Origin of the sequence: Halorubrum sp. SP3, assembly GCF_005435195.1 — an archaeon.
GTDB lineage: Archaea > Halobacteriota > Halobacteria > Halobacteriales > Haloferacaceae > Halorubrum > Halorubrum sodomense.
Map to the genome: position 1 here is coordinate 95992 of NZ_SGTU01000006.1, position 56873 is coordinate 152864.

Genomic DNA, 56873 nt, shown 5'->3' on the forward strand with positions numbered 1-56873 from the left:
GCTTCCGCTCGACGAACGCCGTCGCCCCGTCCGGCAGCGGATCCATCGCCGCGATCTCCGTGCGGTCCATGTTCCGTCGGACACGCCGGGAGGGCTTGTACCCCCGGAAACGCGCGACAACCGGCGATCGATTTCCGCCCCTCTCACCCGACGCCGAGGCGGATCGGGTCGTCGCTCGGGACGATGTCGAGCGTCACCGACTCGCCGATCTCGAACGTGCGGTCCGGACAGACCACCTTGACGCCGAACCGGTCGCCGCGCGCCGCGAACAGCGACAGCCCGGTCACGCGCTCGCCGTTCGCGCGGACGTCGACGGAGCCCCAGTCGACGCCGGGCGCGCGGGCATCGGCGCCGTCGGTCCGGACCGTTCCGATCTCAGTTCCGAAGAGCGACAGCGTCGTCCCCTCCGGCGCGGACGCACCTTCGTCCGCCTCGAACGTTCCACCGCCCGCGTAGTGCGTCACCCCGCCGTCCAGGGGGACGCCCTCGTCGCTCGCGAGCGCCGCGAACGGCGGGCCAGGGTCCGAGCGTCGCGGCCCGTCGAGGACGACGTGCGTCGGGCCCCGCTCGACGACGGCGCCGGTCCCGTCCCACGCGACCGGTTCGACGGGAACGTCGACGGCGACCGGGAGCGACCCGCTGGCTCGGCGGGGATTCGCGTCCGGCGGGCGGAACCCGAGGTGAACGTGGTCGTCGACCCACTGCCCGAAGAAGCCGGAGCGCGTCGTCGGACCGAGCGCGTCGCCGGCGGCGACCCGATCGCCCGGCGACACCTCCGGGACGACGTGGAGGATCCGCGCGACCGTGCCGGGAGAAGCGCCGGCGCGAGCACACCACCCGTCCGCGAGGTCGACGACGATCAGGTGGTCCTCGTCGGCCGCGTACGGGCGATCCGGACAGCCGACGGTCCGGACGTCGCGAACGGTTCCGGCGACCGGAGAACGCCCCACGCCGTCGCGCGGATACAGGTCGACCGCGCGGCCGCGGTCGTGGGCGGAGTACGGGGAGTTAACCCGCGAGAACTTCTCGTATCGCCCGACGACGGCGGCGGACAGCGAGACCGTCGCCTCCGGCGGGTCGCCGTCGGCAGCGTCGCCGTCGGCCTCGTTCGGTGGGGTCCCCGTCACCCGTCCGCCGCCTCCACGCCGTCGATCACGAACCGCGCGCCGCCGGCGTCGGACTCCGCGACCGAGAGCGTCCAGCCGTGGGCCTCGGCGATGTCCCCGACGATCGCCAGTCCCAGGCCCGTGCCGCCGCCGAGCGACACGCCGCGCTCCGTCACGCGCTCGCGCGCTTCCGACGGGATCCCCGGGCCGTCGTCCTCGACGGCCAGCGCGACCCCGTCGCCGCGGGCCGCGACGGAGACCGTGACGGCGACGTCCTCGCCCGCGTGCTCGATCGCGTTGCGGAACAGGTTCGAGACCAGCTGTTCGAGGCGGTCGCGGTCGGCCAGCGCGGTCGCGTCGCCCTCGACGGTCAGCGTCGCGTCCGCGGTCTCCAGCCGTGACCAGACGCGCCTGACCGTCGCGTCCAGCGAGACGCGGTCGAGGTCGTCGACCGTCTCGCCCGCCGTCGCCAGCGCGAGCAGCCCCTCGATCATGTCGTCCATCCGCTCGTGGGCGTTCGCCGCCCGCTCTAAGGCCCCGTCCGGGTCGTCGGCGCGCTGGCGGGCCAGTTCGACGGCCGCGGACGCGGCGGCGAGCGGGTTCCGCAGGTCGTGCGAGACGACGCCGGCGAACTCCTCGAGCCGCTCGTTCTGGCGTTCGAGCTCGGCCTCCCGGCGTTCGAGCTCCGTCTGTCGCCGCTCCCGCTCGGTCACGTCGCGGAGCAGGAACACGTGGCCGCGATCGGTTCCGCGGGGGTCCGTTATCGGGTCCTCCTGGATGTCGAACTGGCGGTCCCCGACGGTGACCGGATGTTCGTCGCCGTCCTCCAGCCGCGGGAACGCCTCCGACAGCGACGAGCCGACCGGCTCGGGCGGGAGGATCGCCTCGGCGGCCGGGTTGAGATCGCGGATCCGCCCGTCCGAGCCGGAGACGATCACGGGGTCTTGCATCACTTCGACGGCGGTGTCGCGAGCGACGACGGCGGCGTCGAGCGTGCCGAGCCAGAAGACGGTGCCGTACAGGAACACGCCGTGGATCACGAACGCCGTCGGCAGCCACGAGAGGTGCGCGTAGCTCCCGACGTCGACGAACGTCGCGACGCCCGCCAGAAACGGGAACAGCGTGCCGAGCAGCACGACGAACGTCTGGAGCCGGTACCGGTTCCCGGTCCGCTCGTAGAGGTCGACGACGAGGAGCGCGCCGGCGATACACAGCCCGTACGCGAGGAGGACGAACGCGCCCCCGACGGGGCCGAGCCCGTACCCGAGCAGCGTGAACGGGCCGTCGACGACGGGCGCGATCGAGCGCCGCGCCAGCCCGTGAGTCCCGCTCGACCACGCGAGCAGCACCCAGGCGAACGCGGGGGTCGCGAGCGCGACGATCCGGTTCTCCGTCCGCCAGCGGTCGTGGCCGGTGAACGCCAAGGCGAAGAGGATCCAGAGGACGGGGAGCGCTCCCAAGAGGGGGGTCGCGAGGTTAAGCGCGACTCGCATCGCGGTCTCGCCGGGCGCGACGACACGGAGGGCGTACAGCAGCGAGACCCCGCCGCCACAGAGCAGGTAGAGCGCGACCTCGAGCCCCCCGGGCTCGTCGCGCTCTCGCCACGCGACTCGACCGAGCCAGAGCCCGATACCCCCCGCCAGTAGGCAGGCGGTCAGGTAGGCTTGGACCGGCAGGGCGCCGAGGTCGCTCATCGATACCCGTACCACTCTCAGGGCGGACAAAACTGTTGTGTCACGCGGCGGCGAGACCTCTCGATGTCGGGTCCACCTCGGATGCGAGTCCGTCGCTCGCGCCGCAAGGGGTTTGTACCCCCCCGGCGTCGCCTTCCCCATGCGCGTGTACAGGGGCGAGTTCGCGACCCCGACGGCGGACCGGGGACCCGCGGCGGACCTGCTCGATTCCGCGGCCGAGGGGGTCCCGGCCGTCCGCGTCACCGCGCCGCCGCGACAGGTGGCCTTCGGCCGCCGCGACGCCCGCGAGTCCGGGTTCGACCGGGCGAAGCGGGCGGCCCGCGACGCGGGATTTCCGCCCGTCGAGCGCGACGTTGGCGGCCGCGCGGTCGCGTACACCGGGTCGACGCTCTCGTTCGGCGTCGCGGTGCCGACGGGGGAGGGCCGCGGGTCGATCGACTCGCGGTACGAGACCGCGACCGAGACGCTCCGCGACGCGCTCCGAGAGCTCGGCGCCGACGCGGTTCGAGGGGAGCCGCCGGCCGCGTTCTGTCCCGGCGACCACTCGCTGCGGGTCGCGGGCGGAACTGATGCCTCTGCCGGCGGGAAGGTCGCCGGCCTCGCGCAGCGCGTCCGCGCCGACGCGGCGCTCGTCGCGGGCGTCCTGGTCGCCTCGGCCGCGGATCCCGACCCGATCGCGTCGGTTACCGAGTCCGTCTACGACGCGCTCGACGTGCCGTTCGACCCGGAGTCGGTCGGGAGCGTGGCCGGCGCCGGCGGTCCCGACGACCCGGACGCCGTCGCCCGCGCGGTCGAGGACGCGTTCGTCGAGGGGCCGTGGGGCGACGGCGAGCGCCGAATCGTGCGTCTCGACGGTTCGGACGCCTGAGCGCGGCGCGGCTCTCGGTTTCGACGTGCTTTTTATGCGCGGGAGTCTGCGTTCGGGCATGGCCGAATTCAAAGTCGTCGTCGCCGACCCCGAGACCGGCGAGACGTTCCAGCGAGAGGTCGACGGACAGGACGCCAACCGATTCCTCGGTCGCGAACTCGGCGACGAGATCGGCGGCGACGCCGTGGGGCTCTCCGACCACACGATCGAACTCACCGGCGGCTCCGACGAGACCGGGCGCCCGATGCGCGAGGACGTCTCCGGCACCCGGCTGAAGGAGCTCCTCTTGGAGGGCGGCGTCGGCTTCGAGCCGTCCCGCGACGGCGAGCGCAAGCGTATCACCGTTCGCGGCCGCGAGATCGACGACGACGTCGCGCAGATCAACGCGAGCGTCGTCGACGGCGACGGCGACGTGGCGGCCGCGTTCGGCGAGGGCGACGCCGAAGCCGACGAGTAGCGACGGCCCGATGCCTCACGTTCCCTCCGACGGCGAGGACGTTTCCTCGATCCGCGTCTTGCTCGCCCGGAGCGGCGGCACTCGCCGCCCCTGCGTCAGGCTCCCGGACGACGACGCGCTCGACGGGCGCGTCGAGTCCGGCGCGGACCGCCTCGACGACGGGCTCGGCGTGAGCGCGGGCGATCTCGTCCGGATCGCGTTCGACCGCGAGGAGTACCACGCGCGGGTCGCGGCCGACTCGCGGGGGCGACTCCTCCGCGGCGCGTTCGACAACCGGCGACTCGCGCGCGGCGCCGGCGAGGGCGCGAACCGGCTGGTCGAATGGCTCGACGCGAACGGCCGGGAACCGGGTGACGGTGTCGTCCTCGATGTCGTGGTGTCCGGCGAGCTGTACGGCCTCCGGATCCCGGGCGATCGGACCGTGTACGACGCGAACCGCGGGCCGCGGTCGTCGCTCGCGGACATCGCCCGCGACGTCGACGAGTGACTGCGACGGGACGACGGGGCGCCGTCCGGAGGCGGCGCGGTACGGGCCCGCCGGCGCAGGCCGAATCGCTTATTCTCGCTCGGGCCCGAGGTCGCTCCATGCAGGAGGTCGACGCGGATCTGACGACGCTCGACCGCGCGATCATCAACGCGTTCCAGGGCGGCTTCCCGGTCGCGGAGCGTCCGTTCGACGCCGCGGCGGCCGCGCTCCGCGAGCGCGGCGTCGACGTCACGGGGACGGAACTGTGCGAGCGCGTCCGCGAGCTCGACGAGGCGGGAACCCTCTCGCGGTTCGGCGCGCTCGTCAACGCCGAGGAGATCGGCGGGGCGGCGTCGCTCGTGGCGATGCACGCGCCCGAGGACCGCTACGAGGCGATCGCGGACATCGTCAACGAGTTCACCGCGGTCGCGCACAACTACGAGCGCGAGCACCCCCATCTCAACATGTGGTTCGTCGTGAGCGTTGCGGACCATCCGGACCCGGACAAGGACGGGAGCGATCGGGTCGAGGAGGTGCTCGAAGAGATCGAGGCGGCGACGGGTCAGGAGACGTACAACCTCCCGAAACTGCGCGAGTTCCACGTCGGCGCGAGGTTCCTCGTCGACGGGCCGGTCTCCGACGGCGACATCGATCTCTCGGATCTCGGCGCCGAAGCCGCCCCGAGCGACCGCGGGACGCTCACCCCCGACGAGCGCGACCTCGTCGTCGAGATCCAGGGCGGCCTCCCGGTCACGGAGACGCCGTACGCCGACGTGGCGGCCGCCATAGACGCCGATGTCGACTGGGTGGTCGAGACGATCAAGCGGTTCGAGCGGGAGGGGAAGGTGCGCCGCGTCGGCGTCATCCCGAACCACTACGCGCTCGGCTACACGGAGAACGGGATGACGGTCTGGAACGTCCCCGAGGACGCCTTAGACGAGGTCGGCCCCGCCGTCGCTGACTTGGACTTCGTCACGCACTGCTACGAGCGCCCGCGCCACGCGGGCGTCTGGGAGTACAACTTCTTCGCGATGACGCACGGCCGCACCGAGGCGGAGAGCGAGCGTCGGATCGCGGAGGTGCGAGAGCTGATGGACGAGCACTGGGACGTCGGCGCCGACGACTGGGACACGCTGTTCTCGACGCGCATCCTGAAGAAGACCGGCATCCGCATCGCGGACCGGGCGGACAGCAACACGGCGTGACCCGCCGAACTGCGGGGCCCGAGGGCCGAACGTGACGCCGCTGTACCACGACCTCTCGGGCGAGACGGTGGTCGTCTTCGGCGGCGGCGCCGTCGGCTCGCGGAAGGCGAAGGGGTTCGACGAGGCGGCGCAGGTCGTCGTCGTCAGCCCCGAGTTCGACGAGCGGCTGCGCTCGCCCGCGGACGAGCGCGAGGCAGACGAGCGCGAGGCAGACGAGCGCGAGGCGGCCGACGCCGCGGACGGGCCGGCCGTCGAACTGGTCCGCGCCGCCCCGGACGCGGACGCCGTCACAGACTGGATCGATCGGTTCGACCCGGCGCTCGCGGTCGCCGCGACCGACGACGCCGCGGTCAACGCCGCCGTGGAGGCGGCCGCGCTCGACCGGGGGATCTTGGTCAACCGGACCGACGTCTCGGGCGGCCGCGACCCCGGGAGCGTCGTGGTGCCCGCGACGATCGAGGACGATCCGGTGACCGTGGCGCTCTCGACGGGGGGAACGAGCCCCGCGCTCGCCAAGGCGCTGCGCGAGCGGATCGAGGCCGAGATCGAGGGAGCCGGCGCGATGGCGGCGCTCTCGGGGGAGATCCGCGAGGAGCTGAAAGACGAGGGCGTCGCCCCCGAAACGCGTCGGGAAGCGGTCCGGCGCGTTGTCAGGTCGCGGGGGGTTTGGAAGGGTTTACAAAAGGGGAGATCCAACGGACGGCAAGAGGCCGACACCGTGATCGAGGAGGTACTCAACCGATGAGAGAGACGGGTGCGATCGCCGGCGTGAGCGTCGCCCACGCCGACGCGACCGTCGACGAGATCGAGGCCGCCGGCGGCGACGGCGTCCGCGCGACCGTCTCCGACCTGCTCGCTCGCGAAGGGGTCGAAGAGGCGTTCGCGGTGCAGACGTGTAACCGCTCGGAGGCGTACGTCGTCACCGATCGGACGGTCGACGGCACGACGGCGCTCTCGACGTTCGCGCCGGACGTCCGCGGCGGCGCAGTCCGCCGCCTCGACCACGAGGAGAGCCTGGAACACCTGATGCGCGTCGCCTCCGGGCTGGAGTCGCTCGTGCTCGGCGAGGACCAGATCATCGGCCAGCTGCGCGAGGCCTACGAGGAGTCGAAGTCCGCGGGCGGCATCGGCCCCGTCCTCAAGGACGCCGTGACGAAGGCGCTCCACGTCGGCGAGCGCGCGCGGACGGAGACCGAGATCAACGAGGGCGTCGTCTCGCTCGGCTCCGCCGCCGTCCGACTGGCGGCCGGCGAGATCGACCTCACCGACGGGACGGCCGTCGTCGTGGGCGCCGGCGAGATGGGGACGCTCGCGGCCCGCACGCTCGACGACACCGCCGTCTCGGGGATCGTCGTCGCGAACCGCACCGTCCCGCACGCGGAGTTCGTCGTCGAGGAGGTCAACACCCCCGCGGAGGCGGTGTCGCTGGCGGACCTCCCCGCGGTCATCCCGGACGCCGACCTCGTCGTCACCGCGACCGGGAGCCCCGACCTGATCGTTCACCCCTCGTACGTCGACGACGCCGGCCGGCTCGTCTGTATCGACATCGCGCAGCCCCGCGACGTCGACCCCGCGGCCGGCGCCCGCGAGGGCGTCACCGTTTACGACATCGACGACCTCGAAGACGTCACCCGCCGGACGAGGGAGAGCCGTGCGGAGGAGGCCCGAAGGGTCGAGTCTCTCATCGACGAGGAGCTCGACCGGGTTCTGGAGGCGTACAAGCGCAAGCGCGCCGACGACGCCATCTCGGCGATGTACGCCGGCGCGGACCGCGTGAAGGCGCGCGAGCTCGACCGCGCGATGTCGAAGCTGGAGGCCCAGGGCGAGCTGACCGACGAGCAGCGCGAGACGGTCGCGGACATGGCCGACGCCCTCGTCGGCCAGCTGCTCGCGGCGCCGACGCGCTCGCTTCGGGACGCCGCCGGCGAGGACGACTGGGAGACGATCCGCACGGCGCTTCAGCTGTTCGACCCCGAGTTCACGTCCCAGGCCGACGGGCCGGAAGAGGCGGACATCACCGACGCCGCGGCCGGCGGCCCCGACGCGATCCCCGACTCCGTCGTCGAGGAACTGGACGACTAAGTCGTTTACTTGTAACAGACTGATAGCGGAGCGACGTTGAACGGCTCCGCAGTTCCGGTCGATCGCTTATAAGTCGCTGCCCGCACGGTGAACGCCTCCAAAGCCCCAGCCGCGAGGCGGGCGCACGCTCGCTGCGGTCCTCGTCGCTCACTCCGTTCGCTCCTGCGGTCCTTGCTTCGCCTGCGCCCGCCTCGCGACTGCCCCTTTGAGTCCCGCCCCGCACAGCGACCGCAGCCTCACGGCTCCCCAGCCTCGCGGCTCCCTCCGCTTCGCTCCGGTCGCCGCGTCCAGCGAGAATCGAAGATTCTCTGGCAGCCGGCGCGTAGCGCCGGCGACAGCGAGGCGCGACGCGCCTCTGGCAGTCGGGCGAAGCCCGACGACCTCGCGCGTGCGACTCGCGGCCTCCGCTTCGCTCCGGCCGCTCGCAGGCACGCGCCACCGCCGTGTTCACTTGTAAACGGCCATCTGTGAAGTTCGAGATCACCAGGACTGCGACCCGCCTCCTTTCCGACGGACCGCCGCGCTTTATTCCCCGGCCGGTCCACGGGTCGGTATGAAGCTCTCCGAGTACGTCGACCAGCTCGACGACCGGCTCGACACGGCCGCGTACGCCGACGTCGACGCGAGCGCGAACGGGTTACAGGTGGGGCCGGACGACGCCGAGGTCGAGCGCGTCGCGTTCGCGGTCGACGCCGCGCGGGCGACGATCGAAGCCGCCGCGGACGCCGACGCGGACGTCCTCGTCGTCCACCACGGGCTCTCGTGGGGCGGCATCGAGCGCGTCACGGGCCGAACCCACGACCGGATCGCCGCGCTCGTCGAGCACGATATCGCGCTGTACGTCTCACACCTCCCGCTCGACGGGCACCAGGAGCTGGGCAACGCGGCGGGTGTCGCCGAGGAGATCGGCCTGAGCGAGCGGGAGCCGTTCGGCGAGATGGGCCCGGCCACGGTCGGGACGATCGGCGAGACGGGCGAGCCGCGGTCGGCGGCCGCGATCCGCGAGACGCTCGACGGGTTCGAGGGCCAGCCCGACGGCGAAGCGTCGCCGACCCGAGTGCTCGACTTCGGTCCCGACGAGATCGAGCGCGTCGCGGTCGTCACCGGCACCGGGGTCGACTGGCTCGACGAGGCGGTCGCGGGCGACGCGGACGCGCTGGTCACCGGCGAGGGGAAACAGCAGGTCTACCACGACGCGCGGGAAGCCGGAATCACGGTGTTCCTCGCCGGCCACTACGCCACGGAGACGTTCGGCGTCCGCGCGCTGGAGTCGCTGACCGCCGACTGGGGCGTCGAGACGACGTACCTCCCGCACCCGACCGGACTGTAGGTCGACCGTCGAGGCGACCGCGCCGGCGGCGCGCTCGCCGCCGAACGCAACCCTTACCGCTCGCGTCCGCGCAGTCGGAGTATGCGCGATCACTTCGAGATCCGGGACCACGACGCGGCCGGCCGGATCGGCCGGCTGGAGGTCCCGCGCGCCGACGTCACGGTCGAGACGCCGGCGCTCCTGCCCGTGGTCAACCCCAACGTGCTCACGGTAGAGCCCGAGCGGCTCCGCGGGGAGTTCGGCGCGGAGATGCTTATTACCAACTCCTACATCATCCGCAGCACGGACCGCATCCGCGACCGGGTGCTCGATCGGGGGCTCCACGAGTTCCTCGGCTTCGACGGCGCGATCATGACCGACTCCGGCTCATTCCAGCTGGCCGAGTACGGCGACATCGACGTGACGACCGAAGAGATCATCGAGTTCCAGCGGAAGATCGGCAGCGACGTCGCGACGCCCGTCGACGTGCCCACGCCGCCCGACGCCGACCGCGAGCGAGCGGAGCGGGAGCTGGCGACGACGAAGCAGGCGCTCGCGGACGCGGAGTCCGCGGAGACCGGCGAGATGCTCGTCAACGCGCCCGTTCAGGGTGCGACGTACGCCGACCTCCGCGAGGAGGCGGGGCGGCACGCGGCCGCGACCGACCTCGACGTGTTCCCCGTCGGCGCGATGGTCCCCCTCCTGAACTCCTACCGCTACGCCGAGGTGGTCGAGGCCGTGCGCGCGGCCAAGCGCGGTCTCGGCCCGGGAGTTCCGGTCCATCTGTTCGGCGCCGGCCACCCGATGATGCTCGCGCTCGCCGTGGCGGCCGGCTGCGACCTGTTCGACTCGGCCGCCTACGCGCTGATGGCGCGCGACGGCCGCTACCTCACCGTCTCGGGGACGGAGCACCTCGAAGCCCTGGACTACCTCCCCTGCTCGTGTCCGGTGTGTACGGATCACACGCCGGCCGACCTCCGCGGGTTCGACGACGGCGAGACGGAGCGGCTGCTCGCGGAGCACAACCTCCACGTCACCTTCGAGGAGCTGCGCCGCGTGAAGCAGGCGATCCGGTCCGGAACCCTGCTCGAACTGGTCGACCGCCGCGCCCGCGGCCACCCGGCGATGCTCGACGGCTACCGCGCGCTGCTCGACCACGCCGACGAACTGGAGCGCACCGACCCCGGGTCGAAGGACGCGTTCTTCTACACCTCACACGAGGCGGCCCGTCGGCCCGAAGTGGCGCGACACCGGGACCGACTCGCCCGGTTGGCGGCGCCCGAGCGCCTCCTCCTCACCGAGTCGAAGGCGCCATCGGACCACGACTACGACGCGGTGTGGCGCGTGAAACCGCCGTTCGGCCCGTACCCGCCCGCCCTCTCGGAGACGTACCCGCTCACCGCCGAGGTACCCGAGCGGACCGACGACGCGGCCCAGGTCGCGGCCGCGGCGGGCGTCGGCGCGCTGGCGGCGGCCAACCCCGAGACGGCGCTTACGCTCGGTCACGACGCGTGGTGCGAGCGCGCGCTCGACCGGATCCCGGACCGCGTCGAGACGGAGAACCTTCGGACGCTCGGCTGACGGAGACGCTGCTCCCCGGTCGGACGGTGCGTCGCGTGCCGCGAAAAACCGTAGCCGTGACCCGGTCGACCTCGCTTCGGGGGAGACCGCGTCAGTCGCGTCGGTGCCCGAGCGGCTTCTTCTGGTCGACCTCGACCTCGACGTGGATCGAGTCGGGGAAGTCGCGCCCGACGACGTCGCGCGCGATGTCGTCGGCGCCGTGGATCTCCATCGAACGTCGGTACACGTCGTAGCGCCACGGCGAGAACTCGTCGCCGGGCGCGAGGTTCTTGTACAGCGGGACGGTGACGTTCTCCGAGGGGCTCGCGTGGGGGCCCTTACACTCGGCGCCCTTGCGTTCGAGGGTCTCCTTGAGTTCCTGAACGGTCTCGGCGAGCACGTCGCGGTCGCCGGACGCGAAGTCGAGTTTCGTGACGAAGGTCATGGCTGGGGGTCGTGCGCCAATGGCCGCCCGAGCGGTAAAAACGCATCTACCCGTCGTCGGGGCGGCCGCCCGCTCCGCGAATCCCCCTCGGAGACCGGTCGACGCAGCCGAGTCGCTCGTCTCTGTTCGGAAGTCCGACACGCTCTTTAGGGGTGATCGCTTACCTGCGGCCAATGACGGTCGAAGCGACCAGTGCCGGAGCCATCCTCTTCCGCGATACCCGCGGCGAACGGGAGTACTTGCTCCTGAAGAGCCGACCGGGGGACTGGGAGTTCCCCAAAGGCGGGGTCGAGGGGGACGAGGAGCTCCAGCAGACGGCGATACGAGAAGTCGGCGAGGAGGCCGGGATCGAGGATTTCCGGCTGATCGACGGGTTCCGCAGGGAGTACGACTACGTGTTCGAGGCGAACGGGAAGACCATCCACAAGACGGTCCACCTGTTCATCGCGCGCTCGTTCGAGGCGAGCGCGGAGCTCTCGAAGGAGCACCGCGACCTCCAGTGGCGCGACTACGATCAGGCGCTCAACACGATCACCCAGGACGGGCCGCGCGAGATCCTGGAAGACGCCCACGACTACCTCGACGAGCGGAAAGACGAGGAGAACGGAAAGTACGTGTAAACTACCCTACCCTACTCGCTCACGGCGCTGCCGTTCGTGGTTCGAGACGGCTCCGCCGTCTCGTCATCACGAGAGACGCGGCGCGTCTCTCGAACGACTTCGTTGAGGGTAGGGCTTTCGCGTGGACTCCTGTTCTGGCCATCGCTGGCAGGCTCGTAATCGCCGTTCACGTTCAACGTCACGCGATTCAAGCGCACGTTTACGGGTGCGCCTCCGCCCGACGACGTTTGCGCCGAGCGGAGATGCTTCAGACCGATATTCTTCGCCGCATTGTAGTCGGCGTTCACTTCGTAACCGCACTTCTGGCAGCAGAACCGCGCTTGTGTCTCGCGGTTCTCTCGGAGTGTCGTCCCGCACTTGGAACATCGCTGGCTCGTGTACGCAGGACTCACCTGTTCAACCGAGATGCCGACCACCTCGGCTTTGTACTCGACGTACTCGAACAGGCGTCGGAACGCCCACGCGTGGAACTTCTTGGCGTTCGCCATCCGCTCACGAATTCCGGTCAGGTTCTCGAACGCGATCACGTCACAGTCGTATTCGAGGGCTTCCGCGACGAGTTCTTTCGAGACAGTGTGTAAAAAGTGGTCGTAGCGTCCGGTCTCGGTGCGTCCAACTGACTGGATGGTCTCGTGAGCGGCCCGCGTCCCGAGCTGTTGAAGCGACCCGCGTCGCTTCTCGAACTCGCGGCGCCAATGGTTCAGCTCTGCCCCGTTCCAGAACGTGCCTGTTGACGTGACGGCGACGTTTTCGATGCCGAGGTCAACGCCGAGGACTGTGTTGTGCCCGTCGTTGCCGTCGTCGGCAGTCTCGAACTCCGCGTCCGCCTTTGTGCGGACGTGAAGGTAGAACTCGCCGTCGCGGTAGTGTAGTTCTGCGCCCGTCACCTCGTAGTCGTCGTTGAACAGATACTCCGAATGAGGCGTCTCGCGATCCTCGTCGGGGAGAACATATCTGGCGGTGATACGTCCCTCGACGGTCGAAAGCGTCGCGTGGTCGTCGTTGAACGTCGCACATCGCATGTCGTAGACGAGCGTCGGGGCGGAGAAGCGCGGCTTTCCCGCGTAGTCACCCTGTTTCCAGCGTGCGACAACGCTCTGGACGGCGTCGGCGGCCTTGTTGCGAGCGTTCTGGACGAGATTCGCTTGGAGCCTCGTTTCGGCCCGCACGTCGTCGTAGGTTTCACGCTGGAGTTGGGCTTTGCTCGTCGTCTTGTACTCACCTCGCCAGGCGTGGTCAACGACGTAGTTGGCGGCCCACAGGAACTCGGAGATGGTTTCGTGGAGGAGGGCGGCGTCGCCGTCGGCCACGTCGAGTTTGACGGGGACCGTGCGACGTACCTCTATCCGTAATTCAGATGTTACGCTAAGTATTCATTATAGTACTGTTTTTGGAGGAGAGTTAGCCACGTGTAGAACGTGGTAATGACGGTATCATGTCGGTTTCCTCCCCGACCTACTCGCTCCCTTCGGTCGCTCTCTCCTCACGGGCCGCAGGCCCGTTCGGATGGTCAGCGGGACCTACGGTCCCGCACGACTCGAGGTCGGGGGCTCCAGCTTGAATTACGCTGATCGGGACGCGGGGGCGCACCGCGACCGATCGACGCCCGCGCCCCGAGCGATTTCCTTTTGTCCGTACCCGCCGACCGTTCGACCAGTGACGCCCGACGCCGAGTTCGGCTACGAACTGCTGGTCTGCCGGTACGCCGAGCTGGCGTGGCACCCGAGCGAGGGGCCGCGGCCGGCGATCGTCGCCCGCCAGCTCGGCACCGAGGCGCGCCGCTGGGACACGGTCGTGATCGAGGTCGACCCGGCGGCGTTCGCGCGGCGCCGCGAGTTCGGCGATCGGACTCTCGACTCGGACCTCCTCCACGTCGTCCGGGGGGCACCAGCCGAGTGGGCGTTCTACCGCGACGCGCTGCCCGATCCCGGCTATCCGTGGCGCTACGTCCGGCAGGCGGTCCACCGCGCCGCGGGCCGGGACCTGATAGCGAAGCGCCGCGACGGGAATCGGATCCAGATCCGCCGGAAGCGACCGTACCCGGACTGGGTCGAGCGGATCGTCGCGGTCGAGAACAAGCCGGACCTGGACCGCTCGGCGGCCGACAGGCTCGTCGACCAGCTCGCCCACGACGTCGAGACCGCGCTCGCCGACGAGGCGTGGCTGGCGACCGAGACGACCGGTGAGCGCGTCGAACCCGCCCTCCTCCGCGAGCTGCCGGTCGAGGCCGGGATCCTCGCGACCGACTTCTCCGCGGGCGTCGACGCCGACGCGGCCGACGTGGCGTGGCATCCGAGCGACCTGGCGCCCGCGGAAGGCGAGGCCCGGAGTCCCGAGACCGAGACGCTGCGGCTGGAGATCGCCGAGCGCGCCTACGGGAAGGGGTGGCGCTCGTACCACGACACGATGCGCCCCGACTGCCGGCATTTCGAACTCCGGCGCGAGGGGGGCGCGCTCGTCCCGCACTGCGCGGCGAAGGGGACGCTCCCGACCGCCCGGGAGTGTTCGGGATCCTGTCCGGAGTTCTCACCGGAGCCGCCGGGGTGGCGGACGAACGGGTGGCCGATCGAGGGCGGCCCCGGGAAGGGGTTCACACGCGTGTTGGCCCGGCGGCGGGACCGCGAACGCGATCGGGTCGAAACCGTTGAGTGAGCGGCGGTACCAGCCGGTCGTATGCGGTTCCCCACCCCCCCGCTCTCCGAGTACGCGATCAACACGGCGTTCGTGGTCCTCACGCTGGCCGTCCTCCAGTACACCGGCTGGCTCTCCGACGACCCCGCCGGGCTCGAACCGGCGTTCCTCGCCGTGGTCGCGGTGACGTTCCCGGCCTTCTCGTACCTGATCGCCCTCGTCGGAGCGAACGTTCGGTCGAACGCGGAGTGAGGCTCGGCGGCGTCGACCGAGCCGTCCGCGGCCGCCCCGTAACCACCCCCAACGCCAGCGCGGTCGCCCCCTACGCCAGCGCGGCCGCCAGCTTCTCGATCGGGTGCGTCGGCTCCGGCACCTCGCCCGGCCCCTCCTCCAGCTGCGTCCGGCAGGAGGTGCCGGGCGCGACGAGTTCGTCGCCGTCGCTGGCCAGGACCTGCTCGAACAGGGTCTCCCCGATGGCCTTGCTCATCGAGTAGTGTTCGGCCTCGTATCCGAACGAGCCGGCCATCCCGCAACACGAGGAGTCGAGCGGGTCGACGCCGTAGCCGGCGCGCCGAAGGACACCGACGGCGTGGTGGTCCTTCTTCGTCGCCTTCTGGTGGCAGTGGCCGTGGTAGGTGAGCGACTCCGTGGGCGCGTCGAGGTCGATATCCTCGTCGAGCCGACGGGCGTCGACGTACTCCATGACGCCGTAGGCGCTCTCGGAGACGGCGGCCACGTCGGCGTCGGGCACGTCGCTGGCGCCGCCGTCGAGCAGGTCGTGGTAGTCCGACTGAAGCATGACGGCGTCAGAGGGCTCGACGACCACCACGTCCCAGCCGTCGCGGACGTCCGGCGCGAGCGTCTCGACGGCGGACTCGGCGGTCGCGCGTGAGACGTCGAGCATCCCCTTCGAGTGCGGTGGGCGCCCGCTGCCGTCCACGTCCGGAATTTCCACGTGGCAGTCGGCGGCCTCCAGCACGCGCACCGCGGCCTTCCCCGCGCCGGGGTTGGTGTAGGTGGTGTACACGTCGGGGAAGAGGAGCACGTCGCGGGCGGCCTCGTCGCGCGGGACGCCGGCGCCGCCGCGCGCCTCGAACCAGTCGACGAGCGTCTCCGAGCGGAAGGCGGGGAGGTCTCGCTCCCTCGCGATACCGAGCGCCTTCTCCGCGATGAGCCCGCTCCCGGGGAGTTTGTTCGGGAGGTTCGAGAGCGGCGCGAACCGCGACGCGAGCGGCGCGAGCGACTCGAAGCGGCCGAGCAGCCGCGTCCGGAGGTCGACACCGTGTTCCTCGTGGTGGGCGTGTTCGACCTCCGCCTTCAGCTTCGCCATGTCGACGCCGCTCGGGCAGTCGACCTTACAGCCCTTGCAGCCGACACAGAGGTCCATCACCTCGGTGACGAACTCGTCGTCGGTCGGATCGGCGGGGAGTTCGCCGCTCATGGCGCCGCGGAGGGCGTTCGCCCGGCCGCGCGTCGACTGGATCTCCTCGTCGGCGGCGCGGTAGGTCGGACACATCACGCCCCCGGTCGTCTCTTGGGGTCCTCGACAGCCGCCGCAGCCATGGCAGAGTTCGACCATCCCCTGCATTCCGTTGTCGACGGCCCACTCCATCGCCGGATCGAAGCCGGCGTCGTGCTCGTAGTCGGCGTCGAACCGGAGGTTCTCGCGCATGTCGAACTCCCCGCAGACGTTGCCGGGGTTGAGCAGCCAGTCTGGGTCGAACGCGGTCTTCAACTCGCGGAACGCCTCCCAGAGGTCGTCGCCGTACAGCTTGCGGTTCCACTGGGTGCGCGCGCGGCCGTCGCCGTGTTCGCCCGAGACCGACCCGCCGAGCCGGACCACCGCGTCGGTGACGCGGTCCGCGATGTCGAGCATCGCCTCGACGTCGTCGACGTCCTTCGTGTTGATCAGCGGGCGGACGTGGAGGACGCCTGGTCCGGCGTGCGCGTAGAAGGTGGCGAAGGTGTCGTTGTCGTCGAGGATCTCCTGGAACTCGCGGGTGTACTCGGGGAGGTGTTCCGGCGGGATGGCGCAGTCCTCGATGAAGGAGATGTGCTTCTCGTCGGTGGTCCGCGAGAGGAGGATCGGCAGGCCCGCCTTGCGCATCTTCCAGAACCGGTCGCGCTTCTCGGGGTCGTGCGCCTCCATCGCGTGGACCGCCCGACGGGGGTGGCTCGTCGTCTCCGCGGCGCCCGCGCTCGGGTCGACCGCGGTGTCAACGGCGCCCGCCTCCCCGTCGAGGGCGCCCGCCTCCCCGTCCGCCTCCTCGTCGACAGCGCCGACTCGATCCGCGATCAGGTCCGCGACCTTCCGTTTCCCCTCGGCGTCGCTGTCGGCGTAGAACTCGACGAGGAGGACGGAGTCGGTGCCGTCGGGGAGCGTCCCGACGACGTCTTCGAACTCCGGCGTGTCGGCCGCCAGGCCCAGCAGCACGTCGTCCATCACCTCGACGGCGGCGGGGTCGTGCTCGAGGCACGCCGCCACGTCCTCCATCGCGTCGAGCAGGTCGTCGTAGGTGAGCAGCGCGACCGCCTTCGTCTCGGGGATCTCGACGAGCGAGACGGTCGCCTCGGTGACGGTCGCGAGCGTCCCCTCGCTGCCGGCCATGAGGCGGGCGAGGTTGACGACGCCTTCCTCGCCGTACTCGCCGCGATGTTCGGCGAGCAGGCGGTCGAGGTTGTAGCCGGAGACGTTCCGCTTCAGTTCCGGGAACCGCTCGTCGATCCGGTCGGCCTCCTCGTCGAGGATTCGGACGACCTCGGCGTGGATTCGGGGCAGCAGGTCGTCGGCGTCGGGGTCCGCCGACTCACGCAGATCCTCGACCGCGACCTCGCCGAACGTCGCCACGGTGCCGTCCGCGAGGACGACCTCCAGTTCCTCGACGTAGTGGTCGGTCTTCCCGTACTTCAGCGAGTGCGAGCCGGTGGAGTTGTTCCCGATCGCGCCGCCGACCGCGGACTTGTCGCGCCACGCCGGGTCGGGCGCGAACTTCAGCCCGTCGCCCTCGACTGCGGCGTTGAGGTCGCCCACGTACGCGCCGGCCTGGACGCGGGCCGTCTTCGTGCCGGGATCGGCCGACACCACCTCGTCCATCTCGCCGGTCAGATCCAGGACGACCGCCTCGTTGACGGTCTGTCCCGCGAGCGAGGTCCCGCCGCCTCGCGGCAGGACGGGGATCCCCTCGGCGAAGCAGTACTCGTGGACGGCCGCGACGTCCGCGGCCGACTCCGGGATCACGACGCCGATCGGCGTCACCTCGTACGCGGAGGCGTCGGTCGCGTACAGCCGCTTCGAGTAGTCGTCGAACCGCACGTCCCCGTCGACGCGGCGGTCGAGCGCGTCGACGAGGTCCGGTCGCTCCACCTCGCCGCCGGTGTAGTCGAAGTCCCCGCCGTCCGTCGGGTCCGGGCTCGGGGTGTTGGTCGCCATGCGACTCCCTCGCGGTCGAGCGATGAAAAAGCTCCTGCCGCTCGCCCCTCGCGGGAATCCGATCGCCCGAGCGGGGCCGAACCGGAACCGTCACACCGCCACGGTTCTGCGCGCCGAGAACGGCCCCAACACCCATATGCCGGCCGTCGAAGGAACGATCATGACGCTCGCAGACGCGTCGACGTTCACCCGTCGACTCGACGACCTCGGCGTCTCGGTCTCCGCGGGACCGCCGTCGGAGTGCGCGGCCATGATCGACGCGGCCGCGGGCGAGCCGGCGGTCGGGGTACCGCTGAACCGTTCCGGCCCGGACGCGTTCGCGGACTCGCCGGCCGGCCTTCCGGACCGGATCGAGACCGACCCCACGACGGCCGACTTACGCGGGGCCCACACCGGCGTCACCGCGGCCTCGCTCGGCGTCGCCGCGTACGGGAGCGTCGCGCTGGAGGCGGACCCGGACGGGACGGAGCCGGTGGGCCTCTTCGTCGACCGCCACGTCGTCGTGCTCCGCGAGGCCGACCTCGTCCCGGACATGCCCGACGCCTTCGACTGGCTCGGCCCGCGGGCGCGCGACGACTCGGTCGACGTGGTGTTCGCGACCGGCCCGAGCGCGACCGCGGACATGGGCGGGCTGGTCCACGGCGCGCACGGGCCGAAGGAGGTCCACGTGGTGCTGTTGCGGGACGAAGACGCGGCGGACGGCTCGGACGCCGCTGTCGACGCGGAGGACGGCCAATGAGTAGCGACGCCGAGACCGGCGCCGAGGAGGCGGCGGCGACCGAACCGGCGGGCAATCCCGACCGCGAGACGAAGGCCGAGCGGATCCGCGAGCTGCTGGCGACCGAGGGCGACGCGGTCGCAGAGAACACCCGCGGCTTCAACGAGGGGCGCTACGGGTCGACGGGGCGCCTCGACGGCTACGAGGCGCTGAAAGCCGAGGCGCGCGCCATCAAGGAGGACGCGATCGAGCGGCTCCCGGAGCTCATCGACGAGGTGACGGAGGCGGTCGAGGCGAACGGCGGGACCGTCTACCTCGCGGACGACGCGGCCGACGCGAACCGGTACGTCCGCGAGGTCGCGGCCGAGCGCGGCGCCGAGCGCGCGGTGAAATCGAAGTCGATGACCTCCGAGGAGATCGAGGTGAACGACGCGCTCGAAGCGGACGGCGTCGAGGTCGTCGAGACCGACCTCGGCGAGTGGGTGCTCCAGCTGGCCGACGAGGAGCCCTCCCACATCGTCGCGCCGGCGATCCACAAGTCGCGTGAGGGGATCGCGGAGCTGTTCGCGGAGCGGTTCGACCCGGAGGACCCGCCAGAGACCGCCGAGGAGCTCACCATGTTCGCCCGCGAGCGGCTCGGCGAGCTGATCGAGGGCGCCGACCTCGGGATGACCGGCGCGAACTTCGTCGCGGCCGATTCGGGGACGATGTTACTGGTCACCAGCGAGGGGAACGCCCGCAAGACGGTGACCGCGACCGACACCCACGTCGCGGTCGCGGGCGTCGAGAAGCTCGTCCCGACGGTCGAGGAGTTCTCCCCGTTCGTCGAGCTGATCGGTCGCTCGGGGACGGGACAGGACGTGACCTCGTACATCTCGACGCTCACGCCCCCGGTCGACTCGCCGGTGCCGGACTTCGCGGCCGACGAGACGCCCCTCGCCGTCGACCCCGACGGCCCCGGCGCCGACCGCGACTTCCACCTCGTGCTTATCGACAACGGGCGCATGGCGATGCGCGACGACGAGACGCTGCGGGAGACGCTGTACTGTATCCGGTGTTCGGCCTGCTCGAACGCCTGCGGGAACTTCCAGAGCGTCGGCGGCCACGCGTTCGGCGGCGAGACGTACTCCGGCGGGATCGCCACGGGCTGGGAGGCGGGGATCGAGGGACTCGACACGGCCGCCGAGTTCAACGACCTCTGTACCGGCTGCTCGCGCTGCGTGCCGGCCTGCCCGGTCGGCATCGACATCCCGTGGATCAACACCGCGGTCCGCGACCGGATCAACCGCGGCGAGGCCGACCCGAGCCAGCTCGACTGGGCGTTCGAGGAGTTGGTCCCCGACGAGGAGCCCGGCGGCCTCGACCTCGGCACGCGGCTCGTGGGCAACTACGCGACGCTCGCGAAGTGGGGGCACAGGACCGCGCCGGTCGCCAACCGCCTCGCGAACGCCGGGCCGGTGCGCGCGCTGGCCGAGCGGGTGGCCGGGATCGACCGCCGCCGCGACCTCCCCGAGTTCGCCCGCGAGTCGTTCGTCGAGTGGTTCGACGCCCGAGGCGGGCCCGCGGTCCCGGCCGACGAGGCGACGCGCGAGGCGGTCGTCTACCCCGACACCGCCACGAACTACGTCGACGTCGAGCGCGGGAAGGCGACCGTGCGCGCCCTGGAGGCGCTCGGCGTTCACGTTCGGGTTCCGGACCTCCCCGGTAGCGGGCGCCCGCCCCTCTCGCAGGGGATGATCGCGACCGCCGAATCGGCGGCCGAGGACCTCTACGCGGGACTGGCGCCACACGTCGACGCCGGCCGCGACGTGGTCGCGATCGAACCGAGCGACCTCGCGACGTTCCGGCGCGAGTACGAGCGGTTCCTCCCGGACGGATCTCACGAGCGGCTCGCCGACGCGAGCTACGACGCGATGGAGTACGTGTTCGGTCTGCTGGAAAGCGGCGGCGACCCGGCGGCGCTGCGCGCGCCGAGCGAGGGAACCGGACCGGTCGCGTCGGGAAAGCGGATCGCGTATCACCCGCACTGCCAGGCCCGCACGGTCGAGGTCGGCGAGTACGCGACCGCGGTCTTCGAGCGGCTCGGATACGACGTTCGCGTCTCCGACACCGAGTGTTGCGGGATGGCGGGCTCGTTCGGCTACAAGACCGACTACTACGAGCTGAGCGTGGACGTCGGCGAGCCGCTCCGTGAGCAGTTCGGCGACACCGACCGCACCGTCGTCGCGCCCGGCACGTCCTGTACCGAGCAGCTCGACGCCCTGCTGGACGCGTCCCCGATGCACCCGATCGAAGTCGTCGCGCCGCGGGAATAGCCCGGCCCGCGGCGCGCGGGAGGGGGCGTCGGTCGCGGGGTCCGCCGGCGTCCGCCGCGCTGACCCTCGCCGCGTTGACCCCCCGCCGGCGTCCGCCGCGCTGACCCCCGTCGGCGTCCGACGCGCGTCGTTCGACAACGAACGCTTAATAGGCGCGCTCGTGACCGTATCGTGTATGAACGCAGCCCCCGAAGAGATCACGTCGCTCGTCGGTCGCGAGGTGTACTCGAGCAACGGCGTCTTCGTCGGCGAAGTCGAAGACATCCAGCTCGATCTGGACGCCCGCGCCGTGACCGGACTCGCGCTGGCCGAACTCAACCGCGAGCTGTTCGCCGGACAGGTGGGCGGCTCGACCGGCGTCGTCGTCCCGTACCGCTGGGTCCGCGCCGTCGGGGACGTGGTCCTGATCAACGACGTCATCGAGCGGTACGACGCCGGCGAATCCGACGAGGAGGCGAACGAGATCGAGGCCCGCTCCGAGTCGCGATAGCGGGGTTCCGCCCGCCGACGCCGCGACGCGGTACCGGCTCAGAAGGGTAACGCGTCCCGGAGGCTCGCGATCACGCCCCGTTCCTCGCGGCGCGCCTCGTCGAACACCGGATAGAGGGCGTTGAGAAACGCCGTCTCGTTTTCGAACTCCCGCTGCGGCACGCGGTCGAGAGCGTCCGAGAGCGCGAGCGAGCGCCCCTGCGCGTCGTAGGGGATCTCCGGGTCACCGAGCGCGTCGCGTATCTCCGCGGCCGTCGCGGGAAACGACACGTCCGCCTCGTCGAGCCGGGCGTCGAGCGCCGCGATGCCGAATTCGATCGCCTCGGGCTCGGCGGTATCACCGCCGCCGGGTGGCCGTGCTGCCATTGCGACCGGATATTTCCTCCGACGGCTTGAAACCCCTGCTCTCGGCTCACTCGGGCACGGACTCCGTCGGCGGGGCCGCGTCGACGACGGCGAGCTCGACCCCGTCCCCGGACCGGTCGAAGGCGGCGACCGAGTCGGCGTCGTACGGCGGCACCGCGACGATCACCACGCCCGCGAGGTCGTCGGTGCGGGAAATCCCGAGGAAGCCGTCCGGATGCGAGACGAATCGCGCGCCGCCCTCGCCCGCCGGCGTGCCGAGGTCGACGCCGAACACGGAGCTGACCGAGCCGCCCACGGACGGGAGCGTGAAGTGGGTCACCACCGGCGTCGCCGGGTCGAGCCCGAGGTCCGTCTCGAACTCGCCGGCCGGCGTCGACGAGAGCCGGACGTTCACCTCGTCGGGGTCCTCGCTCGCCGCGCGCTCGCGGAGCACCGTCAACAGGTCGCGGGTGACGTAGATCACTGGTCGGCCGTCGGTACGGGACGCACTGGCAAAAGGTCACGCACGATGCGGTCGACGCGTCCGGCGCCGCTCTCCGGCCGCCCTCCGGCCGCTCTCCGCGCTCAGAACGGCAGCGCCGACTTGAGGGTCTTCGCGTACAGGCCGGGGGCCTTCGACCGCGAGCCGGAGAGCGCGTCCTCGAGCGCGACGGCCGCGCGCTCGTGGACGCCGACGCCGTGGCCCACGAGGACGCGTTCGGGGTCGAGCCCGGAGAGGGGGGCCGTCGGCGGCGTGAGCCGGAGCATCGGGTGGACGCCGAGCCGCTCGCGGTCGCCGCGGAAGTACGACCCCGTGCCGAGCGACTCGGGGACGATCAGCGTCTCCCCGTCGAAGAGCCCGACCTCCTGCCACGGCGGCAGCGAGGAGTCGCGGATCCGGATCGCCTCGAAGCCGGTGTCCGCGAGCCGCGAGCCGAACCGCTCGATTTCGACGTCCGGACCGAGCTCCTCTGCGACGCCCGTCATCCGCTCGGGGGCGTACACGGGAGCGTCGTGGCGCGCGGCGAGTTCGCCGCTGTCGCGCACGTGGCGGTCAAGCCCGACCACGACGCCGGCCACGTCGCCGAGCTCGTCGAGGAGCTCGTCGACCCCGGGCGCGTCGACCGGGTCGACCACCCACACGTCGTCCGCGCCCGTCTCGTCGTTGTGGACCGCGAACGCGTGGCTCGCGCGCTCCATCGTCTCGTCGGGGTACGCGATCCAGCCGACGCCGCCGTCGTAGCGATCGATCTCGTGGAGGTCCGGCTCGCCGCCTTTCATTCCCATACTACCCGTTCGGCCCGGACGCTTGTTAAGTCGTCTCCGGCGGAACGCCGATCCGGTGTTACCGGTGATCGCAGCGGGGGCGACTCAGGCCTCCGGCCATTTGATCGAACAGCCCCGGGAGGGCCGGTCCGGAATTTCGCCGTCCTCGCCCGCGAGGACGGCGTCGACCGCATCCCGGATGTAGAACTCCGTCGGCTCGTCGTCGGGGTTGAGCGCGTCGTCGAGCCGGCCGTGATACTGGAGTCGCCACGTCCCGGCCTCGCGGCCGAAGAGGAACGGGTCGGGGGTACACACTGCGTCTTGACATCTTCCCACGACTGAAGCCGTGGGATTCCTCCCGTGGGATATTGGCTATGCCGTCTCCCCGGAGGCAATTTTTCCGTCACTGTCGACGGTACTCCGGTCTGTGCGCGCTTCTTTGGGACTGTCGTGAGGGTGTGGTGTCCCCGACCACTCGTGGTCGTCCCACTCGAATCGCACGGGCCGTGCCATCGGCCTGACTTCTTGCTCCATCTGCCGCTCAAGAAATGTTTTCGACGCCGCGAGGTCCGCGTGTCCCTCGAACCCACACGCACACGTCAGCGTCTCCTGATGCCGCGTGGTTCGATCCGTCGATCCGCACTGCGGACACTCCTGACTTGTCCACGCTTCCGACCGAACCTCAACCGAGATCCCGTACTCTTCGGCGGTACAGGCCAGTCGGTCCACGAATTTCCTGAACGCCCAGAAATTGTGCGTCTTGGCGTTTGCCTCAACAGACCAGTGCGTCTCTAGCACGCCGGTCAAGTCACCGATATACAACGTGTCGACACCCTCGGCGTACAGCCGTTCGATCACGTCGCGACACAACGCTTCTTGGGCGTGATCGCGGCGCCGAGTGCGCTTGCGATACAGCCGTCGGATGCGCTCGCTGCTGTGTCGGCCCGCTTCGAGTTTGGCCTGTAACCGGGCAATTTCTTGCGTCGTCTCCCGGAAGCGAGCGAACAGGTCGCGACCCTCGTACAGATACTGCTCGCCGGTCGTCGTGGTACAGGCAACGAGATTGTTCGCACCGATATCCAGAGCGGCCATTTCATCAGCCAGTGGAGTCACCCGCGTTTCGTCGGAAACAGTCACGGGCTGCGAAGCTCGGAAGGTGTTGTCGGTCTCGTCGTACCACAGGTCCAACCGACCCTGTTTCTCGTAGTCGGGCCAATTCGGCTCGCCGGCAATTTCGAGCCGGAGACGCCCAGTATGGTCGTATTTGTCTTTCAGCTCGCTCCCAATCAGTATTTCGAGTCGCGAGCGGTCGCCCCATTCGACGGTGTACGACGTGTTGCGAATGACGGTCTTGAGCTGACGACCGTCATCCTCGTTGCCACGGAATCCCGGTGGTTCGGGGTGGTCCGTGACGGAGGTGTTGGAAGCATCATGGTATTGTTCTTTGAGTCGGAAAAACCCGCGCCACGCCTCGCTGTTTTTGCGGATTACCTGCTGAGCGGTGGACGCGCCGAGAACGCCTTTGTACTTACCTTCGAGATGGCCTGTATCGGCGTCCCACACGCTGCCTTTGAACCTGTCTCCGTCGTTGTACCGCATGAGGCGCTGATAATTGACTTCGTTCCAGAGAGCGGCGGAAGCGTCCAACAGGTCCCGTAGCAGCCCCTCTCCGTCCTCGGAAAGCGGACGTACTGCGAACGTGTTGGTACGCTTCACGACGATGATTTATTATACTTTTAGTCTTAAAGTCTTTTTGTCATGCGCCCGAACGTAGATATTTCACACACGCTTGGTGGCCGAATCAAAGACTACGCTGAAGCGAACAATCTGGGACTCTCGGAGGCATACACCGAAGTGCTAGAGGCAGGATTGGATGAATTGGAAAATTGAGTATCCAGTAGTGTCTTAGTGTTTATATATTAACAGTTATTGGATTTACTCACAGCTGAACTCACAAGTCCTATTATTACTGATATTTAGGGCCACAAACCTCGGTAGCCTCGTTGCTGAAGAACATGTTACGAGCCAGCAAAATCCGACTCATGCGGTCGCACCCGTCGTTAATCTCCACATACCGGCAAAGACTAAAGGCAAATACGCCGGTAGCTGCCGGTATGTCGAGGCAGATGAACACCGTCGTCGCAGGTGACGAGTCGGGGATCCACGACGAGCCGCACATTCGGGACCGACGAATCACCGTGCGCCACGTCCACGCGCTGGTGGAAGAGCGCGGGCTCGACGCACAGACGGTTGCGGATCGGTTCGACCTCACTGCCGCGGAGGTCTACCACGCGCTGGCATACTATCACGATCACCCAGAAGAGATGCGGGATGTCGAGGAACGTCGTCAAGATCTCCACGACGCCGCAGCAAACGATCCGGACATCGTCACCGGTCCCGAGGATCTGTCGGACCCGTGACTTGGACACCTCGGTATGACTGTTCTAAAGTCATCCTTGCGTTCCCGTGACTGTACTCCAGTCAGTATTCGATGGTCGCGGAGTACCGATTCAGAACGGCCACGAGCCCGGCGCCGACGAGCGCGGCCAGCGCGAACCGCGGCGCGGCCGCGCGCCACGACTCGCCGCTTTCGGCCAGCCGCGCGGACACCTCCACCAGCGGCGCGCGCAGCGCGCCGACGACGAGGCTCACGAGGAACGCGAGCGTGGCGGCCCGCGCCCGCGACAGCGCGTAGCGGACGGCGTGCGCGATCGTGAAGAGCCCGCAGACCCCGCCGAGGAGGAACGTCGCAACCGGCGGCAGCGTCTCGACGAGCGCGTCCGTGCCGTTCCCGAGCGCGAGCGCGCCGGCGGCGTCGACGAACCGGGCCACGACGCCGGACATGTACTCGTACTGGCCGAGGACGACGAGCAGCAGCGAGCCGGAGATCCCGGGCAGCACCATCGCGCTGACGGCGAGGCCGCCCGCGAGGAAGACGACCGGTAGCGGGCTGCCGAGCGCGGTCGCCGCGACGCCGGACGCGAGGAAGGCGAGCGCGAAGCCGGCGACCGCGGCGGCCTTCCGGCGCGGCGTCGCGAAGTCGACGTCGCCGAGCAGCACCGCGGCGCTGGCCGCGATCAGCCCGAAGAAGAAGCCGTACGTCGCCACCGGCTGCGTCGCGAGCAGGCGGTTGACCGCGCTCAACACGGTCACGACCGCGGTACCGATTCCGGTGCCCAACACGAGGAGGAAGACGCCGTCGACCTCGCGGAACGCGGCCCGCGCGTCGGCGCGGCCCCCCGGTCTCACGCCGCCGAGCACGCGGCGCGCGCGGTCGGGGTCGACGGCGGTGACCGCCGCGATCAGCCGCTCGTAGATCCCGACGATCAGCGCGATGGTGCCGCCGGAGACGCCCGGCACGGCGTCGGCGCTGCCCATCGCCACGCCCTTCAGGTACAGCGTCGCCCACTCGCGGAGGTCAGCCATCTGGTCTGGAGGAACAGAGCCGCGGTAATGAAGGGTCGGGTAACGCGTGGCCGCGTCGGTCGCGGGCGCTAGGCCGTGGCCGCGTCGGCCGCGGTCGCGGTCGTCGCCGTCGTCGCGGCGGGGTCGACGCCGGTCAGCGAGCCCGCGTCGGTCGAGTTCGTCGAGTCGCCGCCGTCGCTGCTACCGCCGCCGACGGGACACGCGGGGTCGCCGCTCGGACAGTCGATGATCTCCTCTTCGAGTTCGACGGTGGCTGCCGAGTCGTCGGCGCCGACGACCTGCCCTTCCGTCACCTCGACCTGCCCGACCAGCCGAGTCGTGTACAGGTCGTCGCCGGTCGTCTGTGCGGTGGTGATGTTGTACGGCCCGGTGGCGCGGACGCTCGTGTTCGTGTATCCGTTCTCCGGCCCGAACTCGTCGTAGCCCGTCGTCGAGTACGGGAGCGTGAACTCGAAGTTCCCGTTCTCGTCGGCGGTCGCGTACTGCGTGTACTCGAACGTCTGCCCGTCCGGCTTCCGGAGTTCGACGGTCGCTTTGACCTCCTGGCCGGGCGCCGCGCCCGACCCGTCGACGGTCGCGCCCGGCACGCGTTCGAACGTCTTGACGAAGTCGTCGGTGAACGCCCCGAACAGCGACTCGCCGAACGTCGCCCGGAGGTCGACGCCGAACCGCTGGGCGAGGATCTGTGCCTGCTGCGCGTACGGCGACCGCCCCGGAGCCCGCGTGGCGTGAACTAACCGGTAGTGCTCGAGCGCGTCGAGCCGCTCGGACGGAACGCCCATCACGCCGCCGACCTGTGCCGATCCGTCCGCCTCCACGTACGACCGCGCCGCGGAGAGGTTATCGAACCGACGGACCACCTGCCCCTCGCTCGGGAGGACCTTGATCTGGACCCGCTCGCCCGACATCGTCTGCGCGGTCTGCGACTCCCAGTCCAGCACGACCGGCCGCGGCTCGACCGCGCTCCCGTAGTGTTGGTAGAGCCGGATCATCTGGCTCTCGTGGTAGCGCTGGGTCCGCGTCTGGAGTGCGGGGCGAAGGCCGCCCTGCTGGCCGTTCTGTCCCTGAACGCGCTGGTAGAGCAGCTCGTTGAAGTCGCGCACCGTCTCGTTGCCGCTGTAGAAGGTGACCGGCGCGTTGAACTTGGAGTTCGGCGAGGCCATCTGCCAGTCGACCATCACGTAGCGGGTCCGGTTGCCCTCGGTGCTCTGGCTCGCGAGCACCTCGGCCGCTTCCGCCTCGCTCGGTGCGAGGAGGTAGTCCGCCGCCGCGCCCGCGTTCTGCTGGAACGGGTTCGCGTTCGGGATGCGCTCGGCGCGCGTGGTGATCCAGTGGCCGTAGTCCCACCATGACATGACGCCATAGGCGCCCTCCGGATACTCGAAGTCGCCGTCGGCCGGTCGCTCGTAGGTGCCGTACGGCTCCATCGGGTTGTCCGCGCCCTCGAGCTCGCCCGGTTCCGGGGTGTTGTCGTTCATCCACTGGAGGCTCTCGTCCCACTGGACGACGCTGCCCGGCTGGCTGGAGTTGCCCGCCTGCCAGACCGGGGTCGCGACGCCGACGAGCGGGACGAGGAGGACGGCGAGCACCGCGACCACCGTCAGCACCTGCCAGCCCTCGACGTCGCGGACCGCGTCGAGCGAGGTGAGATCCAGGGCGTCGAGCGCGACCTGGAGGAAGTACGCCGTTCCGACCGCGACGACGACGGCGAGGTAGTAGTTGAAGCGGACCTGCGTGAACGCCGCGCTACCGATGAACGCCGCCCACACGACGAAGTACAGCTCTTGGCTGTCGTACTCGACGAGCAGCGTCGCGCCGACGAGGAAGGCGGCGGCGATGAGCAGGCCGATCACCTGCCAGTCGACGCCGACGACGCCGCCGATAGCGTTGTACGCCTGCGGGACCGCGTAGACGGAGCCGACGACCGCGAGCGCGGCCAGAACGTAGAGGGTGTGGTTGGTGTCGTCGGAGCGGTAGAGGGGACGTGCGAGGATGTAGAGGACCGCGGCGAGCGCGAGGAAGAAGGCAAGCCCGTACTGCGAGAGGACGAAGTCCGAGAAGGAAGCGCCTTGGAGGGGGGGTTGCGCTTCGCCGATGGTGCGGAACTGTGCGTTGGCGCTGAAACCGACGAAGTTCAGGAGGTTCTGGGTCAGCGTCGACCAGAGCGACGGGAGTACGAGCCAGACGAAGCCCGCCGACGCGAGGATGAGTCCACCGACCGCGGGCGGGTAGGTCGCCGCGTCGAGGTCGCGCGACTCCCACTGACGGGCGAGCCACGCGAGGAAGACCGCACCGAGCGCGACGCCGAGCGGGAGGACCACCTGGAGGAGCGAGTACTGCGTCGGGGTGAACGACAGCGTGTCGAGCGGGACCAGTTGCATCGCCCCGGCGACGGCCATGGCGACAGCCCCGACGAACGCGATCGGTTCGGGGCTCTTGCCGTGGTAGACGTCGCTCGTGATTTTCACTGCGAGGAAGACTCCGGTGATCCCGACGAGCAGGACGCCGGGCTGCCACGTCCACATGTAGAGGCCGAGCGCAACCCCGGCGGCGGCGGCGAAGGCCAGCGGGCGCTTCAGCGCGTCCCAATCTCGGTCGACGACGAGCTCCCACACCGGCTTCTCGCGCTCCGCGACGCCGAAGGCGACGAGGAACGCGAGGACGGCGGTGCTCTGGAAGAGGACCTCGGCCGCGCTGTGGTCGGGGAACCCGACGAGCGTGTATCGGAGGAAGGTTCCCGAGAAGAGGGCGAGCGTCGCCGCTCCGGCGAGCGCCGGGACGCGGTCGACGAAGCGCCGCGCGATGAAGTACGTCGGGACTGCGACGAGCGCGCCGACGATGGGCGCCATGACGAGCATGACTTCCTCGGTGCTGCCCATGATCGGTCGGGCGATCCAGACACCGACGGCCATGATGTGGTCCCAGAGGGTGCCGAACTGCCCCGCACTGTTTCCGTACGGGAACCCGGTCCACGGGTCGAACGACATCGTGTTCGGCCAGTTCTCCAAGAGGTATGACGTTTCGCGGAGGTGGTACCACGCGTCGTTGCCGCGGAAGTACACTTCGCCGTCGCGGACGAAGTTCCCATACGACCGGAGGCGAGTCCACAGCATGAACGCCACTGCGATGAGAAGGGCTGGGACATGATACCACCGTGTAAGAAGATCGACGGGGGACGGCGTCGATCCATCCGGCGAGTCGCTCGAATCGCTCATTACCGCAAGGAACTGTCAAAACGCGCATAAGGCTTGTCATATCTGGTTCCAAATCCCCTACAGGCGTATCGAATCCGTGCTGACCAAGGGAAACGGTTATTAAGACCGATTGCGGAATTTGGCTTAGAATCTGTGTCTATTCATTTCTCCTCCGTCTACCGTGTCTGGGTAACGTTAAGCAAACACATTAGGAAGGGCCGAATCTCACCGGTCTGTCCCGTCAGCACACAACAAGGAACTGAATCATGGATGGGAAACGTCGAGAATGACTGATGAGAGTGTTGCGATCCTTCATGATCGCTTCCCCGGTATCGGAGGTGGAGAGACATTTGCCATCGAAGCAGCTCGGGTACTTGATGCCCCCATTTATACGATGTACGTCGCCGAGGGAACGGAAGTCCCACCAGATATTGATGTCTATTCGATCCGACAGGAAAAGTACACGAGCGGGGTCTCTGGACAATTATTAGAGTGGCGAAACAGTGGGATGAACCCCTTCGAGACGACCAGCGTCGCAATCGACATAACCCAGGGGACGTCGGAACTCGAAACCTACGACATCCTATTAGAGAGCGCACCACTCTCGAAGTATTTCGTCCCGGCGACGCACCAGCGGATCGTCCACTACCCTCACAGTCCGCCACGGTGGTTGTACGATCTCTTTCGGGACCGAATGGACCGCGTCGACTATCCCGGAATCGCGTTTGCAGCAAGGGCGTACGCGAAGCTCTGGCGTGCCCTCGATAAGGAGGCAGTCGACTACGTGGACACGTTCGTTGCGAACAGTGAGCTCATCCGTGATCGCGTCCAGCGCTACTACGACCGAGACGCGGAGGTCGTGTATCCGCCAGTAACCGGGAACTGGCGAAACGAGGGAGACGAGGGGTACTTCCTTACGTGGTCTCGGCTCGATAAGGAGAAACGAATGGACCTGATCGTCGAAGCGTTTCAGGGACTCGATGAGCGCCTGATCGTCGCAGGCGACGGCGAACACCGCGAGAAGCTCGAACGAATGGCTCGCGGACACGACAATATCGAGATCCGCGGCTTCGTGGACGATATCGAGTCGCTCGTCGCGACCGCGACCGCCGTCGTGTACGCGCCGACACAGGAGGACTTCGGTCTCGTCGGCGCGGAGGCGCTGATGGCGGGCAAACCCCTGATCGGAGTGAATGAAGGGTTCACCCGGTATCAAGTTGAAGAGGGGGTGACCGGGAGGCTCTTCGACCCAGAGGTAGCTGATCTCAGAGAAACGATCCAATCATTCGATACAAATATCTTCAACCGTGACGACATCCAGGAATTTGCGGAACGGTACGATTACACGAACTTCGAGGAAGGCCTTCGAAAAGTGGTGTTTAAGCAAGTCTAATTTTGCTTCTGAGAAGCATTCAGGTGTGTTTCGATTAATATGTTCTTTGATCATTATATTATCACTGAGACGATCCTCACTATCTATATCCTAAGTCTTCGAGTCGTTCCATGACAGCTGCTTCATCTTCATAGTTGACCTCTTCATTGTCTGTTGGCGTGGGTTCAGTTAGCGCTTCACGATGTTGATCCAGTAGTTTATTGAATTCTGACACTTTTTCGGATCTCTCTTTAGCGATGTTCTGATCTTCGCTCGGATCTGACTGTAAGTCGTACAGTTCCTCCGCTGGCGCGTGTTCAATCTCACAGTATCGACAGACTGTGTCTTCATCTAGCGACTCGATCAGTTTATAATCTGCCGTCCGGATCATGGCTCTTCGCTGTGTGTGTGCCTCTTCAGCGGTTACTGCCTGTCTGGACTTCCATTTCCCATTATCGCGAAGCAGAGGCATAAGTGAACATCCATCAGACTGTAAGTTGGCACTAGAATCGACAGCATCCAGTACGGTAGGTGCGATGTCCGTTATTTGTACCAACTCGTCCGTACGAGACGCCGTCTCCTCCGGTAGCCAGACTATGAGTGGGATCCGAACTGTTTGGTCATACAGTCCATGGTGGTCGTAGATAATCCCGTGTTCTGTCATTGATTCCCCATGGTCGGAAAGAAGGACGATCATTGTGTCTTCCAGTTCCCCAGCTGTCTCAATACGATCTACTAATTGACCTACCTTTGCGTCTGCATCTCTTACTGTGGCATCGTACCTCGCGTTCATGTCAGCCGTTGTAAGGTCCGCGTTGTCAGAATACTGTTCGTTCCACTCCAAACACTGTTCGCTTGTCCACGATCCCTCGGGATATCGTTCCGCAAGTTCTGTCAACGACACTTCGTCCGCTTCATATTGTTCCCGGTACTGCCTCGGTGAATTCGAATCTGGTTCATACGGGATGTGTGTATCAAGTAAGTGAAGAAAACCGTAAAATTGATCAGCGCGGCTTAGGTCTGAGACAAGGGCATCAACCGCGTTGCTTTCTGTTGGGGAGAACGCATTGTATATCGTAGACGCGACTGATCCCAAGTACTCGCTGGTACCGTACAACCACTCACTCAGTCGCGTCTTGGTATCTTCTGTCTCCGGGTACCTGTCGAAACCTGACTTATGCCACCGACCCAGTACTCTTCCGTAATTTCCCGTGTAGAAGCCATTTTTTTGAAGCAGTTTGGGGAATTGTGTCGTGGCATTAACTGCTTGCTTTTCTTCCTGAGTGATGTAGCTTCCGTGGTTATGTACGCCGTGTCCTTTCGGATGACAACCAGTGTGAATTGAAGTAATCGCAGGATCTGTCGCATTAATCGTCGTGAAAGCCTTTTCAAACACAGTAGACTCCTTTGCGAGTGAGTCAATTCTCGGGGTAAGGTTGTTCTCCATCTCATACACGCCTACTCTGTCCCAGCGTAACGCATCAATAACAACGACGACTACGTTTTTCACATTATCAGTCATATGCCCTCTTTCATTGAACGGCACATATAGCTGTTTCCTGATTTCGATAACTTGGCTCGCGAGATCGAGAGGAGTTGTCTCACTTGAAAACTCTACTATAGATATCAGCGTATGCCGCTACATTTTGTTCCCAACATAAGTCTTCCAGAATCCCTGTCGAATTAATAGTGGGGGGCGAATCGATTGCTGTCTCCACCGCATCTACAAGGGCATTGATGGTATTTGCCTCCATCATGACCCCCCCATAGTTCTCTATCAATGGAGATAGAGACGGGAGCGGTGTCGTAACGGGGACAGACCCGAGAGCGAGAGTCTTTGCCAACGAGGCGCTTTGAGTGATCTCATCAAAAGGTAGGACGACACAGTCGGCCTGCCGAATGTATTCGTTTACGTGGTCTTCGGTTGGGAGCACCCCTGTAATTGTCACATCATCGGAAAGCCCTTGCTGTTTGATAGAATTTTCTAATTCTGACATGTAATCTCCGGAGTGACCGCGGTGTTCCCCTCCGGAGATGGTTATGTGAATGTCAGGATATTTCTTCTTAAGCTGCGGAAGTGCGTCGACGACTTTGTGGAATCCTTTCTTTTCATGTACAAAACCTGGGCACACCACGTTTGTGGCCTCATCATCCAGCTCTATGCCCAAATGTTTCTTAGTAATCCTATCTTGGATACTCTTCTCGATTCCCAGATATGGTACAGTGAAATAATTCCTTACTCGAAGGCGCTCTGTGAGCGGATAGGCCGCTATATGCTCTTGACGGGTTGATTCTGTGAGAAATATCAGATTCCGGAATGAGCCGAACAATAACGAGTACTGCTGAAATCCCGGGACGTCATGGATAGTTATGAGCGTCGGTGGAACATCACGGGAGAGCCACTTTCTAGCGACGAGATAGCGGAGGCGACCCACCGGAAATTGTATCTGGATGCCATTATAGTCGCGATCAAGCACTTTTGCCCACCCATTGTAGGACCGTGGAATTTCACCACGAACCGTCACACCAGACACTGGGGCCTCTGGCTTTTCTCCAGATTCGGTCAGAATATCAATTTCATATCCATGGCTGTCAGCTAGACCTTTTGTGAGGTGTTTTGAGTAGTCCGCAATAGCCCCCTTCTCTGGGGGGAATTCGGAGATCCACAGGATCCGCTTCATGTCCTCAGCCATGGATTAGAACTGAATTCCAGTAGTATACGTTGTTCGGTCTGTCCTGCTAAAATCGCCATCTTTAGTTTACTGAGGAATTTCCTCTCGGTATGCATGATTTAGATATCGTTGTTACAGGGGGCGCAGGATTCATCGGTTCTCACCTTGTGGACGCTCTGGTCGACAAGAACAATGTCCTTGTCCTAGACGATCTTTCAAGTGGGAGTCGCGAATTCGTAAACGACGAAGCGGATTTCATGAAAGTCGACATCAGGGATAAGGCTGCGCTTCGAGAAGCTCTTGATTCACCCGACCTGATTTTCCATCTCGCAGCTAACGCACACACGAAAGAAACTTCTCTCGGATGGGACGATCCAGGTACTGATTGCGACGTAAATGTGAAGGGAACATTAAATGTTTTTGAGGCTGTACGTCACGATCATCCCGAGTGTCGTGTCGTGTTTGTATCGTCAGCCGCGGTGTATGGCGAACCTGATACAGTCCCAATAACAGAAGACACAGCGAGAAATCCCCAGTCGCCCTACGGTGTTCACAAGCGTACCGGCGAATTACATGCTAATTCCTACGTCCGCGAAATTGGTCTTGATGTCGTTAGTGTGCGAATTTTCAACACGTATGGTCCAAGGCAACCCCGATACGTAATTTACGATTTCTTCGAGAAGCTTCGGAAAGATAGCTCTGAACTCGAAGTGCTCGGGACAGGAAACCAAGTCCGTGACTACTGCTATGTTAGCGACACAGTTCAGGGACTCACCCTAGTCGCGGAGCGTGGCACTGCGGGTGAGGCTTATAACCTTGGTGGCGGCGAGAGCATTAGTATTTCGGAGCTTGCTAATAGTGTTATTGACGTTTGTGATGTTGACGCGTCGGTGAGGTTTACATCGGAAAGCTGGACGGGTGACCTTGATCGGCTTCACGCGGATATTTCCAAAATCAAAAAACTTGGATTTGAACCAAATGTTGGTTTGTCTGATGGGTTGGTACGATTTAAGGAGTACTATGAGAGTGCGGAAGGCCCAGTGGGTCAGTAACCGTCGGTTCACTTACCACCTCTCGACAGGTTACACATATGCGTAATCACACAGTACCGGACGATGACGTCGAACACGCACACAGGTCGGTAGGGCGGTCCTTTGAAAACCCGTGTGTGATCCATGACCCGATGACGTTCCAAGGCGGTGGAGAGAGGTACGCAATCTCATTAGCGGAATGCCTTGATGCACCCCTCTACACGTCCCAATGTAGTATTGACATCGACTCAGATATCACGGTGAACACTTTTTCTGAATCACCTGTAGATCGTTTACTACGCCGACTACCGATCTGGGGACTAGCAGACGCGCTTGTGTACGAAAACTTTGAGGTTCCGGAACATCATGATGTCGTTATTACTACGGGGGCCACATCAAAAGCCGTTCTCCACTCTCCTCATCAGCACCGATATCACGTGATTCATACACCGGCTCGATGGCTATTTGACCGTGCTCCAGGGCGTTACCGTGATTCGTGGGGACCGATCCGTGTCGTGAAACGTTTCTATCAGTCATATATGCGAATTCACGACTTGTCAACTATACCCCGTATCCGGTCATTCGTGGCAAATTCAGAGGTGATCTCTCAAAGGATGAGCGTATATTACAACCGAGAACCCGACACAGTCATATATCCTCCTGTCAATACTGAGCAGTTTTATCACGAAGCAAACAAAGGGTATATCCTATTTATTGGCCGGTTAGAGCCACACAAAGGTGTTGAGGAGATGGTTAGGGCTGTCAACAACACGAATTATTCGCTCAAGATCGCAGGTACAGGTTCTCTGAAGCCTCGCCTTTCCAAGCTCATGAGTAGTAACGTTGAGTTGCTTGGTTACGTTAGTGAGGAACGCAAACGGCGACTGTTAGCCAATTGTGACGCGTTACTATTCAATAGCTATGCGGAAGATTTCGGCATTGTCCCAATAGAAGCTTTCGCAAGTGGAAAACCTGTCATCGGTGTTCGTGAGGGATACACGAAACAACAAATCTCGGATGGGGAGAACGGTGTCCTGTTTGCCCGTGGCAAAGACGCGATGCGTGACGCCATTGACCGCGCTTACTCGATCGATTGGGATCCAGCCGAAATCCAGGCGACCAGTGACAAATATAGTATTGAACACTTCAACGAACAGTGGCGTAAATTAATCTTTGGTCAATCAAAAGATCCTTGACGAACAAACCCTCTCCTGACGACACACAGCTCAGCGTCGAGACAACCCACGGTGTCGTGGCTAGAGTCTTTTCTGCGGGAAGTGGATTGGCAGGAACGATCATCTTCGCAAATGTTCTTGGTGCTGATATCCTCGGACAGTACTTCTTGCTATACGCTATCGCGAATGCGAGTTATCTTCCTATCGACGGATGGGCAGAGGGTACCAAGAAGCGTTTTTCCGATCCAGAACCCACCCACACTACTGTTCTAGGGGTCCTCACCATCGTTTTCGTTGTCTGGGTAGCGATTATGATGGTGCTCTTTTTTGCTTTATCCGGATTACTGACGTCCGTTTTAGACATTGATATCTCCATTTTTATTCTACCGTTGCTCGTGATTGAGGGAGCGTTCGTCGTGGTTGAAAAGCTAGTACACGCGAGGGGGCGAGTCGGTCGCGCTACGTGGATTGATTCGATCCGTTCGGTAATCACACTTGGATTCCAAGGCTTATTAGTGTACCTTGGCTGGGAAGAGAGTGGGCTTCTATTGGGGCTCACCCTCGCCACGATCGTCTCGCTGGTACCACTTGCGCTTTCGGTGAGAGAGATACCAAGCAGTCCAGATTCGTCGGAATTCCGATCTCAGTGGCGATACGCGCGATTTAGCGTACCAGAGTTTGTGGTGGGAAGGCTTCACCGGCGGGCAGAACCTCTTCTCATTGGCGCCGTGCTGGGACCAGCAGCAGTTGGATTATACGAAGTAGCTCGGAGAGTGGCCATACCAGCTAGTTTCGTTGCAGACGTAGCTGGCAACGGACTTATGGCTAATGTGAGTCGTCTGTGGGGAGAAACAAACGATATCTCTGAGGATGTCGAGAATGTACTATCATTTGCGAGCATTTTAGCAATTCCGTTATTCACTGGCTCGCTTGTGTTATCGACTGAGGTTGTCGTAACTCTCTTTGGTTCGAAATTCAGTGGTGCCGGAATTATTCTCATTGGTGTTACGCTATCTGAGGTGTTCGGAACACAGAATCACAGCCTTTGGCAGGTATTTAATGGCATGGGGAAACCAAAGGTAAATCTTCGGATAAGTACCCTCTATACGCTTCTCAAACTACCGCTCATGGTTCTTTTATTGTACCAAATTGGCTTGGTGGGAATTGTTGTCTCGTTGATCATATCGGAGGCTTTCAAGCATGTATTATCCGTGATTTTTCTCCGACGGTTTGTATCAATTAACCCTCTACCCCGATTGTTATTTGAGGAAATAGTCGCTGCCATAGCTATGATGGCGATCATAGGGACTATTATCACACAATGGCCCGTGACCGGATGGCAAACTTTATTATTCTACGTTACTCTCGGATGTATACTGTATTCTCTGTTCCTAGCTGGCATGAGCAACCAGTTTCGGGAAACATCTGTAGAGGTGCTCAAGGGCTTCACTAATCGTGGCGTCTGATCCTACTCATTTGGGAGGATCTCGCGGATCAAGGATCTCCGCGAGGTAACCTCTGATCTTCGAAAAGACGCTGGAATTCCTAGACATCATCACGTCGCGCCACACTGGTGGAACTTCTCCTGACGTCCACAGAAACAGACGTAATACTGCCACATAATACTGATCTGCGAAGTTCTTACGTTTGAAGTACACTATGTTTCGTCCCTTCCAGTACTCCAGTTCACGCTTGTCTCCATGTCTTGCTCCCCCTTCTGGCGAGATGAAATGATATACTAGCGCTTCCGGGTTGTACAACAACAATCGCCCATCTTGTACAAGCCGGACAGTTACGTCATCTTCCTCACGATAACCATTGCCTTTATATGATTCGTCAAACCCCCCCACAGATTCAAGTGCGGATACACGGAACGACATATTCGCACCTCTAAATTTTTCAGTTTCCGTAACTGAAGGTGGAACCCACCGGTCGGACTCATCTAGTACTTCGCCGTACTTGAGGTAGCGATTTTGATTTTCGCTCACCTCTAGTAACTCCTGTTGTACTTCAAGGTTTTCGTCAGCTGTAAGTGCCGGTCCACCGATAGCGTCGACATCTGGATGGTGCTTGTACGTTTCTACGAGACTTTCAAGCCATTTTCGGGGAGCAAACGTATCATCATCAAGGAAACAAAGAATGTCTCCGGTACAAATTGATAGGATTTTGTTCCGCGCAACAGGTTGATTCCCTCCACTGTTCTGGAAGTACTGGACTTTGACTCCCAGTTCGTTGAATGTCGTTTTGTTGGCTTCTGAAACGATTTGCCCTGTGCGGTCATCGTCACTGTCATCGATGACGATTATTTCGTCGGGGGTACGTGTTTGTTGCGCAAGGCTATTCAAGACTGTCTCTATCGCCGAGGGCCGGTCCTGTGTGATTAGGCCGATACTGAAAGACTTCGAATCATTCTCTGTGCTGTCCATGATTTCTTACCCTCCGTTGCTGGCCACTTTCGCGTGGACAAATTCTCTGTTCTCTTGTTCATCGAGTACCTCAAGAAGATAGCCTGCCTCCCGAAGTAACGATTTTACCTCATCAGGAGTAGCACCAAAGTGTTTGACTTGGTCGTGAATTTCGACGAATATTGCCCTAGGTGGCGATTTTGATAGGACTTGTGACATTCCTTGGAGTACCTCATATTCGGCCCCTTCTACGTCGATCTTCATAACATCTGGAGACGAACAAGCATTCTGTGTAATTAGTTCATCTACCGTATACGCCTTCACCTCAATACGTTCCCCGTCAGCGTCCGGAGACATTGAATGTGTGGTTGCTCCAGTAGCTGGCACGGATTCGTCAACCACCAAATTTTGCTTGCCTCTTTCGGCAGCCAAGACCCCTTTGATAATTTTAGTTTTATCTGCGCACCCGTTCTGTTCAATGTTCTCTTTAAGACGTGCGTTGACTTCTGGTTGGGGTTCAAACGCCACTATTTCCTCCAATTGTGCTTTTTTACAGGCAAAACATGAGTATAGGCCAACATTTGAGCCAACATCATAGAAGACATCACCATTCTTTATCTCGTTGAGAAACAACTTAATCACAGATTTTTCCTCCTCCATAGATAAAATATTCTTTCGTTCCTGGTGATTCGTGATAATGAAGTCACAATTAGTTCCGTCCACTGAGATGTTTACAGTCGGTTTGCGGTACTCAAGGTAAAGGTTTCTTAACGCAATGATGCCTGGTAGACGTGATATCATGAGCGATTTCTTCAACACATACCTCAGTGGCTGTGAATTGTATAAGCTTATCTATAAGGAATCGCTGGAATATCCAGTTACAGCTCCGTCCCATCATTCGATTATCGATTTCTATAAACCACCAATACCCACACATTAGCTGCCAAGCAATTTGGACCAATATTTCTATAGCCCACACCAGTCTATCACAATTGTGTACCTCGCTCAGATCGCCCCCTACGTCACCTATCCACCACGCTTAGGGGGCGACCACCGAACACACGGTCTTGTCAAGGAGTTCCCAGAGTTGGGTGACACCGTTGAGCGGTTCTGCCAGGGCGGGTCGCCAGCGATGTACAAGTCACTCGATCTCCGTCGGGAAGTAGGGATAGCGGACGGCTACACCGAGTACCGTCATCTCCACCCCCTCCACGAACTTCTGAAGGCGCCGATGCTCCTCGGCTATCCGAACGTCTTCCAATCGGGGGCACTGCGACTTGCGAACGACGGACTCGGGCGGATGTTAGACGAAGCCGATGTCGTCCTCGTCCGAGAACCGTGGCAGACGCCGTACGTACTCGACCGCACTGACGACGAAACGCCCGTGGTGTTCTCCAGTCACAACGTCGAAACGGAGCGGTTCGGCGACATTCATCAACCAGTGTTCGAAGAGTGGTTCGAGCGTCGCGTGGATGATTTAGAGCGGCGATCGGTACAGGACGCGGATGCGGTCGTCTGTACGAGCGAGCGCGACGCAGACGTATACCGCGAGCAGTACGATCCGGGCGGTCCGATCCTTGTCGCTCCGAACGGAACTTACGAAGACGATCTTCGCGAACATCGCCCGGACAGCGACCGTGCCAAACAGATTCGAGAGCGATACGAGATTCCGGCGGATGCCACAGTATGTCTCTTCATGGGCAGTAACTACAAGCCGAACGTCGAGGCAGCGAAGAGCGTCTGCGACATCGCACTGGAAATGCGGGATCGAACACCACCCGTTCACTTTCTCGTACTCGGAAGTGTCGGGAATTCACTCAGCGCGGATCGACTCCCGGGGAACCTAACTACGACTGGTTACGTCGAGGAGGATTTCGAGGCGCATTTCGACGCCGCGGACATCGCCTTAAATCCGATGCGCTCCGGCGGGGGTACGAATATCAAACTCATCGACTACTTCGCTCGGAGTCTCCCAGTGGTCTCCACTCCATTCGGCGTCAGGGGGCTAGAGGTTTGTGGTGATAAAGAAGTAGTCGTCGCGGAAATCGACGAGTTCGCCGCGGCGATCGATACACTTCGGGAGGAGCCGAAACGATCAAAGGAACTCGGTGCGGCGGGTCGGCGACTCGCGAATGAACAGTACACGTGGGAGTCAGCCTCGCAACACCTACGCGAGAAGTTACACGAATTGTTCGGCCCCTTCTGATCACGATACTCGCTACAGTCGTTCAGTGTAAACTGCTAATCGTCATCTGACCCATTGCTGTTGAAAATAGCTGTTGGGAGAAAACCGAAGCGCTAAACAGAGCGCACTGAGGAGATGCGCCCATGCAAAATAAACGCGTCCTCGTCACGGGCGGGGCCGGGTTCATCGGCTCGAACCTCGCGAACCGCCTCGCAAGCGACAACGACGTGATCGCAGTCGACGACACCTATCTCGGCACGCCCGAGAACCTCGACGACGATGTCGAGTTCGTTGAGGCCTCCGTCGTCGACGGCGAGTTCCCGGTCGACGTCGACGTCGTCTTCCATCTCGCCGCGCTCTCCTCGCGGAACATGCACGAGAGCGACCCCCAGCGCGGCTGCCGCGTCAACGTCGAGGGGTTCGTCAACACCGTCGAGCGCGCCCGGAAAGCGGGCTGTGACACCGTGGTGTACGCCTCGACCTCCTCGATCTACGGGAGCCGTACCGAGCCCTCCCCCGTCGACATGGACGTGGAGGCCCACACCGCCTACGAGGCCTCGAAGCTCGCGCGCGAGCGCTACGCCGAGTACTACGCCAACCACCACGACATGGCGATGGCCGGCCTCCGCTTCTTTTCGGTGTATCAGGGCTTCGGCGGCAACGAGGAGCACAAGGGCGAGTACGCGAACACGGTCGCGCAGTTCGCGGACAAGATCGCGAACGGCGAAGCACCCGAGCTGTTCGGCGACGGCACCCAGACGCGCGACTTCACGCACGTCTCGGACGTGGCCCGCGCCTGCGAGCTCGCGGCCGACCACGAGCTCACGGGCGTCTACAACGTCGGCACGCAGGAGGCGTACTCGTTCAACGAGATGGTCGACCTGATCAACGACGCGCTCGGCACGGACGTCGACCCCGTCTACATCGAGTGCCCGTTCGACGGCTACGTCCACGACACGATGGCCGACTACTCGACGTTCCACGAGGCGACCGGCTGGGAGCCCGAGATCTCCTTCGAAGAGGGCGTCGAGATGGTGTGCGAATCGTACAAGTAGCTCAGGCCCACCCGTCCGGGACGACCTCGGCGATCCCGGTATGGTCGTCGTGCGCGTCATCGATCAGCCGGATAGCAGTTAGCACATCGCCGACAGGCGGCCGATCGAGTTAGTGGAAATACAGACAGCCACACCGTTCCGACAACTCGAAGAAGTCCTCGTCTGCGGTCAACACGACGTATTCGTTTTCGCGAGCGTACGCCGCGATGTCGGGATCGGTCGCACGAGGATCGAGCGCATCACGGACAGTGACTGCTCGAAGGTCTGGCGCTTCGATACGGGCGTCGATATACCGACGTGCGACGTTCTGGTCGCAGAGGAGCCGCATCACTACGGTGCGCGGCTCACGTCTGTCAGTCGGTCGCGAGTCGCGTTCGCCTCCGCTGCGATCGCTTCCGTCTCGTCGGGATTCGACTCGTAGTACTCGATAGCGGCGTCGACCTCATCGGCCGTCAGGCCGAACTCCTCGGTGACGGCCGCCCTCGACCGGCCGTGCTCGTGGACCAGCGACCCTACCTGGTGGACGCCGACGCGCGTCCCCTCCGCCCTGGGTTTCCCGCCGAGTACGTTCGGCGTCGAAACCACGGGGATAGTCACGCCAGTAGTAGTTTTCCTTCGTGAATCGACATAACGCCTCGCCGAAGACGTCGCCTAGACCGTGCGCCACTCTACGGAAACGTGCTCGGGACGACACGTCCACCTGCTCCGGACGTATCCAACTGCGGGGCGCTCCCACCGACCGATCGGCGTCAGGACGCCTCGACGGCGCTGCCGGCGGCGACGAGGAAGCCGATGATCGCGGTGATCAGCCCGACCATCCCGATCGCGACGACGCCGATACGCAGGGCGTTACCCGACAGTCGCTGCGCCGTGAGGAACAGGAAGACGGTCGTGACGAAGCCGATGAGCGCGAGTATCCGCCCGAATCGCGCCGCGTCGATCCCGGGCTCGCTAGACACGGTTCAGAATCTCCTTGAGGACGCCCTGATACTCGTCGTCGGTGGCGGCGTTGCCGAGCGAGTGGATCGACTGCGAGATCCACAGTCCGGCGGTGAAGTTGATGAACGCCGCCATCGAGACGGTCCCGATCTGCCCCTCGACGAACAGCCCCGCGTACACCGCCCCGACGAATCCCACTACCATGAGGCTGTGCGTGACGAGCGAACGGGTGCCGAAGTCGGCGAGCCGCAACGATAAACTGGTGCCAACGGCCATGTGTTCGGTTACGGCTCCCGAGGTAAAGAGGTACCGCGCGGCTGGGCGCCGTCGCTCGCGGAACGAACCCGCCCGTTTACCGCCCTCGCCGCGTAGTGGAGACGAGAATGAGCGACGCAGACCGGACGCACGATGTCGTGGTGTGGGGCGCGACCGGAGTGGCGGGACGGTTCGCGGCCGAGTACCTGGCCGAGCGGTACGGCCCGGACGAGCTCGCGCTGGCGATCGGGGGGCGAGACCGGGAGCAGCTCGACGCGCTCGCCGCCGACCTCGCCCGTCGCGGCGACGCGCGCGACGACGTACCGGTCGTCGTGGGCGACGCGACCGCTCCGGAGAGCCTGCGGGCGATCGCGCGGGACACCCGAGTGGTCTGTACGACGGTCGGGCCGTACACACGGCTCGGGACGCCGCTGGTCGAGGCCTGCGTCGCGACCGGGACCGACTACTGCGACCTCACGGGCGAGGTGAACTGGGTGCGCGAGTCGATTGACCGGTTCCACGAGCCCGCGGTCGACGCGGGCGCTCGGATCGTCCACAGCTGCGGGTTCGACTCCGTCCCGGCCGACCTCGGTACCCTACTCGTCCAGTCGTTCGCGGGGGAGACGCACGGCGCGCCCTGCGAGACGGTCCGGATCTACCTCGACGGCGGCAGCGGGAGCGTCAGCGGCGGGACGCTCGCGAGCGCCGGCGAGCTGTTCGCGGCGGCCGCGACCGACCCGCTCGCGCGGGAGGCGCTCCGGAACCCCTACTCGCTGGCGCCGCGGGGCGAGCGGCGCGGCGTCGACCCCGGCGAACAGCGGTGGCCGCGGCGGGACGCACTGCGGGGCGAGTGGACCGCCCCGTCCCCGATGGCGCCGGTGAACGAGCGCGTGGTTCGTCGGAGCAACGCGCTCCTCGGCTACCCGTGGGGTCGGGAGTTCCGGTGTAGCGAGGTGGTCCCGACCGGCGACGGGCCGGTCGGCGCCGCGACCGCGGGGCTCGTCGCCGGCGGCCTCGGCCTGTTCACCGCCGCGATGTCCGTCGGCCCGATTCGGTCGGCGCTCCGCCGCCACGTCTTCCCGGACCCGGGCGAGGGGCCGACGCGGGAGGAAGCGGAGGCCGGCCACTTCCGGATCGGCCTCCGCGGCCGCGGGACGGGTCCCGACGGCCCGTTCACCGTCGAGGCCGAGTTCGGCGCCGACCGCGATCCGGGGTACGGAGCGACCGCGCGGATGCTCGGCGAGTCGGCCGTCTGCTTGGCGCGCGACGAGGTCGACTCCCCGTTCGACGGCGGCGTGTTGACGCCGGCGTCGGGGATCGGCCTCCCGCTCGCGGAGCGACTCCGGGAGGTGGGTTTCACCGCGTCGGTCGACGAGGCCGGGCCGACCGTCGACGAGTAAGCCGCTCAGGCCGGCTGCGAATCCAGCTTCTTGTAGTCGATGTAGTCGGCGCCGCGGAGCTCCTCGAGGAGGTTGATCGCCGCGCGGGCGCCCTCGCCGACGGAGGTCGCGATCTGCTGGTGGCCGCCGGTGACGTCGCCCGCCGCGTACACCCGGTCGACCGGCGTCGACTGGTCGGGGTCGGTGACGATGTCGTCGCCGTCGACGGGGACGCCGAGCATCTCCGCGAGGTCAGTGCCGCCGGCGGTGCCCAACGCGACGAACAGCCCGTCGATCGACACCTCTTCTCCCGCCTTCGTCACGACGGCCTCGAGGACCTCTTCGCCCGTGAGTCGGTCCAGATCGTCGGTGATGACCGGGACTCCGGCGTCGTCGACCCGCTCTCTCAGCTCCTCGTCGGCCTCGAACGCCGACCCGTTGGTGAGGAGCCGGACGTCGTCGGTGTAGTCGAGCAGCATCAGCGCCTCCGTCGCGGCGTAGTTGTCGTTGCCGACGACCGCGACGGGGCTGTCGCGGTAGAAGTAGGCGTCGCACTCGACGCAGTAGGAGACGCCGTGGCCCTCGTACGTCTCGACGTCCGCGATGGCCGGCCGCTCGTAGTCCGCGCCCGTCGCGAGTATCACGCCGTCGACGACGTACTCGTCGACCGTCGTCTCGACGCGGTACCGCTCGCCCTCCGGCTCGATCCGAACGACCTCCTCCTCGACGATCTCGGCCCCGTACTTCCGCGCGTGTTCCCGTCCCAGATCGACGAGTTCCGGGCCGGTGACGCCGTCCGGGAACCCGTAGACGTTCTCCATGGTGTCCACGTCCCGGGTCGTCCCGCCCCCGTCGTCGAACACGAGCGTTCGCCTGTCCGCTCGGGCCGTGTAGATGGCCGCGTTCAGTCCCGTCGGTCCGCCGCCGATGATCGCGACACCAGACATCTGTATTGTACAAAATACACTATATTAACTTATAAGTTGTGACCGATCGGACTGCGATAGCCGGCTCGGATCGATCTGTCGGCGAACGGTTCTCACCTATACAGTACTTCTGAACGCCAACTCGTGTACTCATCGACGGATTGCTCCAACTCGCCGACGACCGACGCGACGGGTCGCTGCGCAAGAGTGTTGTGTAATTCTTACAAATTGAGGGTCGGACGACGAGGGCTCGCCGCCGGGTCGTGGTCGGCTACTCCTCGTCGAGCGACAGCGCGTCCGTCGGACACTCCTCGACGCAGGCGGCACACTGGAGGCAGTCGGCGTGGTCCACGACGCCGTCGACCTCGCGGGTCGATCCCTCGAGACCGCCCGGCGAGAACACGTCGCCGTGGTCCGTGACCTCGCCCTCGGCGTACTGTCCCGGACGGATCTCCTGTCGGCAGACCGTCCCGCAGCGGCCGCAGCTCACGCAGGCGTCCGCGTCGACCTCGACGCGCGGCGCCGGATCGCGACCGAGCGCCTCCGCGACGCGGTGGACGGCGTGCGAGAGCGTCCCGGCCGGGCAGATCTGACACCAGGCCCGCTGGTGGTACACGACGCCGAGAACGACCGCGACGAGCGTGCTGACGCCGAGCATCGTGAGGAACGGCACGCCGAGCGACCCGCCCTGCCGCCACGCGGCGTACAGTCCCGTCCCCAAGAGTCCGAACGCCGTCAGCGCCACGGCCGCGCGGGTCAGCGGATGCTTGAACCAGTCCGGCGTCCGCTTTCCACGGCTGAGCAGGCGGACGTAGCCGTCGAGCAGGCCGCCGCGCGGACAGAGGTGATTACAGTAGAACCGGCCGCGGACGGCGCCGACGCCGACCGCCGCGGCGGCGCAGCCGACGACGCCAACCCTCGCGACGAGGGGGTACCAGAGCGCCGCAGCCAGCAGTCCGACGAAGGCGACGCCGAGGTAGCGCTGCGCGCGTCGCCGTCGTTCGATCGAGCCGTCGTCGACCGGCCGCTGGCGGATCGTGTCGAGCCCCCGCTTGTCGAACCACGGCTCCCCGTCGCGTACCCGTCGGACCCTCTCGACGAGTCGCTTCGTTCGCTCACCGGCCGTCACCGACCGCGCCCTGTCCACGAGTTCGCTTGCTCGGTCTCGCAGGCTCATCTTCGACGCGAACGATCCTGTCCGGCGCGTCAAACTTAGTAGTTTGGAAAAAACACAATTCTACACAAGACTACTGTGCCGTGCCCCTCGTCCGTCGCGACTTCGGCCCGTCGCGAGGTTCGGCGGTCACCTCGTCCGAGGAGGGATCGGGTCCGCCCGGCGGACCGGCTGGTGGCGCTCGGCGAGGCGCCGGAAGTTCTCGAATATCTGCCTGCTCGCCCGCGCCGCCTCGACGGATTCGTCGGTAATCCCGTCCAGCACGGAGCGCTTCCGCTCGTCCGGGAGGTCTTTCCCCTCAGTCACCCAGACCGCCGTCTCGCGGTCGTACTCCGGATGGAACTGTATCCCGTAGCTACTGCCGATGCGGAAGGCCTGAACGCCGAAGCCGTTGCGTGCGAGCGTCGCCGCGCCCGGGGGAAGTTCGGCGACGCGGTCGGAGTGCGTCTCGAAGCTGGTGAACCGCTCCGGGAGTCCCTCGAACAGCCGGTCGTCGCCGAGGCGCACGATCCGCTCGTATCCGAGTTCGTACTCCCCCATGTCGACGACGCGACCGCCCAGCGCCTGCGCGAGGAACTGGTGCCCCCAGCAGATGCCCACCGTCGGCACGTCCGCCCGGTGGACCCGACGGATCCACTCCGTCAGCTCGTGGATCCAGTCGCGGTCGTCGTACGCCGAGGTCTGCGACCCGCTGACGACGACGCCGTCGAACCGCCAGTCGGACGCCGACACCGACGGCGGGAACTCGCCCTCGCTCGCCTTGTAAACGACGACCTCCGCGTCGAGTTCCCGACGGAGGTTCGACTCCGCGGGCGTCTCCCCCACCGACGCATCGATCACTGCGAACGTTACGCTCATCTGTCTACCGAGGCGCACTACGGTCAAATTACTTTGTGTGTAATGTACTATACACACACTATCGATGCTGGCCCGACGAGAGCCGGCGGCGCTCGCTCGGTATCGGACCGCGACGGCGAGACGCCGGCCGCTCAGATGAACTCCGCGACCGCTTCACGGAGAGAGCGTCCCTCACCGACGACGTCGCGCCGATAGTGCATGTAGACCGCGCCGAGCGGGGGCTGGATAACGTACGCCAGCGCGATCGGTAACACCGCCCCGGAGGGCACCGCGTCCCCGGCGACGACGATCGCCAGCGCGATCGACAGGTTTCGCATGCTGGTCGCGTACACGAGCGCGACGCCCCGTCGCGGGTCGAGCAGCGTCCGTCCGGCGACCGCGGCGACGCCGAGGACCGCCGCGTAAAACACTACCAGCGGAACGACCGTCACCGCCGACGCGACGGGGTCCGCGAGGATCTGACCGGACCGCATCGTCATCGCGACGAACACGATCAGCATCACGCCGAGCGACGACAGTCCGCCGAACAACGGCTTCAGGCGCTTGAAACCCGCCGTGGAATACCGACGGAGCAACAGCCATCGAGTGACCGTCCCGGCGGCCATCGGGACGACCACCACCTGCGCGAGCTGTCGGTACAGCGCCGAGGGGTCGAACCCGATGTCGGCGGGCACGAGCACGGACAGGTACGCCGGGAGAATCACGATCGCCGCTAACAGGTTGACCGCCATCGCGACCAGCGCCGCCTCGAGGTCGCCGTCGGCGAGGCCCGTCCACGCGGCGGTCATCCCGGAGGTCGGGATGAGCGCGATGAAGTACAGTCCGACGGCGTACTCTATGTCGCCGCCGAAGAAGCCCCGAGAGAGGGCGACCGCGAACAGCGGCGCCGCGCCGAAGTTGATCAGCAGGCTCAACCCCACTGGACCGGCGTGGTCGCGGACGTTGATCACTTCCCGGAGATCGATGTTGATCATCATCGGGTAGATCATCAGGAACAGGATCGGGACGACCGCGGCCCGGAGGACCGCTTTCGTCCCCGAGCCCGCGACCTGGCCGAAGGCCAGCCCGGCGACCAGTGAGGCGACGACGACGTAGATGAGGTTCTCCTTGATTCCGGTGAGGAACGGGCGTATCATCTGATGGACGTGGACGGTTCGTAATGCGGGCGCTTGCCGTGCCGATACGCTCTCTTCCGTCGGGCGGGCGTTCGCTCTGTCATCTCTCGAGCATCCGGTCGGCCGGCCGCCGACGCCTCCGGCCGGCTTCGGGACTCTATACGCGATAACGCACGACGCAACCAAAAATGTATGATATACACAATTCTAATGCGGCCGGACGGAACGACCTCGGTCGCGACTCCGTCCCCACATTTCACAGCCAAACGCTACTGTCGCTCATTCATCGAATATATGGAGCGCCGATCTCCGGGAACAGAGGCGAACGGAGAGATGTGCGATCTATCCAATCACACGCCGGTGATCCGCTCGTCGGAACCGAATACGGAGTCGGTCCGACCCCGCGAGGGCGTCGATCTCGGGGTCGCGACCGAGGAAGGAGCCGTTCGTCGATTGACCGCGCGCCGCCCGCGTGGCTTACATGTAGCCGAGGTCGCGCAGGCGCTCCATCAGGTCCTCCTTGTCCTGGGCGCGGCCGGCGCGCTCGGTCGTGTCCTCGAGGTTCTGGAGCCACGCGGGCTCCTCTGTCGTCTTCTCCGTACTGACCTCGCTGCCGAGCGAGCGGAACCCGGCGAAGTACTTCGGCGAGATCGGGACGTCCTCCCGACTGACGCCCTCGGGGAGGTCGTCGTCGGCCTGCGGGATGTACCCCTCGTCGGGGAACGCCTCGACGGTGTCCGGCACGACGAAGTTCCAGAAGGCCTCCCACACGTCCGCCTCGGCGAACTGGAGGATGGGCTGGATGCGGTCGTGCGGCGGGAACAGGTCGGGGTCGTGGCGCGGCGAGAAGAACGTCTCGTCGGCGCGGGCCTCCTGTTCGTCCCAGCGGACGCCGGAGATGACGCCGTCGATGTCGTGTTCCTCGAGGGCGTCGTTGAGCGCGACCGTCTTCAGCAGGTGGTTCCCGACGTACGTGTCGAGCAGGAACGGGAACGAGTCCTCCTCGAATTCCAGGATCTCTCGGATGTGGTGCTGATTGTGCTCCGAGAGCGCGTCGACGGGAATGTCGTCGCCCGGCTCCAGGCCGTGCTCGTCGACGTAGGCGCCCACGTCCTCGTTGCGGGCGTAGACGAGGTCGATCTCCCACTCGTCGGCCCAGTGCTCGACGAAGTCGGTGATGTCGTCGAAGTGCTGGAAGTGGTCGATGAACACCGCGGTCGGCTTCTCGTAGCCGTACTCCTCGGCGACCTGGTTGATGAAGTACAGCGTCAGCGTGGAGTCCTTCCCGCCGGTCCACATCACCGCCGGGTTGTCGTACTGTTCGAGGCCGCGGCGGGTGACCTCGACCGCCTTCTCGATCTTGTGCTGGATCGACGGGTAGTCGTCGGGGGTCTCCCCCTCGCCGTCGGTGTAATCGACGTCGACGCTCGCCGGGAAGTCGTCGCTCATACGGCGTAGCCGTCGCCGCCGAGACGAATAGGCTTTCTGAATCGCGGCCGCCCGGAGGGAGCGCCGACCGGGGCGGTCGCCGCCGCCGTCCCGCGGAACACAAGGGATATGCCGGGCGCCGCGGAAGCACCGGACATGGGTCTGTTCGACCGGCTCCGCGGCGAGGACGACGGGCGCGTCGTCTTCCTCGGCATCGACGGCGTACCGCTCGACCTCGTCGAGGACCACCCTGACGTCTTCGAGAACCTGACCGACATCGCGGCGGCGGGCTCCGGGGGGCGACTGGAGAGCATCGTGCCGCCGGAGTCGAGCGCCTGCTGGCCGAGCCTCACGACCGGCGTGAACCCCGGCGCGACGGGCGTATACGGGTTTCAGGACCGGGAGCGCGACTCTTACGAGACGTACGTCCCGCTCGGGCGCCACGTGAAGGCGACACGGCTGTGGGACCGCGTCACCGACGCCGGCCGCGACGCGACCGTCCTCAACGTCCCCGTTACGTTCCCGCCGTCGACGCGGATCCAGCGGATGGCCTCCGGCTTCCTCTCGCCCGACCTGGAGTCGGCCGCGAGCGACGAGTCGGTCCGGGAGACGCTCGACGGCTTCGACTACCGGATCGATGTCAACGCCAAGCTCGGCCACGACGACGACAAGACCGAGTTCGTCGAGAACGCCCACGCGACCCTCGACGCCCGGTACGAGGCCTTCTCCCACTACCTGGCGGAAGACGACTGGGACCTCTTCTTCGGCGTCTTCATGAGTACCGACCGCGTGAACCACTTCCTGTTCGGTGACTACGTAAACGACGGCGAGTACGCCGCGGAGTTCCTCGAGTTCTACCGGAAGCTCGACGGGTACATCGGCGACATCCGCGACTCGCTCGACGACGACACTACCCTGATCGTCGCCTCCGACCACGGGTTCACCGAACTGAACTGGGAGGCGAACTGCAACCAGTTCCTCGCCGACGAGGGGTGGCTCTCCTACGAGGACGACGACCACGACTCGCTGACGGACATCGACGACGAGACGCGCGCGTACTCGCTCATTCCCGGGCGATTCTACCTCAACCTCGAGGGGCGAGAGCCGGACGGCGTCGTCCCGGAGTCCGAGTACGAGGTGACGCGCGAGGAACTCATCGACGACCTCGAATCGCTCACCGGCCCCGACGGCCGACAGGTGTGTAAGCGGATCGTGAAAGGCGAGACCGTCTTCGACGGCGACCACGACGACATCGCGCCCGACCTGGTCGTCATCCCCGCGGACGGCTTCGACCTCAAGTCCGGCTTCGGCGGGAAGGAGGCCGTCTTCACCGAGGGCCCGCGCAACGGGATGCACAAGTTCGAGAACTCGCTCCTGTACGCGACCGACCCCGACCTCGACCTGTCCGACGCGAACCTCTTCGACGTGACCCCGACCGTCCTCGACCTGATGGACGTCGAGGTCGAGACCGAGTTCGACGGCGAGAGCCTGCTGAGCTAACCGGTATCCCGGAGTGGACCGTCCGCCGCGTCGCCGTGGGCGGCTCTGACGACCGTCAGACGCGCTCGGTCGGCCGCGAACACCGCAGGCAGAGGATCCCGGTTCCGGCCCAGTTCACGTGGTTCGACCCGCAGTTCGGACACCGGTGGTTGTCGTTGTCGTACTCGGTCGTCCCACGGGGCGCCGCGAGGTGACCGTCGTCGACCGCGCGCTCGACGAGCCCGGCGAAGCGCTGTCTCTTGAACCGAGCGCGGCCCGCGAGGAACTCGCCCGGGCGGCTCGGGTCGTCCCCGTGGATGTCCTCCCATTTGATCGCGATCTCGCCGTCCGCCTGCCCCCGCGCGACCTGCTTGATCGTCGCGGCCGCGGCCTCGAAGAGCGGCGTCGTCGCGAGCGCCTGCGGGGAGTCGACCTCGGCGCCGGCGGCCGCGTACCGCTCGGCCGCGTCGTCGTACGCCTCGTCGGCGCCGCCGAGCCCGCCCGCGACCCGGAAGTCGGCCACGAACTCCGCGAGGCAGGCGCCCTGTCCCGGGTCGGTGAGGACGGTCTCGAAGTCGCGCGCTGCGGCGATCCCCTCGGCCGCGCGTCGGGTCGCGCGTTCCTCGGCGCCGGCGACGCGATAGGCGACCGCCGCCGCGAGCAGTTGCTGAACCCCCTGGCCGACCCACCCCTTCTCGTCCGGTTCGAAGGGGTCGCGGTCCGGACGGGGATCCGCGAGGACGCGTCGCCCGCCGCGGGTGTAGCGGTTCCCCGCGCGCCCGTACTCCCGGACCGCCAGCGCGTCGACCGCCGCGTCGTGGTGGCCGCCGTCGTCGGTGTTCACACGCGCCGTACGGGCGGCGGCGGGTTACGCCTGACGGGCGGCGAGCGGCGCCCGCTGACCCCCGACCATACTTCCCTGCGGGCGTCGAACCGTTCGTATGGAGAAACCGGACCGCGCTCCGCAGTCGGCGTCGGAGTCGTCATCCGAGTCTCCGTCGGCGTCGGAATCGGCACCGGGGTCGATGTCGGAATCGGCACCGGGGTCTTCGTCCACCAGCAGTCGCGCCGAGTGGCTCCTCGTCGCCGCGCTGCTCGCGGTCCCGATGGCGGTCGTCCCCGGCGACTCGACCCCGACGCTGGTGAGCCTCTGGGGATTCGTGACGCTCGGCGGCGACGCCGGGGGACTCGGCGTCGGCGGGTATCCGGTGTGGGCGTACTTCCTCGACCAGCCGCGGCCGTTCGCACGGCTCCCGCCGTCGATCCGGGCGTGGCCGCTCGCGGTGGGCTTCCACCTGCTCGCGACCGGGAGCGCCACGAGCGGGGTCGCGATCGGACGCGAGGACCGCCGGGTGACGGGCGGCCTGCTCGTGCTCGCGGCGGCCGCGACGCTGTGGGTGGCGGCGGGGCTCGGCGTCCGGTTCGGCGTCGGCGCGACCGCCGGCTGGTTCGCCGTCCTCCCCGCGGGTGCGGTCGCGACGCTCGCCGTCGCGGTCGGTGCGTACGCGGGGGACCTCCGGCGAGTGGTCGTTCGCTGACCGCGATCCGGCGACGGCCGCCGACCTCCCGCGTCCGCTCCCCGGCCCTTTATCAGCTCGTGCGTGGTTTCGGACCGCATGACGACGCTCGTATCGGTCCTCTCCGTGACGACCGTCGCGGGGCTCGCGACCGGTCTCGGGGCGCTCCCCGTCTTTTTCCGGGCCCGGGTGACGCATCGCGTCTACGACGCCGCCCTGGGACTGGCGGCCGGGCTGATGGTCGCCGCCAGCGTGTTCGGCCTCGTGATCCCCGGCATGGAGGAGGGGACGCTCCGCGCGGTGATGGCGGGAGTCCTCCTCGGCGGCGGGGCGTTGCTCGGCGGGAACTACCTCATCCCGCACCTCCACGCCGAGTATCGGGAGTGGTTCGCGGAGGGCGGCGCGACCGCCGACGACGCCGCGGTGATGGAGCCGCCGGCCGAAGACTCGCTCGTCGAGCCCGACGAGGGGACCGAAGGGAGCGGCCCCGCCGGCGAGGGACCGACCGACGAGGGGAAAGGAATCCTCGCCGAGCGCGAGTCGTCGCTCCGGAAGGCGCTGCTCATCGGCGGGGCGATCACCCTCCACAACGCGCCCGAAGGCCTCGCCATCGGCGTCGCGTTCGCGTCCGGCCTGAACGAGGTGGCGCTGTTGCTCGCGGTCGTGATCGGCCTCCAGAACGTCCCGGACGGGTTCGCGTTCGCGGTGCCGATGGCCGAGACGGGCATGTCGAACCTCCGGGTGGTCTGGTACACCACCCTCTCGGGGGTCGTCCCGCAGGTCGTCGCGTCCGTCTTCGGCTACTCGCTCGTCGGGCTCGGGTCCGGGCTGTTCCCGTTGTCGTCCGGGTTCGCGGCCGGGGCGATGCTCGCGGTCGTCTTCCGGGAGCTGATCCCCTCCTCGCACGGCCACGGGCACGCCGACGCCGCGACCGGGGCGTTCCTCGTGGGGTTCGTCCTCCTCGTCGTCGTCGACGCCGTCGTCGTGGTGTGAGCCGCACGGACGCGCGACGCCTTTTCAACGCGCCAGTCCCTGCCTCCGACCATGTCCACGACCGTGTCGACGCCCGAGGGCGACGAGACCTGCGCGTACTGCGGCTCGCGGATCTTCGACCACGATCCGATCTGCGTGCGCGACTGCGACGACGGCTGCGGCTCGCCGTCGTACTTCTGTAACTACGCGTGCCTCGCGGCGCACGTCGACGAGAACGACCTCACCGCGGGGAACGCCTGCGAGTGGTCGCCCGGGGAGTAGGAGGACCGGTCTGCGAGGGGTCCGTCCTCACTCGTTCCGCGGGCTGCTCGGGTGGTAGTCGGTGTCGTACTCGCCGGGGTTCCCGTCGACGCGGTCGGGGTTGATCCGGCCCGCGAGCAGCATGAAGTCGAGGACGGTACAGTAGAGCATCGCCTCGACGACGGGGACCGCCCGCGGCGGGAGGACCGGGTCGTGGCGGCCGACGACCTGGATCTCCTTCTCCTCGCCCGTCTCCCAGTCGGCGGAGCGCTGCTTCTTGGGGATCGAGGTGGGCGCGTGCCACGTCGCCTCGCCGTAGATGGGTTCGCCCGTGGTGATCCCGCCCTGGAGCCCGCCGTGGTCGTTCCCCTCTGGGACCGGGTCGCCCTCGTCGCTCTCGACGTGGTCGAACGACTCGCCGTCGTCGAACGTCCAGTCCTCGTTGCGCTCGCTGCCCGTCACGTCGACGGCGTCTTTCCCGAGGCCGAACTCGACGCCGGTCGTGGCCGGAATCGAGAACATCGCCTGCCCGAGCCGGCTCGGGAACCCGTCGAACCGCGGGGCGCCGAGCCCGCGCGGCACGCCGCGGCACTCGAAGTAGATCGAGCCGCCGATGGAATCGCCCTTCTCCTGGTACGCCTCGATCAGCTCCTGCATCTCGGCGGCGGCCTCGGGGTCCGCGCAGCGCACGTCGTTCTCCTCGCTGCGTTCGAGCAGCTGCTCGAAGCTCACCGCGTCGGCCTCGACGTCGCCGATGCGGTTGACGTGGCCCTTGATCTCCACGTCGTACTCGGAGGCGTCGAGGACCTGTTCCGCGACCGCGCCGGCCGCGACCCAGTTCACGGTCTCGCGGGCGGAGGAGCGCCCGCCGCCGCCCCAGTTGCGCGTGCCGAACTTCGCGGAGTAGGTGTAGTCGCCGTGCGAGGGGCGCGGCGCGGTGACGTACGGCTCGTACTTCCCCGAGCGCGCGTCCTTGTTCTGGATCACCATGCCGATCGGCGTCCCGGTGGTGTAGCCGTCCTGAACGCCGGAGTTAACGACGACCTCGTCGGGCTCGCCGCGCGAGGTGGTGATCATCGACTGCCCCGGCTTGCGCCGGTCGAGCTGCGTCTGGATCGCCTCCTCGTCGAGCTCGACGCCCGCGGGCACGCCGGAGACGGTGACGCCCATCGCGTCGCCGTGGCTCTCGCCGTAGGTCGTCAGCTGGAAGAGTCGGCCGAACCGGTTCCCGTTCATACCGGTACGTGTGGCCGGGGGCATATAGGGGTTGCAATCCGCGCAACGGGTCTCGGTCCGGCGGCTGCCGGTGGCGGGCCGCTGACGGGTCGCGGCCGCGCCGCGGCGCGGCGGCTCGGCGGCTCGGCGCGCGACCGATGGGGGTATGTAACGGGACCCCGTTGGTCGGAGCGTGCGCGATCGACTCACCTCGGACCTCGGCGTGTACGCCCTTTCGGGCCTGTTCTCGCTCGTCGTCTTCGTCCTCGCACTCGGCATCCTCTCGCGGACGCTCCCCGACGGGCTCGCGAGCCGACAGCTCGGCGGCCTGATCGTCGGCTACCTGTTGTTCGTCGGCGTCTACACGACGGCGTGGTTCATCTACACCGGGATCGACAGCCGCGAAGAAGTCTGACGGGGCGTTTCGGTCGCCTCCCGGTTCCGCTTCCGGACGCCCGGATCCGCCTGCCGAACCGTTTTCACGCCGCCGCGCGACGGGGCGCGTATGAGTCGAGACACCATCGCCTTCGACGTCGACGACCGCGGGGTCGCGACGATCACGATCGACCGACCCGAACAGCTCAACGCGCTCACCGTCGAGACGCTCGAAGCGGTCGAGGGCGCGCTTGACGAGGCGGCCGACCGCGACGCCCGCGTCCTCGTGATCGCCGGCGCGGGCGACGAGGCGTTCGTCGCGGGCGCGGACATCTCCTACATGGTCGATATGTCGACCCCCGAGGCGCAGGCGTACGCCGAGCTCGGCCACCGCGTCGCGGAGGCCATCGAGACGTTCCCGGCGCCGACGGTCGCCGCGGTCGACGGCTACGCGTTCGGCGGGGGCTGCGAGCTCGCCTTGGCCTGCGACCTGCGGGTCGCCGCCGAGAGCGCGGTGCTCGGGCAGACCGAGATCGACCTCGGCATCATCCCGGGCTGGGGGGGCACGCAGCGGCTCCCGGCGCTCGTCGGCGACGAGGTCGCCCGCCGGTTGATCTTCCTCGGCGAGCGGATCGACGCGGCCGAGGCGGCCGAGGTCGGGTTCGTCGGCGAGGTCGTCGCCGACGCCGAGTTCGACGACCGGATCGACGAGCTGGCCGGGGAGCTGGCCGCGAAGCCCGCGACGGCCCTGCGCGCCGCGAAGGAGGCGCTGAACGCGGCCGGCGAGGGCGCGGGCGCGACCGGGCTCGCCCTCGAACGCCGGGCGTGGGCCGGTCTGTTCGGCACGCACGACCAGCGCGAGGGGATGGAGGCGTTCCTGGAGAAGCGCGAGCCGGAGTTCGAGTAGGACGAGGCTCGAACCGCAGTGGTTGGCGCGCGCCTCCGAGCGGCCGCCGAAGGCGGCTGCGAGGAGCACGCGCGAGGGAGTCGCGAACGCCCGCAGGGCGTGAGCGACGAGGCTGGGAAGGCGTGAGGTGCGGAGCGGTGCTGTGCTGGGCGGGGCTCAAAGGGGCAGTCGCGAGGACGAAGACGCGCGACGCAAGCACTGGAACGAGGGAGCGCCAGCGACCGAGTGAAGCGCACAGCGAGCGCATCGAGTCCTCGCGACTGGGGCTTTGGCGGTGTTGGCTGGAGCGTCATCGCTCGTCGCGTGCCGTGTCCTGTACCGTGCGATCGAGGTTCACGGAATCGGGGGATCGCCACGCTTTATTAATCCGCCCGAGTACCCGCGACATGGACCAGTTGCGGCAGTCGCTCCTCGACGCGCCGATCATCGAGAAAGGCGAGTACCAGTACTTCGTCCACCCGATCAGCGACGGCGTCCCCATGCTCGAACCGGAGCTGCTCCGGGAGATCGTCATCCGGCTGATCCGGAAGGCGGACCTGGAGAACGTCGACA

General features: G+C 65.9%; 56 protein-coding genes and 1 pseudogene (2 of these 57 only partly in view). 29 read left to right on the plus strand and 28 right to left on the minus strand.

The annotated features are described in order from the left end of the window. The 3 genes from EXE42_RS06660 to EXE42_RS06670 form a co-directional block, all read right to left on the minus strand. Positions 1-70 carry the 5' portion of a PaaI family thioesterase gene (locus EXE42_RS06660; RefSeq protein ID WP_137706151.1) on the minus strand. It extends 416 nt beyond the left edge of the window, so only the first 70 of its 486 coding nucleotides appear in the window; it begins with the start codon at positions 68-70; the stop codon falls past the left edge of the window. Positions 71-143: 73 nt separating this feature from the next. Continuing rightward, entirely contained in the window at positions 144-1127 is a 984-nt protein-coding gene (locus EXE42_RS06665) for a hypothetical protein (protein WP_137706152.1), read from the minus strand. Then, entirely contained in the window at positions 1124-2800 is a 1677-nt protein-coding gene (locus tag EXE42_RS06670) for a histidine kinase N-terminal 7TM domain-containing protein (protein WP_137706153.1), read from the minus strand. The genes EXE42_RS06665 and EXE42_RS06670 overlap by 4 nt, the downstream gene beginning before the upstream one ends. A gap of 139 nt (positions 2801-2939) precedes the next feature. Here EXE42_RS06670 and EXE42_RS06675 point away from each other — a divergent pair, with 139 nt between their 5' ends. The 8 genes from EXE42_RS06675 to tgtA all read left to right on the plus strand — a co-directional run bounded on the left by EXE42_RS06675 (position 2940) and on the right by tgtA (position 10768). Beyond that, complete coding sequence (locus EXE42_RS06675; protein ID WP_137693890.1) at positions 2940-3668, plus strand: lipoate--protein ligase family protein; 729 nt, start codon at positions 2940-2942, stop codon at positions 3666-3668. A 58-nt stretch (positions 3669-3726) separates the two neighbouring features. Next, entirely contained in the window at positions 3727-4125 is a 399-nt protein-coding gene (locus tag EXE42_RS06680; protein ID WP_092921829.1) for a 30S ribosomal protein S6e, read from the plus strand. Positions 4126-4135: 10 nt separating this feature from the next. After that, positions 4136-4612: a hypothetical protein gene (locus EXE42_RS06685; RefSeq protein ID WP_137706154.1), complete on the plus strand. Its 477-nt coding sequence runs from the start codon at positions 4136-4138 to the stop codon at positions 4610-4612. A gap of 98 nt (positions 4613-4710) precedes the next feature. Next, a complete protein-coding gene (locus EXE42_RS06690) occupies positions 4711-5796 on the plus strand; it encodes an Lrp/AsnC family transcriptional regulator (RefSeq protein WP_137706155.1) in 1086 nt (361 codons plus the stop codon). A gap of 31 nt (positions 5797-5827) precedes the next feature. Then, positions 5828-6541, plus strand: coding sequence for a bifunctional precorrin-2 dehydrogenase/sirohydrochlorin ferrochelatase (locus EXE42_RS06695; protein WP_137706156.1), 714 nt, complete (start codon positions 5828-5830; stop codon positions 6539-6541). After that, positions 6538-7878, plus strand: a complete 1341-nt coding sequence (hemA, locus tag EXE42_RS06700) for a glutamyl-tRNA reductase (RefSeq protein ID WP_092921837.1) — start codon at positions 6538-6540, stop codon at positions 7876-7878. The genes EXE42_RS06695 and hemA overlap by 4 nt, the downstream gene beginning before the upstream one ends. A 553-nt stretch (positions 7879-8431) precedes the next feature. Further along, positions 8432-9208, plus strand: a complete 777-nt coding sequence (locus tag EXE42_RS06710) for a Nif3-like dinuclear metal center hexameric protein (RefSeq protein ID WP_137706158.1) — start codon at positions 8432-8434, stop codon at positions 9206-9208. A gap of 81 nt (positions 9209-9289) precedes the next feature. Next, on the plus strand, positions 9290-10768 hold the full coding sequence (gene tgtA / locus EXE42_RS06715; protein WP_137706159.1) for a tRNA guanosine(15) transglycosylase TgtA: 1479 nt from the start codon (positions 9290-9292) through the stop codon (positions 10766-10768). A 91-nt stretch (positions 10769-10859) separates the two neighbouring features. Here tgtA and EXE42_RS06720 read toward each other — a convergent pair whose 3' ends face one another. Continuing rightward, positions 10860-11192: an uS10/mL48 family ribosomal protein gene (locus EXE42_RS06720; RefSeq protein WP_092921843.1), complete on the minus strand. Its 333-nt coding sequence runs from the start codon at positions 11190-11192 to the stop codon at positions 10860-10862. A gap of 173 nt (positions 11193-11365) precedes the next feature. On the opposite strand from EXE42_RS06720, the gene EXE42_RS06725 reads away from it, so the two are divergent. Beyond that, positions 11366-11812 carry a bis(5'-nucleosyl)-tetraphosphatase gene (locus EXE42_RS06725; protein WP_137706160.1) on the plus strand — a complete coding sequence of 149 codons (447 nt, stop codon included), beginning with the start codon at positions 11366-11368 and terminating at the stop codon, positions 11810-11812. Between the two features lie 11 nt (positions 11813-11823). Here the strand turns inward: EXE42_RS06725 and EXE42_RS06730 are convergent, their stop codons facing one another. Continuing rightward, positions 11824-13158: an RNA-guided endonuclease TnpB family protein gene (locus EXE42_RS06730; protein ID WP_137706161.1), complete on the minus strand. Its 1335-nt coding sequence runs from the start codon at positions 13156-13158 to the stop codon at positions 11824-11826. 310 nt (positions 13159-13468) lie between these two features. Between EXE42_RS06730 and EXE42_RS06735 the strand changes: the two genes are divergently transcribed. Beyond that, positions 13469-14464 (plus strand): DUF5787 family protein, encoded by a 996-nt coding sequence (locus EXE42_RS06735; RefSeq protein ID WP_092921849.1) that lies wholly within the window; start codon positions 13469-13471, stop codon positions 14462-14464. A gap of 21 nt (positions 14465-14485) precedes the next feature. Beyond that, entirely contained in the window at positions 14486-14695 is a 210-nt protein-coding gene (locus EXE42_RS06740; protein WP_092921851.1) for a hypothetical protein, read from the plus strand. A gap of 70 nt (positions 14696-14765) precedes the next feature. Here the strand turns inward: EXE42_RS06740 and EXE42_RS06745 are convergent, their stop codons facing one another. After that, entirely contained in the window at positions 14766-17873 is a 3108-nt protein-coding gene (locus EXE42_RS06745; protein WP_137706162.1) for an FAD-binding and (Fe-S)-binding domain-containing protein, read from the minus strand. Positions 17874-18033: 160 nt separating this feature from the next. On the opposite strand from EXE42_RS06745, the gene EXE42_RS06750 reads away from it, so the two are divergent. The 3 genes from EXE42_RS06750 (at position 18034) to EXE42_RS06760 (ending at position 21396) form a co-directional block, all read left to right on the plus strand. Continuing rightward, on the plus strand, positions 18034-18612 hold the full coding sequence (locus tag EXE42_RS06750; protein ID WP_137706163.1) for an LUD domain-containing protein: 579 nt from the start codon (positions 18034-18036) through the stop codon (positions 18610-18612). Then, on the plus strand, positions 18609-20906 hold the full coding sequence (locus EXE42_RS06755) for an LUD domain-containing protein (RefSeq protein ID WP_137706164.1): 2298 nt from the start codon (positions 18609-18611) through the stop codon (positions 20904-20906). The genes EXE42_RS06750 and EXE42_RS06755 overlap by 4 nt, the downstream gene beginning before the upstream one ends. Before the next feature lie 175 nt (positions 20907-21081). Beyond that, positions 21082-21396 carry a PRC-barrel domain-containing protein gene (locus tag EXE42_RS06760; protein ID WP_092921857.1) on the plus strand — a complete coding sequence of 105 codons (315 nt, stop codon included), beginning with the start codon at positions 21082-21084 and terminating at the stop codon, positions 21394-21396. A 38-nt stretch (positions 21397-21434) separates the two neighbouring features. Here EXE42_RS06760 and EXE42_RS06765 read toward each other — a convergent pair whose 3' ends face one another. The 5 genes and pseudogenes from EXE42_RS06765 to EXE42_RS06785 all read right to left on the minus strand — a co-directional run bounded on the left by EXE42_RS06765 (position 21435) and on the right by EXE42_RS06785 (position 24722). Continuing rightward, positions 21435-21761: a hypothetical protein gene (locus EXE42_RS06765; RefSeq protein ID WP_092921859.1), complete on the minus strand. Its 327-nt coding sequence runs from the start codon at positions 21759-21761 to the stop codon at positions 21435-21437. Between the two features lie 46 nt (positions 21762-21807). After that, positions 21808-22224, minus strand: a complete 417-nt coding sequence (locus EXE42_RS06770) for a hypothetical protein (protein WP_092921861.1) — start codon at positions 22222-22224, stop codon at positions 21808-21810. 101 nt (positions 22225-22325) lie between these two features. Continuing rightward, positions 22326-23021: a hypothetical protein gene (locus tag EXE42_RS06775; RefSeq protein ID WP_092923218.1), complete on the minus strand. Its 696-nt coding sequence runs from the start codon at positions 23019-23021 to the stop codon at positions 22326-22328. A 90-nt stretch (positions 23022-23111) separates the two neighbouring features. Beyond that, positions 23112-23342: pseudogene (locus EXE42_RS06780) on the minus strand (thioredoxin family protein); the annotation flags it as partial. Between the two features lie 36 nt (positions 23343-23378). Continuing rightward, entirely contained in the window at positions 23379-24722 is a 1344-nt protein-coding gene (locus EXE42_RS06785; RefSeq protein ID WP_092921863.1) for an RNA-guided endonuclease TnpB family protein, read from the minus strand. Between the two features lie 410 nt (positions 24723-25132). Here EXE42_RS06785 and EXE42_RS06790 point away from each other — a divergent pair, with 410 nt between their 5' ends. Continuing rightward, positions 25133-25426, plus strand: a complete 294-nt coding sequence (locus EXE42_RS06790; protein WP_241988345.1) for a DUF433 domain-containing protein — start codon at positions 25133-25135, stop codon at positions 25424-25426. A 61-nt stretch (positions 25427-25487) separates the two neighbouring features. On the opposite strand, the gene EXE42_RS06795 is transcribed toward EXE42_RS06790, so the two are convergent. Together EXE42_RS06795 and EXE42_RS06800 are read right to left on the minus strand one after the other, a co-directional pair. Continuing rightward, complete coding sequence (locus EXE42_RS06795; protein WP_137706165.1) at positions 25488-26432, minus strand: DUF368 domain-containing protein; 945 nt, start codon at positions 26430-26432, stop codon at positions 25488-25490. A 68-nt stretch (positions 26433-26500) separates the two neighbouring features. Continuing rightward, positions 26501-29647 (minus strand): oligosaccharyl transferase, archaeosortase A system-associated, encoded by a 3147-nt coding sequence (locus tag EXE42_RS06800; RefSeq protein ID WP_137706166.1) that lies wholly within the window; start codon positions 29645-29647, stop codon positions 26501-26503. Between the two features lie 265 nt (positions 29648-29912). Between EXE42_RS06800 and EXE42_RS06805 the strand changes: the two genes are divergently transcribed. After that, on the plus strand, positions 29913-31019 hold the full coding sequence (locus EXE42_RS06805) for a glycosyltransferase (protein ID WP_137706167.1): 1107 nt from the start codon (positions 29913-29915) through the stop codon (positions 31017-31019). A 79-nt stretch (positions 31020-31098) separates the two neighbouring features. Here the strand turns inward: EXE42_RS06805 and EXE42_RS06810 are convergent, their stop codons facing one another. Beyond that, positions 31099-32520, minus strand: a complete 1422-nt coding sequence (locus tag EXE42_RS06810) for a sulfatase (RefSeq protein WP_137706168.1) — start codon at positions 32518-32520, stop codon at positions 31099-31101. Between the two features lie 79 nt (positions 32521-32599). Beyond that, positions 32600-33691, minus strand: a complete 1092-nt coding sequence (locus tag EXE42_RS06815) for a glycosyltransferase family 4 protein (protein ID WP_137694901.1) — start codon at positions 33689-33691, stop codon at positions 32600-32602. A gap of 89 nt (positions 33692-33780) precedes the next feature. On the opposite strand from EXE42_RS06815, the gene EXE42_RS06820 reads away from it, so the two are divergent. From EXE42_RS06820 to EXE42_RS06830, 3 genes are all read left to right on the plus strand, one after another. Beyond that, complete coding sequence (locus EXE42_RS06820; protein ID WP_137706169.1) at positions 33781-34722, plus strand: NAD-dependent epimerase/dehydratase family protein; 942 nt, start codon at positions 33781-33783, stop codon at positions 34720-34722. A gap of 563 nt (positions 34723-35285) precedes the next feature. Then, entirely contained in the window at positions 35286-35897 is a 612-nt protein-coding gene (locus EXE42_RS18520; protein ID WP_158293472.1) for a glycosyltransferase, read from the plus strand. Then, the gene (locus tag EXE42_RS06830; RefSeq protein ID WP_137694904.1) at positions 35894-37342 is read left to right on the plus strand and encodes a lipopolysaccharide biosynthesis protein; all 1449 of its coding nucleotides are present in this window, start codon (positions 35894-35896) and stop codon (positions 37340-37342) included. The genes EXE42_RS18520 and EXE42_RS06830 overlap by 4 nt, the downstream gene beginning before the upstream one ends. 6 nt (positions 37343-37348) lie before the next feature. Here EXE42_RS06830 and EXE42_RS06835 read toward each other — a convergent pair whose 3' ends face one another. Continuing rightward, positions 37349-38302 carry a glycosyltransferase family 2 protein gene (locus EXE42_RS06835; RefSeq protein ID WP_137706170.1) on the minus strand — a complete coding sequence of 318 codons (954 nt, stop codon included), beginning with the start codon at positions 38300-38302 and terminating at the stop codon, positions 37349-37351. A 6-nt stretch (positions 38303-38308) separates the two neighbouring features. Continuing rightward, the gene (locus EXE42_RS06840) at positions 38309-39097 is read right to left on the minus strand and encodes an FkbM family methyltransferase (protein WP_137706171.1); all 789 of its coding nucleotides are present in this window, start codon (positions 39095-39097) and stop codon (positions 38309-38311) included. Positions 39098-39275: 178 nt separating this feature from the next. Here EXE42_RS06840 and EXE42_RS06845 point away from each other — a divergent pair, with 178 nt between their 5' ends. Next, positions 39276-40487 carry a glycosyltransferase gene (locus EXE42_RS06845; RefSeq protein WP_137706172.1) on the plus strand — a complete coding sequence of 404 codons (1212 nt, stop codon included), beginning with the start codon at positions 39276-39278 and terminating at the stop codon, positions 40485-40487. 122 nt (positions 40488-40609) lie between these two features. Next, on the plus strand, positions 40610-41521 hold the full coding sequence (locus EXE42_RS06850) for an NAD-dependent epimerase/dehydratase family protein (protein ID WP_137706173.1): 912 nt from the start codon (positions 40610-40612) through the stop codon (positions 41519-41521). 109 nt (positions 41522-41630) lie between these two features. Here EXE42_RS06850 and EXE42_RS06855 read toward each other — a convergent pair whose 3' ends face one another. The 4 genes from EXE42_RS06855 to EXE42_RS06870 all read right to left on the minus strand — a co-directional run bounded on the left by EXE42_RS06855 (position 41631) and on the right by EXE42_RS06870 (position 42736). Then, a complete protein-coding gene (locus tag EXE42_RS06855; protein ID WP_241988348.1) occupies positions 41631-41849 on the minus strand; it encodes a DUF5615 family PIN-like protein in 219 nt (72 codons plus the stop codon). A 2-nt stretch (positions 41850-41851) separates the two neighbouring features. Further along, positions 41852-42118 (minus strand): DUF433 domain-containing protein, encoded by a 267-nt coding sequence (locus EXE42_RS06860; protein ID WP_092921914.1) that lies wholly within the window; start codon positions 42116-42118, stop codon positions 41852-41854. A gap of 152 nt (positions 42119-42270) precedes the next feature. Further along, positions 42271-42480: a hypothetical protein gene (locus tag EXE42_RS06865; protein ID WP_092921916.1), complete on the minus strand. Its 210-nt coding sequence runs from the start codon at positions 42478-42480 to the stop codon at positions 42271-42273. After that, a complete protein-coding gene (locus EXE42_RS06870) occupies positions 42473-42736 on the minus strand; it encodes a hypothetical protein (protein ID WP_092921918.1) in 264 nt (87 codons plus the stop codon). Before EXE42_RS06870 ends, EXE42_RS06865 begins: the two co-directional genes overlap by 8 nt. 107 nt (positions 42737-42843) lie before the next feature. Between EXE42_RS06870 and EXE42_RS06875 the strand changes: the two genes are divergently transcribed. Further along, positions 42844-44115 (plus strand): trans-acting enoyl reductase family protein, encoded by a 1272-nt coding sequence (locus tag EXE42_RS06875; protein WP_137706174.1) that lies wholly within the window; start codon positions 42844-42846, stop codon positions 44113-44115. A gap of 5 nt (positions 44116-44120) precedes the next feature. Here EXE42_RS06875 and EXE42_RS06880 read toward each other — a convergent pair whose 3' ends face one another. The 5 genes from EXE42_RS06880 to EXE42_RS06900 form a co-directional block, all read right to left on the minus strand. Next, complete coding sequence (locus tag EXE42_RS06880; RefSeq protein ID WP_137706175.1) at positions 44121-45041, minus strand: NAD(P)/FAD-dependent oxidoreductase; 921 nt, start codon at positions 45039-45041, stop codon at positions 44121-44123. Positions 45042-45291: 250 nt separating this feature from the next. After that, a complete protein-coding gene (locus tag EXE42_RS06885; protein WP_137706176.1) occupies positions 45292-46197 on the minus strand; it encodes a 4Fe-4S binding protein in 906 nt (301 codons plus the stop codon). A 126-nt stretch (positions 46198-46323) separates the two neighbouring features. Further along, on the minus strand, positions 46324-47052 hold the full coding sequence (locus EXE42_RS06890; protein ID WP_137706177.1) for a type 1 glutamine amidotransferase: 729 nt from the start codon (positions 47050-47052) through the stop codon (positions 46324-46326). 131 nt (positions 47053-47183) lie between these two features. Continuing rightward, entirely contained in the window at positions 47184-48188 is a 1005-nt protein-coding gene (locus tag EXE42_RS06895; protein ID WP_137706178.1) for an arsenic resistance protein, read from the minus strand. 456 nt (positions 48189-48644) lie between these two features. Next, positions 48645-49616, minus strand: coding sequence for a phosphoadenosine phosphosulfate reductase family protein (locus tag EXE42_RS06900; RefSeq protein WP_092921922.1), 972 nt, complete (start codon positions 49614-49616; stop codon positions 48645-48647). A gap of 135 nt (positions 49617-49751) precedes the next feature. Between EXE42_RS06900 and EXE42_RS06905 the strand changes: the two genes are divergently transcribed. Then, complete coding sequence (locus tag EXE42_RS06905; RefSeq protein ID WP_137706179.1) at positions 49752-51095, plus strand: alkaline phosphatase family protein; 1344 nt, start codon at positions 49752-49754, stop codon at positions 51093-51095. Positions 51096-51150: 55 nt separating this feature from the next. Here EXE42_RS06905 and EXE42_RS06910 read toward each other — a convergent pair whose 3' ends face one another. Next, positions 51151-51918 carry a hypothetical protein gene (locus tag EXE42_RS06910; protein WP_137694566.1) on the minus strand — a complete coding sequence of 256 codons (768 nt, stop codon included), beginning with the start codon at positions 51916-51918 and terminating at the stop codon, positions 51151-51153. 97 nt (positions 51919-52015) lie between these two features. On the opposite strand from EXE42_RS06910, the gene EXE42_RS06915 reads away from it, so the two are divergent. The 3 genes from EXE42_RS06915 to EXE42_RS06925 all read left to right on the plus strand — a co-directional run bounded on the left by EXE42_RS06915 (position 52016) and on the right by EXE42_RS06925 (position 53845). Continuing rightward, positions 52016-52612: a TIGR04206 family protein gene (locus EXE42_RS06915; protein WP_092921929.1), complete on the plus strand. Its 597-nt coding sequence runs from the start codon at positions 52016-52018 to the stop codon at positions 52610-52612. Positions 52613-52690: 78 nt separating this feature from the next. Then, entirely contained in the window at positions 52691-53584 is an 894-nt protein-coding gene (locus tag EXE42_RS06920) for a ZIP family metal transporter (RefSeq protein WP_137706180.1), read from the plus strand. A gap of 51 nt (positions 53585-53635) precedes the next feature. Beyond that, positions 53636-53845: a hypothetical protein gene (locus EXE42_RS06925; protein WP_092921933.1), complete on the plus strand. Its 210-nt coding sequence runs from the start codon at positions 53636-53638 to the stop codon at positions 53843-53845. A 27-nt stretch (positions 53846-53872) separates the two neighbouring features. Here EXE42_RS06925 and aroC read toward each other — a convergent pair whose 3' ends face one another. Next, positions 53873-55060 (minus strand): chorismate synthase, encoded by a 1188-nt coding sequence (gene aroC / locus EXE42_RS06930; RefSeq protein WP_137706181.1) that lies wholly within the window; start codon positions 55058-55060, stop codon positions 53873-53875. Between the two features lie 172 nt (positions 55061-55232). On the opposite strand from aroC, the gene EXE42_RS06935 reads away from it, so the two are divergent. The 3 genes from EXE42_RS06935 to hpt all read left to right on the plus strand — a co-directional run. After that, a complete protein-coding gene (locus EXE42_RS06935; protein ID WP_092921938.1) occupies positions 55233-55454 on the plus strand; it encodes a hypothetical protein in 222 nt (73 codons plus the stop codon). A gap of 90 nt (positions 55455-55544) precedes the next feature. Further along, positions 55545-56321: an enoyl-CoA hydratase/isomerase family protein gene (locus EXE42_RS06940; protein WP_137706182.1), complete on the plus strand. Its 777-nt coding sequence runs from the start codon at positions 55545-55547 to the stop codon at positions 56319-56321. A gap of 386 nt (positions 56322-56707) precedes the next feature. After that, positions 56708-56873: the start of a hypoxanthine/guanine phosphoribosyltransferase gene (gene hpt, locus EXE42_RS06945; RefSeq protein WP_092921944.1), read on the plus strand. The gene runs 404 nt beyond the window's last position; the window shows 166 of its 570 coding nt (coding positions 1-166); its start codon is at positions 56708-56710; its stop codon lies off the right edge, out of view.

Coding starts and splice junctions, on each gene's coding strand:
- EXE42_RS06790 (WP_241988345.1), top strand. CDS start 25,133: ATGAACACCGTCGTCGCAGGTGACGAGTCGGGGATCCACGACGAGCCG.
- EXE42_RS06765 (WP_092921859.1), bottom strand. CDS start 21,761: ATGGCAGCACGGCCACCCGGCGGCGGTGATACCGCCGAGCCCGAGGCG.
- EXE42_RS06920 (WP_137706180.1), top strand. CDS start 52,691: ATGACGACGCTCGTATCGGTCCTCTCCGTGACGACCGTCGCGGGGCTC.
- EXE42_RS06895 (WP_137706178.1), bottom strand. CDS start 48,188: ATGATACGCCCGTTCCTCACCGGAATCAAGGAGAACCTCATCTACGTC.
- EXE42_RS06670 (WP_137706153.1), bottom strand. CDS start 2,800: ATGAGCGACCTCGGCGCCCTGCCGGTCCAAGCCTACCTGACCGCCTGC.
- EXE42_RS06915 (WP_092921929.1), top strand. CDS start 52,016: ATGGAGAAACCGGACCGCGCTCCGCAGTCGGCGTCGGAGTCGTCATCC.
- EXE42_RS06855 (WP_241988348.1), bottom strand. CDS start 41,849: ATGCGGCTCCTCTGCGACCAGAACGTCGCACGTCGGTATATCGACGCC.
- EXE42_RS06940 (WP_137706182.1), top strand. CDS start 55,545: ATGAGTCGAGACACCATCGCCTTCGACGTCGACGACCGCGGGGTCGCG.
- tgtA (WP_137706159.1), top strand. CDS start 9,290: ATGCGCGATCACTTCGAGATCCGGGACCACGACGCGGCCGGCCGGATC.
- EXE42_RS06760 (WP_092921857.1), top strand. CDS start 21,082: ATGAACGCAGCCCCCGAAGAGATCACGTCGCTCGTCGGTCGCGAGGTG.
- EXE42_RS06810 (WP_137706168.1), bottom strand. CDS start 32,520: ATGACTGATAATGTGAAAAACGTAGTCGTCGTTGTTATTGATGCGTTA.
- hemA (WP_092921837.1), top strand. CDS start 6,538: ATGAGAGAGACGGGTGCGATCGCCGGCGTGAGCGTCGCCCACGCCGAC.
- EXE42_RS06820 (WP_137706169.1), top strand. CDS start 33,781: ATGCATGATTTAGATATCGTTGTTACAGGGGGCGCAGGATTCATCGGT.
- EXE42_RS06880 (WP_137706175.1), bottom strand. CDS start 45,041: ATGTCTGGTGTCGCGATCATCGGCGGCGGACCGACGGGACTGAACGCG.
- EXE42_RS06875 (WP_137706174.1), top strand. CDS start 42,844: ATGAGCGACGCAGACCGGACGCACGATGTCGTGGTGTGGGGCGCGACC.
- EXE42_RS06850 (WP_137706173.1), top strand. CDS start 40,610: ATGCAAAATAAACGCGTCCTCGTCACGGGCGGGGCCGGGTTCATCGGC.
- EXE42_RS06800 (WP_137706166.1), bottom strand. CDS start 29,647: ATGAGCGATTCGAGCGACTCGCCGGATGGATCGACGCCGTCCCCCGTC.
- EXE42_RS06870 (WP_092921918.1), bottom strand. CDS start 42,736: ATGGCCGTTGGCACCAGTTTATCGTTGCGGCTCGCCGACTTCGGCACC.
- EXE42_RS06885 (WP_137706176.1), bottom strand. CDS start 46,197: ATGAGCCTGCGAGACCGAGCAAGCGAACTCGTGGACAGGGCGCGGTCG.
- EXE42_RS06675 (WP_137693890.1), top strand. CDS start 2,940: ATGCGCGTGTACAGGGGCGAGTTCGCGACCCCGACGGCGGACCGGGGA.
- EXE42_RS06685 (WP_137706154.1), top strand. CDS start 4,136: ATGCCTCACGTTCCCTCCGACGGCGAGGACGTTTCCTCGATCCGCGTC.
- EXE42_RS06690 (WP_137706155.1), top strand. CDS start 4,711: ATGCAGGAGGTCGACGCGGATCTGACGACGCTCGACCGCGCGATCATC.
- EXE42_RS06750 (WP_137706163.1), top strand. CDS start 18,034: ATGACGCTCGCAGACGCGTCGACGTTCACCCGTCGACTCGACGACCTC.
- EXE42_RS06815 (WP_137694901.1), bottom strand. CDS start 33,691: ATGGCTGAGGACATGAAGCGGATCCTGTGGATCTCCGAATTCCCCCCA.
- EXE42_RS06745 (WP_137706162.1), bottom strand. CDS start 17,873: ATGGCGACCAACACCCCGAGCCCGGACCCGACGGACGGCGGGGACTTC.
- EXE42_RS06925 (WP_092921933.1), top strand. CDS start 53,636: ATGTCCACGACCGTGTCGACGCCCGAGGGCGACGAGACCTGCGCGTAC.
- EXE42_RS06835 (WP_137706170.1), bottom strand. CDS start 38,302: ATGGACAGCACAGAGAATGATTCGAAGTCTTTCAGTATCGGCCTAATC.
- EXE42_RS06720 (WP_092921843.1), bottom strand. CDS start 11,192: ATGACCTTCGTCACGAAACTCGACTTCGCGTCCGGCGACCGCGACGTG.
- EXE42_RS06740 (WP_092921851.1), top strand. CDS start 14,486: ATGCGGTTCCCCACCCCCCCGCTCTCCGAGTACGCGATCAACACGGCG.
- EXE42_RS06755 (WP_137706164.1), top strand. CDS start 18,609: ATGAGTAGCGACGCCGAGACCGGCGCCGAGGAGGCGGCGGCGACCGAA.
- EXE42_RS06795 (WP_137706165.1), bottom strand. CDS start 26,432: ATGGCTGACCTCCGCGAGTGGGCGACGCTGTACCTGAAGGGCGTGGCG.
- EXE42_RS06905 (WP_137706179.1), top strand. CDS start 49,752: ATGGGTCTGTTCGACCGGCTCCGCGGCGAGGACGACGGGCGCGTCGTC.
- aroC (WP_137706181.1), bottom strand. CDS start 55,060: ATGAACGGGAACCGGTTCGGCCGACTCTTCCAGCTGACGACCTACGGC.
- EXE42_RS06890 (WP_137706177.1), bottom strand. CDS start 47,052: ATGAGCGTAACGTTCGCAGTGATCGATGCGTCGGTGGGGGAGACGCCC.
- EXE42_RS06725 (WP_137706160.1), top strand. CDS start 11,366: ATGACGGTCGAAGCGACCAGTGCCGGAGCCATCCTCTTCCGCGATACC.
- EXE42_RS06900 (WP_092921922.1), bottom strand. CDS start 49,616: ATGAGCGACGACTTCCCGGCGAGCGTCGACGTCGATTACACCGACGGC.
- EXE42_RS06680 (WP_092921829.1), top strand. CDS start 3,727: ATGGCCGAATTCAAAGTCGTCGTCGCCGACCCCGAGACCGGCGAGACG.
- EXE42_RS06710 (WP_137706158.1), top strand. CDS start 8,432: ATGAAGCTCTCCGAGTACGTCGACCAGCTCGACGACCGGCTCGACACG.
- EXE42_RS06805 (WP_137706167.1), top strand. CDS start 29,913: ATGACTGATGAGAGTGTTGCGATCCTTCATGATCGCTTCCCCGGTATC.
- EXE42_RS06775 (WP_092923218.1), bottom strand. CDS start 23,021: ATGAAAGGCGGCGAGCCGGACCTCCACGAGATCGATCGCTACGACGGC.